At 71.6% G+C, this 56,767-nt stretch carries 52 protein-coding genes (1 of these 52 cut by a window edge); 15 read left to right on the plus strand and 37 right to left on the minus strand.

The annotated features are described in order from the left end of the window. The 4 genes from ACX6XY_RS17915 to qcrB all read right to left on the minus strand — a co-directional run. Positions 1-1,550: DEAD/DEAH box helicase (locus tag ACX6XY_RS17915; RefSeq protein ID WP_460331674.1), on the minus strand; the 1,550-nt coding region annotated here is incomplete at its 3' end. A gap of 202 nt (positions 1,551-1,752) precedes the next feature. Beyond that, positions 1,753-1,956, minus strand: coding sequence for a cold-shock protein (locus tag ACX6XY_RS17920; RefSeq protein ID WP_282516245.1), 204 nt, complete (start codon positions 1,954-1,956; stop codon positions 1,753-1,755). A gap of 218 nt (positions 1,957-2,174) precedes the next feature. Further along, on the minus strand, positions 2,175-2,753 hold the full coding sequence (locus ACX6XY_RS17925) for a TetR/AcrR family transcriptional regulator (RefSeq protein WP_460331800.1): 579 nt from the start codon (positions 2,751-2,753) through the stop codon (positions 2,175-2,177). A gap of 125 nt (positions 2,754-2,878) precedes the next feature. Next, positions 2,879-4,537: a cytochrome bc1 complex cytochrome b subunit gene (gene qcrB / locus ACX6XY_RS17930; protein ID WP_460331677.1), complete on the minus strand. Its 1,659-nt coding sequence runs from the start codon at positions 4,535-4,537 to the stop codon at positions 2,879-2,881. A gap of 182 nt (positions 4,538-4,719) precedes the next feature. On the opposite strand from qcrB, the gene ACX6XY_RS17935 reads away from it, so the two are divergent. After that, on the plus strand, positions 4,720-5,628 hold the full coding sequence (locus tag ACX6XY_RS17935; RefSeq protein WP_460331679.1) for a chitosanase: 909 nt from the start codon (positions 4,720-4,722) through the stop codon (positions 5,626-5,628). Between the two features lie 37 nt (positions 5,629-5,665). Here the strand turns inward: ACX6XY_RS17935 and ACX6XY_RS17940 are convergent, their stop codons facing one another. The 17 genes from ACX6XY_RS17940 to hisI all read right to left on the minus strand — a co-directional run bounded on the left by ACX6XY_RS17940 (position 5,666) and on the right by hisI (position 25,349). Continuing rightward, positions 5,666-6,493, minus strand: coding sequence for a carbohydrate ABC transporter permease (locus ACX6XY_RS17940; protein WP_460331681.1), 828 nt, complete (start codon positions 6,491-6,493; stop codon positions 5,666-5,668). After that, on the minus strand, positions 6,490-7,485 hold the full coding sequence (locus tag ACX6XY_RS17945; protein ID WP_460331683.1) for a carbohydrate ABC transporter permease: 996 nt from the start codon (positions 7,483-7,485) through the stop codon (positions 6,490-6,492). The genes ACX6XY_RS17940 and ACX6XY_RS17945 overlap by 4 nt, the downstream gene beginning before the upstream one ends. A 13-nt stretch (positions 7,486-7,498) precedes the next feature. After that, positions 7,499-8,788, minus strand: a complete 1,290-nt coding sequence (locus ACX6XY_RS17950) for a sugar ABC transporter substrate-binding protein (RefSeq protein ID WP_460331685.1) — start codon at positions 8,786-8,788, stop codon at positions 7,499-7,501. Between the two features lie 283 nt (positions 8,789-9,071). Then, on the minus strand, positions 9,072-10,532 hold the full coding sequence (locus tag ACX6XY_RS17955) for a glutamate synthase subunit beta (protein ID WP_460331687.1): 1,461 nt from the start codon (positions 10,530-10,532) through the stop codon (positions 9,072-9,074). Next, positions 10,525-15,102 carry a glutamate synthase large subunit gene (gene gltB / locus ACX6XY_RS17960; protein WP_460331689.1) on the minus strand — a complete coding sequence of 1,526 codons (4,578 nt, stop codon included), beginning with the start codon at positions 15,100-15,102 and terminating at the stop codon, positions 10,525-10,527. Before gltB ends, ACX6XY_RS17955 begins: the two co-directional genes overlap by 8 nt. Positions 15,103-15,423: 321 nt before the next feature. Further along, positions 15,424-16,155, minus strand: coding sequence for a VIT1/CCC1 transporter family protein (locus ACX6XY_RS17965; RefSeq protein ID WP_460331691.1), 732 nt, complete (start codon positions 16,153-16,155; stop codon positions 15,424-15,426). 146 nt (positions 16,156-16,301) lie between these two features. Then, positions 16,302-17,438: a prolipoprotein diacylglyceryl transferase gene (gene lgt, locus ACX6XY_RS17970; protein WP_460331693.1), complete on the minus strand. Its 1,137-nt coding sequence runs from the start codon at positions 17,436-17,438 to the stop codon at positions 16,302-16,304. A 96-nt stretch (positions 17,439-17,534) separates the two neighbouring features. After that, complete coding sequence (locus ACX6XY_RS17975) at positions 17,535-18,305, minus strand: DsbA family protein (protein WP_460331695.1); 771 nt, start codon at positions 18,303-18,305, stop codon at positions 17,535-17,537. Between the two features lie 63 nt (positions 18,306-18,368). Further along, a complete protein-coding gene (trpA, locus tag ACX6XY_RS17980) occupies positions 18,369-19,196 on the minus strand; it encodes a tryptophan synthase subunit alpha (protein WP_460331697.1) in 828 nt (275 codons plus the stop codon). Further along, complete coding sequence (gene trpB, locus ACX6XY_RS17985) at positions 19,193-20,434, minus strand: tryptophan synthase subunit beta (protein WP_460331699.1); 1,242 nt, start codon at positions 20,432-20,434, stop codon at positions 19,193-19,195. The genes trpA and trpB overlap by 4 nt, the downstream gene beginning before the upstream one ends. Before the next feature lie 63 nt (positions 20,435-20,497). Further along, positions 20,498-20,629: a tryptophan biosynthesis modulator TrpM gene (gene trpM, locus ACX6XY_RS17990; protein ID WP_460331701.1), complete on the minus strand. Its 132-nt coding sequence runs from the start codon at positions 20,627-20,629 to the stop codon at positions 20,498-20,500. Positions 20,630-20,636: 7 nt separating this feature from the next. Then, positions 20,637-21,446: an indole-3-glycerol phosphate synthase TrpC gene (gene trpC / locus ACX6XY_RS17995; RefSeq protein ID WP_460331703.1), complete on the minus strand. Its 810-nt coding sequence runs from the start codon at positions 21,444-21,446 to the stop codon at positions 20,637-20,639. 180 nt (positions 21,447-21,626) lie between these two features. Continuing rightward, a complete protein-coding gene (locus ACX6XY_RS18000; RefSeq protein ID WP_460331705.1) occupies positions 21,627-22,154 on the minus strand; it encodes a DUF2752 domain-containing protein in 528 nt (175 codons plus the stop codon). A 132-nt stretch (positions 22,155-22,286) separates the two neighbouring features. Then, the gene (locus ACX6XY_RS18005; protein ID WP_460331707.1) at positions 22,287-22,514 is read right to left on the minus strand and encodes an HGxxPAAW family protein; all 228 of its coding nucleotides are present in this window, start codon (positions 22,512-22,514) and stop codon (positions 22,287-22,289) included. A 172-nt stretch (positions 22,515-22,686) separates the two neighbouring features. Beyond that, on the minus strand, positions 22,687-23,358 hold the full coding sequence (locus ACX6XY_RS18010) for a TIGR02234 family membrane protein (protein ID WP_460331709.1): 672 nt from the start codon (positions 23,356-23,358) through the stop codon (positions 22,687-22,689). A 108-nt stretch (positions 23,359-23,466) separates the two neighbouring features. Further along, positions 23,467-24,966: an anthranilate synthase component I gene (locus tag ACX6XY_RS18015; RefSeq protein ID WP_460331710.1), complete on the minus strand. Its 1,500-nt coding sequence runs from the start codon at positions 24,964-24,966 to the stop codon at positions 23,467-23,469. An 11-nt stretch (positions 24,967-24,977) separates the two neighbouring features. Further along, a complete protein-coding gene (gene hisI, locus ACX6XY_RS18020; protein WP_460331712.1) occupies positions 24,978-25,349 on the minus strand; it encodes a phosphoribosyl-AMP cyclohydrolase in 372 nt (123 codons plus the stop codon). Positions 25,350-25,495: 146 nt separating this feature from the next. Between hisI and ACX6XY_RS18025 the strand changes: the two genes are divergently transcribed. Continuing rightward, on the plus strand, positions 25,496-26,128 hold the full coding sequence (locus ACX6XY_RS18025; protein ID WP_460331714.1) for a TIGR03085 family metal-binding protein: 633 nt from the start codon (positions 25,496-25,498) through the stop codon (positions 26,126-26,128). A 55-nt stretch (positions 26,129-26,183) separates the two neighbouring features. Here ACX6XY_RS18025 and ACX6XY_RS18030 read toward each other — a convergent pair whose 3' ends face one another. Continuing rightward, positions 26,184-27,425: an MFS transporter gene (locus ACX6XY_RS18030; RefSeq protein ID WP_460331715.1), complete on the minus strand. Its 1,242-nt coding sequence runs from the start codon at positions 27,423-27,425 to the stop codon at positions 26,184-26,186. 13 nt (positions 27,426-27,438) lie between these two features. Further along, the gene (locus ACX6XY_RS18035; RefSeq protein WP_460331716.1) at positions 27,439-28,026 is read right to left on the minus strand and encodes an ArsR/SmtB family transcription factor; all 588 of its coding nucleotides are present in this window, start codon (positions 28,024-28,026) and stop codon (positions 27,439-27,441) included. A gap of 118 nt (positions 28,027-28,144) precedes the next feature. Between ACX6XY_RS18035 and ACX6XY_RS18040 the strand changes: the two genes are divergently transcribed. After that, the gene (locus tag ACX6XY_RS18040) at positions 28,145-29,053 is read left to right on the plus strand and encodes a ketopantoate reductase family protein (RefSeq protein WP_460331718.1); all 909 of its coding nucleotides are present in this window, start codon (positions 28,145-28,147) and stop codon (positions 29,051-29,053) included. Positions 29,054-29,189: 136 nt separating this feature from the next. Here ACX6XY_RS18040 and hisF read toward each other — a convergent pair whose 3' ends face one another. The 8 genes from hisF to hisD are packed head-to-tail and all read right to left on the minus strand — an operon-like array spanning position 29,190 to position 35,010. Further along, complete coding sequence (hisF, locus tag ACX6XY_RS18045; RefSeq protein ID WP_460331720.1) at positions 29,190-29,945, minus strand: imidazole glycerol phosphate synthase subunit HisF; 756 nt, start codon at positions 29,943-29,945, stop codon at positions 29,190-29,192. Then, positions 29,942-30,346 (minus strand): RidA family protein, encoded by a 405-nt coding sequence (locus tag ACX6XY_RS18050; RefSeq protein ID WP_460331722.1) that lies wholly within the window; start codon positions 30,344-30,346, stop codon positions 29,942-29,944. The genes hisF and ACX6XY_RS18050 overlap by 4 nt, the downstream gene beginning before the upstream one ends. Next, entirely contained in the window at positions 30,343-31,077 is a 735-nt protein-coding gene (gene priA, locus ACX6XY_RS18055) for a bifunctional 1-(5-phosphoribosyl)-5-((5-phosphoribosylamino)methylideneamino)imidazole-4-carboxamide isomerase/phosphoribosylanthranilate isomerase PriA (RefSeq protein WP_460331724.1), read from the minus strand. The genes ACX6XY_RS18050 and priA overlap by 4 nt, the downstream gene beginning before the upstream one ends. Next, complete coding sequence (gene hisH / locus ACX6XY_RS18060) at positions 31,077-31,733, minus strand: imidazole glycerol phosphate synthase subunit HisH (protein ID WP_460331726.1); 657 nt, start codon at positions 31,731-31,733, stop codon at positions 31,077-31,079. The genes priA and hisH overlap by 1 nt, the downstream gene beginning before the upstream one ends. After that, the gene (locus ACX6XY_RS18065; RefSeq protein ID WP_460331728.1) at positions 31,730-31,894 is read right to left on the minus strand and encodes a hypothetical protein; all 165 of its coding nucleotides are present in this window, start codon (positions 31,892-31,894) and stop codon (positions 31,730-31,732) included. Before ACX6XY_RS18065 ends, hisH begins: the two co-directional genes overlap by 4 nt. Before the next feature lie 4 nt (positions 31,895-31,898). Further along, positions 31,899-32,492: an imidazoleglycerol-phosphate dehydratase HisB gene (hisB, locus tag ACX6XY_RS18070; RefSeq protein WP_460331730.1), complete on the minus strand. Its 594-nt coding sequence runs from the start codon at positions 32,490-32,492 to the stop codon at positions 31,899-31,901. Next, the gene (locus ACX6XY_RS18075; RefSeq protein ID WP_460331732.1) at positions 32,489-33,673 is read right to left on the minus strand and encodes a histidinol-phosphate transaminase; all 1,185 of its coding nucleotides are present in this window, start codon (positions 33,671-33,673) and stop codon (positions 32,489-32,491) included. The genes hisB and ACX6XY_RS18075 overlap by 4 nt, the downstream gene beginning before the upstream one ends. Next, positions 33,670-35,010, minus strand: a complete 1,341-nt coding sequence (gene hisD / locus ACX6XY_RS18080) for a histidinol dehydrogenase (protein WP_460331734.1) — start codon at positions 35,008-35,010, stop codon at positions 33,670-33,672. The genes ACX6XY_RS18075 and hisD overlap by 4 nt, the downstream gene beginning before the upstream one ends. Positions 35,011-35,420: 410 nt before the next feature. Between hisD and ACX6XY_RS18085 the strand changes: the two genes are divergently transcribed. From ACX6XY_RS18085 to ybaK, 4 genes are all read left to right on the plus strand, one after another. Then, positions 35,421-36,998, plus strand: a complete 1,578-nt coding sequence (locus ACX6XY_RS18085; protein WP_460331736.1) for an oxidoreductase — start codon at positions 35,421-35,423, stop codon at positions 36,996-36,998. A gap of 236 nt (positions 36,999-37,234) precedes the next feature. Further along, positions 37,235-38,251, plus strand: a complete 1,017-nt coding sequence (locus ACX6XY_RS18090; RefSeq protein WP_460331738.1) for a hypothetical protein — start codon at positions 37,235-37,237, stop codon at positions 38,249-38,251. Between the two features lie 22 nt (positions 38,252-38,273). Continuing rightward, a complete protein-coding gene (locus ACX6XY_RS18095; protein ID WP_460331740.1) occupies positions 38,274-39,023 on the plus strand; it encodes an LON peptidase substrate-binding domain-containing protein in 750 nt (249 codons plus the stop codon). Positions 39,024-39,040: 17 nt separating this feature from the next. Beyond that, positions 39,041-39,553 (plus strand): Cys-tRNA(Pro) deacylase, encoded by a 513-nt coding sequence (gene ybaK, locus ACX6XY_RS18100; RefSeq protein WP_460331741.1) that lies wholly within the window; start codon positions 39,041-39,043, stop codon positions 39,551-39,553. A gap of 242 nt (positions 39,554-39,795) precedes the next feature. Here the strand turns inward: ybaK and ACX6XY_RS18105 are convergent, their stop codons facing one another. The 4 genes from ACX6XY_RS18105 to ACX6XY_RS18120 all read right to left on the minus strand — a co-directional run bounded on the left by ACX6XY_RS18105 (position 39,796) and on the right by ACX6XY_RS18120 (position 43,747). Beyond that, positions 39,796-40,473, minus strand: coding sequence for a hypothetical protein (locus tag ACX6XY_RS18105; protein ID WP_460331742.1), 678 nt, complete (start codon positions 40,471-40,473; stop codon positions 39,796-39,798). A gap of 51 nt (positions 40,474-40,524) precedes the next feature. Further along, on the minus strand, positions 40,525-41,253 hold the full coding sequence (locus ACX6XY_RS18110; RefSeq protein WP_460331802.1) for an ABC transporter permease: 729 nt from the start codon (positions 41,251-41,253) through the stop codon (positions 40,525-40,527). Positions 41,254-41,403: 150 nt separating this feature from the next. Then, on the minus strand, positions 41,404-42,369 hold the full coding sequence (locus tag ACX6XY_RS18115) for an ABC transporter ATP-binding protein (RefSeq protein WP_460331804.1): 966 nt from the start codon (positions 42,367-42,369) through the stop codon (positions 41,404-41,406). Between the two features lie 148 nt (positions 42,370-42,517). Then, entirely contained in the window at positions 42,518-43,747 is a 1,230-nt protein-coding gene (locus ACX6XY_RS18120) for an NYN domain-containing protein (RefSeq protein WP_460331744.1), read from the minus strand. A gap of 251 nt (positions 43,748-43,998) precedes the next feature. Here ACX6XY_RS18120 and ACX6XY_RS18125 point away from each other — a divergent pair, with 251 nt between their 5' ends. Beyond that, the gene (locus ACX6XY_RS18125) at positions 43,999-44,199 is read left to right on the plus strand and encodes a hypothetical protein (protein ID WP_460331746.1); all 201 of its coding nucleotides are present in this window, start codon (positions 43,999-44,001) and stop codon (positions 44,197-44,199) included. Between the two features lie 35 nt (positions 44,200-44,234). Here the strand turns inward: ACX6XY_RS18125 and dnaE are convergent, their stop codons facing one another. Further along, entirely contained in the window at positions 44,235-47,777 is a 3,543-nt protein-coding gene (dnaE, locus tag ACX6XY_RS18130; RefSeq protein ID WP_460331748.1) for a DNA polymerase III subunit alpha, read from the minus strand. Positions 47,778-47,968: 191 nt separating this feature from the next. Between dnaE and ACX6XY_RS18135 the strand changes: the two genes are divergently transcribed. The 6 genes from ACX6XY_RS18135 to ACX6XY_RS18160 all read left to right on the plus strand — a co-directional run bounded on the left by ACX6XY_RS18135 (position 47,969) and on the right by ACX6XY_RS18160 (position 55,895). Then, positions 47,969-49,297, plus strand: a complete 1,329-nt coding sequence (locus ACX6XY_RS18135; protein ID WP_460331750.1) for a DUF2252 family protein — start codon at positions 47,969-47,971, stop codon at positions 49,295-49,297. Between the two features lie 37 nt (positions 49,298-49,334). Continuing rightward, positions 49,335-50,042, plus strand: a complete 708-nt coding sequence (locus tag ACX6XY_RS18140; protein WP_460331752.1) for a hypothetical protein — start codon at positions 49,335-49,337, stop codon at positions 50,040-50,042. Positions 50,043-50,106: 64 nt separating this feature from the next. Further along, positions 50,107-50,901, plus strand: coding sequence for a DsbA family protein (locus ACX6XY_RS18145; RefSeq protein WP_460331754.1), 795 nt, complete (start codon positions 50,107-50,109; stop codon positions 50,899-50,901). A 125-nt stretch (positions 50,902-51,026) separates the two neighbouring features. Beyond that, positions 51,027-52,673 carry an alkaline phosphatase D family protein gene (locus tag ACX6XY_RS18150; protein WP_460331756.1) on the plus strand — a complete coding sequence of 549 codons (1,647 nt, stop codon included), beginning with the start codon at positions 51,027-51,029 and terminating at the stop codon, positions 52,671-52,673. Positions 52,674-53,070: 397 nt separating this feature from the next. Next, positions 53,071-54,093 (plus strand): zinc metalloprotease, encoded by a 1,023-nt coding sequence (locus ACX6XY_RS18155; protein WP_460331758.1) that lies wholly within the window; start codon positions 53,071-53,073, stop codon positions 54,091-54,093. Positions 54,094-54,176: 83 nt separating this feature from the next. Continuing rightward, positions 54,177-55,895, plus strand: coding sequence for a serine/threonine-protein kinase (locus ACX6XY_RS18160; RefSeq protein WP_460331760.1), 1,719 nt, complete (start codon positions 54,177-54,179; stop codon positions 55,893-55,895). Positions 55,896-55,923: 28 nt separating this feature from the next. On the opposite strand, the gene ACX6XY_RS18165 is transcribed toward ACX6XY_RS18160, so the two are convergent. Further along, positions 55,924-56,496, minus strand: a complete 573-nt coding sequence (locus tag ACX6XY_RS18165; protein WP_460331762.1) for a dienelactone hydrolase family protein — start codon at positions 56,494-56,496, stop codon at positions 55,924-55,926. A gap of 31 nt (positions 56,497-56,527) precedes the next feature. Here ACX6XY_RS18165 and ACX6XY_RS18170 point away from each other — a divergent pair, with 31 nt between their 5' ends. After that, positions 56,528-56,767, plus strand: partial view of a mechanosensitive ion channel family protein gene (locus ACX6XY_RS18170; protein ID WP_460331764.1) — the start only. Its footprint extends 858 nt past the window's final position; 240 of the gene's 1,098 nt are visible here — the first part of the coding sequence; its start codon is at positions 56,528-56,530; its stop codon lies beyond the right edge, outside the window.

A 56,767-nucleotide genomic window follows, 5' to 3' on the forward strand; every position in this document is an offset into this window, starting at 1 on the left:
GCCCGGCTCTGGCCGCCGGCCCGGCCGCCGCCCTGCCCGGCGCGCCCGGAACCCTGCGCCCTGCTCTGGCCGCCCTGCTCCGCGCCGGAGCCCTGGCCGCGCTGTCCGCCGCCGCGTCGCCCGCGCGACCGCCGCGACGGCGACGAAGCGGACTTCGTCCGCTGTTGCGGCGCGGGCTGCTGCGGGACCTCGATCGTGACCGGGACGCCGGACGGCTCACGCGCCCCGGTGATCCGGCTGAGCTCCTCGTCGTTGGACTTGACCCGCGCCGTGTGCGGCGTGATGCCCGCGTGCGACATCAGCCGGGTCATCTCCCGCTTCTCCTCGGGCAGGACGAGGGTGACGACACTGCCCGACTCCCCCGCCCGCGCGGTCCGCCCGCCGCGGTGCAGATAGTCCTTGTGGTCCATCGGCGGATCGACGTTCACCACCAGGTCCAGGTCGTCGACATGGATGCCGCGCGCCGCGACGTTCGTCGCGACCAGCGCGGTGACCTGGCCGTTCTTGAACTGGTCCAAGGTCCGGTTGCGCTGCGGCTGGGACCGCCCGCCGTGCAGCGCGGCGGCCCGTACCCCGCTGGCGAGCAGCCGCTTGGCGAACCGGTCGGCCGCCCGCTTGGTGTCCACGAACATGATCACCCGGCCGTCGCGGGCCGCGATCCGGGTGGCGACGGCCTTCTTGTCGGTCTCGTCGGCGACATGCAGGACGTGGTGGTCCATGGTGACGACCGCGCCCGCGGACGGGTCGACGGAGTGCACGACCGGGTCGTCGAGGAACATCCGCACCAGCCGGTCGATGTTCTTGTCCAGGGTGGCCGAGAACAGCATCCGCTGGCCGCCCCCCTGAACCTGCTTGAGCAGCGCCGTGACCTGCGGCAGAAAGCCCATGTCGGCCATCTGGTCGGCCTCGTCCAGGACCGTGATCGCGACCTGGTCGAGTCGGCAGTCGCCGCGGTCGATGAGGTCCTTGAGCCGCCCCGGAGTCGCCACCAGGACCTCCGCGCCGCGGCGCAGCGCCCCGGCCTGCCGGTTGATGGACATGCCGCCGACGACCGTGGCCAGCCGCAGCCGCACCGCCGCGGCGTACGGCGTGAGCGCGTCGGTGACCTGCTGCGCGAGTTCGCGGGTCGGTACGAGGACGAGGGCGAGCGGCGCCGTGGGTTCGGCGCGGCGTCCCGCGGTGCGGGCCAGCAGGGCGAGGCCGAAGGCGAGGGTCTTGCCGGAGCCGGTACGGCCGCGGCCGAGTATGTCGCGGCCCGCGAGCGAGTTGGGCAGCGTCGCGCCCTGGATCGGGAAGGGCGCGGTGACGCCCTCCGCGGCGAGGGTTTCGAGCAGCGCGGCGGGCAGGTCGAGCGCGTCGAAGGTCTCGACGGCGGGCAGCGCGGGAACGACGGTCTCCGGCATGGCGAAGTCGCTCTGCGGGGCTGCCGGACGCCGGGCGGTCTTGCCGCGGCCGCCCTGGGCCCGGCCGCCTTGTCCCCGGCCTCCCGGCGCCGGTCGGCCGGAGTTCCGGGTGCGGGCGGGGCGTGCGGGGCGTGCGGGGCTGCTCATGCGGTGTTGCCTTCCGTCGGGGGGTACTGGAGGTCTGCGTACGGCCGGGAATGAATGACGGCCAGCGCGGCAGATGTGCCGGGCGCCGCGAGCCCGGTCAAAGCCTCAGCACCCTCCTGAGCCTTTGGACAGCAGAAACCGGGGCCCGCACCGCGAAGGTGCGAGCCCCGGCTGCGAACTACGCGCCCTGACGGGCAGCGAGTCAGGCGGGGAGGATGTTCTCCGCCTGCGGGCCCTTCTGGCCCTGCGTGACGTCGAAGGTCACCTTCTGGCCCTCGTGCAGCTCACGGAAGCCCTGGGTGGCGATGTTCGAGTAGTGGGCGAAGACGTCGGCGCCGCCGCCGTCCTGCTCGATGAAGCCGAAGCCCTTTTCCGAGTTGAACCACTTCACGGTTCCAGTAGCCATGTCAATTCTCCTAAACATATGGGGCAGATCCGGAATCTCGCACCTCGCGAGTTCCTCGTCGCCGCGTTGAGCCCCATCAATGCCGGAGAAGCCGGAAAACAATAATGCGCCTGAGGAACATTCCCGTCAGGCGCACATAAAGTTCATGGGTACCAAAACTGCAACACGGAAACCATAGCACGTCCTCCCGGACACGCCACGGCGGTGTGGCCTACGGCTCACGCGTCCCGGTGCACGCCCGCGCCCGGTACGGCGATCCCGTCCAGGACCATCGAGAGGTACTGGCGGGCGATCTCCTCGGGGCTGTGCTGGCCGCCGGGCCGGTACCAGGAGGCGGCGACCCACACCGTGTCGCGTACGAAGCGGTAGGTGAGCCGGACGTCCAGGTCGGCGCGGAAGGCGCCGGTGGCGACGCCGCGCTCCAGGGTGCCGAGCCAGGCCTTCTCGAACTTCTGCTGGGACTCCACGAGATAGCGGAAACGCGGCTGTTCGGCGAGGTGGTGGGACTCCTTCTGGTAGATGGCGACCGCGGGGCGGTGCCGGTCGATCTCCCGGAAGGACTCGGTGACCAGGGCCCTGAGGGTCTCGCGGGGGCCGAGGTCGGCGGCGAGCACCGCGTCATAGCCCTCCCAGAGCTCGGTGAGGAAGCTGGCGAGGATCTCGTCGAGGATCGCCTCCTTGGAGTCGAAGTGGTAGTAGAGGCTGCCCGCGAGCATCCCCGCCTCGTCGGCGATCTTCCGCACGGTGGTGGCGTTGTAGCCCTGGGCGGCGAACACCTCGGCCGCGGTCGCGAGCAGCTCACGGCGGCGCGCGGGCGCCTGCCTGGCCGGATGACTCGTCTTGTTACTCGTCTTGCTGTTCGGTTCGCTGCTGTTCGGTTCGCTGCTGTTCGGCACGGGCCCATTGTCCGCCTCGGGCGCGCTCAGTGGCGCCGCTCGCTCTCGGCGATCTCCCGGTACTCCTCGGGGGTGGCCTTGGGCAGCTGCGCGCCGGGCCCGTACATGGCGTGCGAGAGCCGTACCCGCAGCCGCTCGGCGGGCCTGACGCGGCGCTTGACGCCGTTCGCGTCGACCAGCGGGCCGAGGTCGTGGGGCGTGGGCTGCTCGTGCGCGGTGAGGGTGTACCGCCGGTCCTGGGGCAAGGGCTGGTGGACTTCGATGAACTCGCCGTGCGGCAGGCGCTTGATGACGCCGCTCTCGGTGCCGTGCAGGACCTTGTCGCGGTCGCGCTGCTGGAGCGCCAGGCAGATCCGTTTGGTGATCATGAAGGCGAGTGCCGGGCCGACGAAGACGGCGACCCGCACGAACCAGGTGATGTCGGTGATCGACAGGTGGAAGCGGGTGGCCCACAGGTCATTGCCGCCGCCGATCAGCAGGACCGCGTACAGCGTGAGCCAGGCGACGCCGAACCCGGTGCGGGCGGGGGCGTTGCGGGGGCGGTCGATGATGTGGTGCTCGCGCTTGTCGCCGGTGACCCAGGCCTCGAAGAACGGATAGACGGCGATCGCCAGCATGATCAGCGGGAAGAGCGAGAAGGGGATGAGGACGCCCAGTTGCAGGGTGTGGCCCCAGGCGTTGATCTCCCAGGCGGGCATCACCCGGATCAGCCCCTCGGAGAAGCCCAGGTACCAGTCGGGCTGGGCGTTGGTGGAGACCATGTCGGGGCGGTAGGGGCCGAGGTTCCACACCGGGTTGACGGAGGCGACCGCGGCGAGGATCGCCAGGACCCCGAAGACCAGGAAGAAGAAGCCGCCCGCCTTGGCGACGTAGACGGGCATGAAGGGCGCGCCGATGACGCGCTTCTCGGAGCGTCCGGGGCCCGCGAACTGGGTGTGCTTGTGGTAGAAGACCAGGATCAGGTGGAGGACGACCAGGCCGAGCATGATCCCTGGCAGCAGCAGGATGTGGAACATGTAGAACCGCGGGATCATGTCGGCGCCGGGGAACTCTCCGCCGAACAGGAAGAAGGAGAGGTACGTCCCCACCACCGGGATCGACAGCAGCGCGCCCTGCGCGAAGCGCACGCCGGTGCCGGACAGCAGGTCGTCGGGGAGCGAGTAGCCGGTGAGGCCGGTGAGCAGGGCGAGCATCAGGATCGTCCAGCCGAAGAGCCAGTTCAGCTCGCGCGGCTTGCGGAAGGCGCCGGTGAAGAACACCCGCATCATGTGCACCAGCAGCCCGGCGACGAAGACCAGGGCGGCCCAGTGGTGGATCTGCCGGATGAGCAGCCCGCCGCGCACTTCCATGCTGATGTCGATGGTGGACTCGTACGCCCGGCTCATCTGGACGCCGTTCAGTGGCGTGTACACGCCGTCGTAGACGACCTCGGCGCTGCTCGGCTCGAAGAACAGGGTGAGGTAGACGCCGGTGAGGATGAGGATGAGGAAGGTGTAGAGGCAGATCTCGCCCAGCATGAACGACCAGTGGTCCGGGAAGACCTTGCGCATCTGCGCCTTGGCGGCCCCGTAGACGCCGAGACGGCCGTCGGCCCAGTCGGCGACCCGCTCGCCCTTGGGCGGCCGGGCGGTCTGTCGGGTGGTCCGTCGGCCGCTTTCCGGGATGCGCTCGGTGTGTCCACTCATGCGGGCCCCTTCCAGGCCCGTCCAGGGTAAGCACGGCGGTCACGGCTGCCAACAGACCGTAGCCCGAAAGGGTTTCGCCCCCGCGTCGGCCCGCCCCAGGAGCTCGCGCGGGCCCGCCCCCGAGAGTCTCACCCCTGGTCCCACGCACCACGATCGTTAACCTGAGCCTTACGCTGTGCGGCATGAAGCGTGCCAGTTGCCTCTTTTTCGCGATCGCTCCGCTAGCGACCCTTGCGTTCTTCCTGTTCGGGCCGAGCTCGGGGTCGGACGACTTCCGGGCCAAGGACAAGCAAGAGCAGGACGGCCTTGAGGACTGGGAGCGCGACAAGAAGGCCGCCGAGAGCGACGCGCTGGACGAGCGGATCGCCAAGCTGCCGCCGGGCCTCGCCGCCCCGGAGAAGCGGAAGCTCGCCCTGCAACTGGTGTCGACGGCACACGGCTCCACGCTCGACTGGCGGCTGATGTACGCGTCCATCAGCGACGGCGGCGAGGGCGCGGGCTACTGCGCGGGCATCGCCGGGTTCTGCTCGGGCACCAACGACATGCTGTCCTTCGTCGAGCAGTACACCAAGGAGCACCCCGACAACGGCCTCGCCGCCTATCTGCCCGCGCTGCGCGAGGTGAACGGCTCGGGCTCGCACGAGGGCCTGGACCCGGACTACCCCGAGGCCTGGGCGGCGGAGTCCGCGAAGCCCGCGATGCGCGAGGCGCAGGACGAGGCCCTGGACCGGTTCTACTTCAACCCCGCCGTGAGGATGGCGAAGATCGACGGCCTGGGCACGCTCGGCCAGTTCATCTACTTCGACGCGATGCTCCAGCACGGCCCCAGCGCCGACGAGTGGGGCTTCTACAGCATCCGCAAGGCCGCGATGGAGAAGGCCGACACCAAGGCCGAGGGCGGCGACGAGAAGGCGTACCTGGAGACCTTCCTGGACGTACGGCGGGGCATCATGAAGCAGGCCGAGCGCAAGTCGCAGCGCGAGACCAGCCGGATCGACACCGCGCAGCGGGTGTTCCTGCGCGCGGGCAACCTGGATCTGAAGACGCCGCTCGAGTGGCGGATGTACGGCGAGACCTTCCGCGTCCCGTAGTCCCGTAGTCCCGTAGTCCCGTAGTCCCGTAGCGGCGTCACCCCTTGACGGCCCCCGCCGCGAGCCCGGAGCCGAGCCTGCGGTGCACGATGATGAAGAAGATCATCACCGGCGCGGTGACCAGCGTGGAGCTGGCCATCACCGGGCCCCAGGCCGTGGAGTTCTCCCCGAAGAACTGGAAGATCCCCACCGCCGCCGTGTAGTTCTCGCTGCTCTTCATGAAGGTGTACGCGAACACGAACTCGTTCCACGCGGTGATGAAGGCGAAGATCGACGTCGCCACCAGCCCCGGCGCCACCAGCGGCAGCAGCACCGACCGGAACATCCGGAACCACGAGGCGCCGTCGAGGTACGCGGCCTCCTCGACCTCCTTGGGCACGGTCGCCACGAAGCCGCGCAGGGTCCAGATCGCGAACGGCAGCGACAGCGCGATATAGACGATGCTCAGCCCCAGCAGGCTCTCCAGCAGGTCGTAGTCGCGCATCTGGATGAACAGCGGGATGACCAGCGCCTCCAACGGCACCATCTGCACGATCAGGATCATCAGCAGCACGGACGTACGGAAGCGGAACCTGAAGCGGGCCACCGCGACGGCCGCGAAAAGCGACAGCAGCGCGGCCCCCAGGATGGTGCCGAAGCCGACGACCGCCGAGTTCAGCAGATACGTACCGAAGTCGCCCTTCTCGAAGGCGAACGCGAAGTGCTCGAAGCTCACTCCGCTGGGCAGCGGGTCCGCACCGCGGGTGAGCGCCTTCGGGTCCAGGGCGGTGGACACCATCCAGTAGACCGGGAACAGCGCGAACACCAGCAGCGCGACGACCGCGGCCGCGAGTCCGCAGCGCGCGGCCGGTGAAGTGCGGGTCACAGGTCCTCCTCCCCCTGTCTGAACAGCGTGCGGATGTACACGATCGTGATCGCCAGGAGCAGCAGGGTGAGCAGCACGGCCGCGGCCGCGCCCGTTCCGTAGTCGTTCTCGGCGAAGGCCTCGATGTACGAGTAGACGCCGAGGTTGTAGACGTCGGGGTTGGAGCCGTCGCCGCCCGGCATCAGGAAGATCTGGGTGAAGACCTTGAAGTCCCAGATCGTGGAGAGGATCGTCACCACCAGGAAGACCGGCTTGATGGTCGGCACGGTGATCCGCCAGAACCGCTGCCAGGCGCTCGCGCCGTCGATCAGGCCCGCCTCGTACAGCTCCCTGGGGATGGTCAGCAGTCCGGCGAGTACGGTGATGGCGACGAACGGGAAACCGTGGTGGACGACGTTGAGCGTGGCGATCGCGTAGAACGGCACGCGTTCGGTGAACCAGTTGGTGGTCTCCGGGTCGATCAGGCCCAGGCCCGCGGCCAGGTGGCTGAACAGGCCGTCCGCGGGCTGGAAGAGCCAGATCCACACATAGGTGCCGGTGACGGCGGGCATCGCCCAGGCAGCCATGATCGCCAATGAGCAGATCAGCCGCCAGACCGGGCCGAGCCGGTTCAGCAGCAGCGCCACCAGGGTGCCGACCGCGACCGTGAGGCCGACGCAGGCGAACGCGAAGAACGCGGTGTTGGGCAGGACCGTCTTCCACAGCAGTGAACTGGTGACCAGCTCCCGGTAGTTGTCGAAGCCGGTGTAGGCGCCGGCCCCGCCGCCGAACCTGACCTGGTACTCCTGTAGCGAGAGCTTGCCGACCTGGATCATCGGCCAGAGCAGCAGCCCGGCGAGTACGACCAGGGCGGGGGCCAGCAGCAGCCAGGGCCGGGTGAGGGTGATCAGCCGTTTGCGGCGGCGGGCGGCGGTGTCGGGGGCGGGGGGTTCGGGTTGCCGGGGGCGGCGGACGCGGGTGTCCGGCGCGCCGCGGGTGAGTGTGGTCTTCACCGGTGTGCCGCTCTTACTTGTCGTCCTTGGCGAAGATGTCGTCCATTTCCCTGGCCGCCTGGTCCGCGGCCTCCTGGACGCTGGCCTTGCCGTTCAGGATGGACTGGACCATGCGCGGGATGACCTTCGAGGCCTGGATCTCGCCGTACGCCTTGGTCTTGGGGACGGTCGCGCCCGCCTCCATCATCTGCTTCGCGAACGGCTCGACCAGCGGATCCTTCTGGGCGGCGACCTTCTGCAGCTCGGAGTTCTGACCAGGGAAGTAGTTGGTCTGCGCGGCCCACTTGGCGGCGAACTCGCCGGTGGTGAGCATCTTCACGAACTCCCAGGCCAGATCCTGCTGGTCGGTCCGGAAGGCGGAGAGGTAGGACCCGCCGAGGAAGGACTTGCTCATGCCGCCGTCCTGGCCGGGGATCGGCACGGCGGCCAGCTTGCCCTTGAGGCCGGGGTTGCCCTCCACGATCGCCTTGGGCGTCCAGTTGCCGCCGACGGCCATCGCGATCTGTCCCTTGTTCCAGGCGTCGCCGACCTCCTTCTCGGTCCAGGTGTTGACCTTGGCCGGGGAGACCTTGTCCTGGGTGGCGAGGCCGGTGTAGTACGCCAGGCCCTCGACGGCCTTGGGGGAGTTGACGGCGGACTTCCAGCCGTCGCCCTCCGGTACGGCCAGCTCGCCGCCCGCGCCCCAGACGAAGGGGGCGGCGAACATCTCCGCGCCGCCCGCGACGGGGAAGGCGACCATGTCCGGTTCCTTCTCCCTGAGCGTCTTGGCGGCGGCCCGGAGCTCCTGCCAGTCGGTCGGGGCCTTGAGGCCGTGCTCGGCGAAGACGTCCTTGCGGTACACGATGCTGCGGACGCCCGCGTACCAGGGCATGCCGTACTGCTTGCCGTCCAGGGTGCCCGCGTCCCGCAGGCCCTCGACCAGATCGTCGCTCAGCCCGGACGCCTCGACCTTGTCGGTGACGTCGACGAGCGCGCCGGTCTCGGCGAACTGCGGGATCCAGGTGGTGCCGACCTCGGCGACGTCCGGGACCTGGTCCTTGCCGCCTTCGATGGCGGTGGTGAACTTCTTCTGCGCCGAGGCCCACTGCTGGTACTCGACCTTGACGCTGGCGCCGGTCCGCTTCTTGAAGGCGGCGGCGGCCTCCTTGAAGAAGGGCTCGGGGTCGGGGTTGGTCCCCTCCATGATCCAGACGGTGAGGGTCTTGCCCCCGGCCTCGTCGCCCGAGTCATCGCCGCCGCAGGCGGTCGCGATCAGTCCGAGCGTCATGGCGATTCCCGCTGCCGCGATGACACGTCGCCTCATGCCTGGCCCCCTCTTCCGTGGGAAGTCCTTGCTGGAGTGATTGTGGTCACACCTTCCAAGGCCGGTCTATACCCGTTGAGGCGGCGCGCCGACCGGCACCCGCCTGGACGGCCACAACCACCAGGACGACCACGGTTCGTCCGGGTCCGCTGGAAGCGGGAAACGCCGCGGCGCCCACCCAGTCCGGTCGGGGACGGGGGCGGGCGCCGCGTCAGGTCCGCACTTCGTTGTACGGAACGTCAGGGGGCGGTACTGCGTCGAGTACCGGGTACCGCGTGCCGGGTCAGACCGTCAGGGAACGGTCCGTCGGGCGGATCGGGGCCGGGAGGTCGCTGGCCCCGGTGAGGAAGCGGTCCGCGCCGCGTGCGGCGGAGCGGCCCTCGGCGATCGCCCAGACGATCAGCGACTGGCCTCGGCCCGCGTCACCGGCAACGTACACGCCGGGGACGTTTGTCTGGAAATCGGCGTCACGGGCGATATTACCGCGTGCGTCGAGCTCCAGGCCGAACTGCTGGACCAGGCCGTTCTCGGTGTCGGTGCCGGTGAAGCCCATGGCGAGGGTGACCAGCTGGGCCGGGATGACCCGCTCGGTGCCGGGCTTCTGCTCCAGCTTGCCGTCCTTGAACTCCACCTCGATGAGGTGCAGGGCCTTGACGTTGCCGTCCTCGTCGCCCTCGAAGTGGGTCGTCGAGACGGAGTAGACCCGCTCGCCGCCCTCCTCGTGCGCGGAGGTGACCTTGTAGAGCATGGGGAAGGTCGGCCAGGGCTGGTGCGGCGCGCGGTCCTCGCCGGGCTTCGGCATGATCTCCAGCTGGGTGACCGACGCGGCGCCCTGGCGGTGAGCGGTGCCCACGCAGTCGGCGCCGGTGTCGCCGCCGCCGATGACGACGACGTGCTTGCCCTCGGCGGTGATGGGGGGCGCCACGTAGTCGCCCTCCTGCACCTTGTTGGCGAGCGGCAGGTACTCCATCGCCTGGTGGATGCCGCCCAGCTCGCGGCCCGGTACGGGCAGGTCGCGGGCCGTGGTGGCGCCCGCGGCGATGACCACGGCGTCGTAGCGCTTGCGCAGGTCGGTCGCGGTCACGTCGCGGCCGATCTCGATGCCGGTGCGGAACTTGGTGCCCTCCGTGCGCATCTGCTCGATGCGCCGGTTGATGTGCCGCTTCTCCATCTTGAACTCGGGGATGCCGTAGCGCAGCAGGCCGCCGATGCGGTCGGCGCGCTCGTACACGGCGACGGTGTGACCGGCGCGGGTCAGCTGCTGGGCGGCGGCGAGACCGGCGGGGCCCGAGCCGATGACGGCGACGGTCTTGCCGGACAGGCGCTCGGGGATCTGCGGCGCGACGTCGCCGTTGTCCCACGCCTGGTCGATGATCGAGACCTCGACGTTCTTGATGGTGACGGCGGGCTGGTTGATGCCGAGCACGCACGCCGACTCACACGGGGCCGGGCACAGGCGGCCGGTGAACTCCGGGAAGTTGTTGGTGGCGTGCAGCCGCTCGGACGCCGCCTCCCAGTCCTCGCGGTAGGCGTAGTCGTTCCACTCGGGGATCAGGTTCCCGAGCGGGCAGCCGTTGTGGCAGAACGGGATGCCGCAGTCCATGCAGCGGCTGGCCTGCTGGGAGATGATCGGCAGCAGCGAGCCGGGGACGTAGACCTCGTTCCAGTCCTTGAGCCGCTCAGGGACGGGGCGGGTCCGGGCGACCTCGCGGCCGTGGTTCAGAAAGCCCTTCGGGTCAGCCATGGGTCGCCGCCTCCATCATCTTCTCGGTGATCTCGGACTCGGGGAGTCCGGCTCGCTCGGCGGCGTCCTTGGCGGCGAGCACTGCCTTGTAGGTGCTGGGGATGATCTTGCTGAAGCGGGCCTGGGCCGTGTCCCACTCGGCGAGCAGCTTCTCGGCGACGGTGGAGCCGGTCTCCTCCTGGTGGCGGCGCACCACGTCGTGCAGCCACTGCTTGTCGGTGTCGTCGAGGCTCTCGACGGCCCCGGCGTTACCGGAGTTGACCTGGTCCAGGTCGAGGTCGATCACATACGCGACGCCGCCGGACATACCGGCCGCGAAGTTGCGTCCGGTCTCGCCCAGGACGACCGCGTGGCCGCCGGTCATGTACTCGCAGCCGTGGTCGCCCACGCCCTCCGAGACGACCGTGGCGCCGGAGTTGCGGACGCAGAACCGCTCGCCGACCCGGCCGCGCAGGAAGATCTCGCCGCCGGTCGCGCCGTACGCGATGGTGTTGCCCGCGATGGTCGAGTACTCGGCGAGGTGGTCGGCGCCGCGGTCCGGGCGGACCGCCAGGCGGCCGCCGGAGAGGCCCTTGCCGACGTAGTCGTTGGCGTCGCCCTCCAGGCGCAGGGTCACCCCGCGCGGGACGAAGGCGCCGAAGGACTGTCCGGCGGAGCCGGTGAAGGTGACGTCGATGGTGTTGTCGGGCAGGCCCGCGCCGCCGAACTTCCGGGTGACCTCGTGGCCGAGCATGGTGCCGACGGTCCGGTTGATGTTCCGGATCGCGACCTGGGCGCGTACCGGCTGGGCGTCCTCGACGGAGTTCGCGGCCAGCGCGTCGGCGGCGAGCTTGATCAGCTCGTTGTCGAGCGCCTTCTCCAGGCCGTGGTCCTGCTCGATCAGCTGGTGGCGTACGGCGCCGTCCGGGAGGTCCGGGACGTGGAACAGCGGCTCCAGGTCCAGGCCCTGGGTCTTCCAGTGGCTGACGGCCCGGTCGGTGTCGAGGAGCTCGGCGTGGCCGACGGCCTCCTCGATGGAGCGGAAGCCCAGCTCGGCGAGGATCTCGCGGACCTCTTCGGCGATGAACTCGAAGAAGTTGACGACGTACTCGGCCTTGCCGGAGTAGCGGTCGCGCAGCTCCGGGTTCTGGGTGGCGATGCCGACCGGGCAGGTGTCCAGGTGGCAGACGCGCATCATGATGCAGCCGGAGACCACCAGGGGCGCGGAGGCGAAGCCGAACTCCTCGGCGCCGAGCAGCGCGGCGATGACCACGTCACGGCCGGTCTTCAGCTGGCCGTCGGTCTGCACGACGATACGGTCGCGCAGGCCGTTGAGCAGCAGCGTCTGCTGGGTCTCGGCGAGGCCCAGCTCCCAGGGGCCGCCCGCGTGCTTCAGCGAGGTGAGCGGCGAGGCGCCCGTACCGCCGTCGTGTCCGGAGATCAGGACCACGTCCGCGTGCGCCTTGGAGACACCGGCGGCGACGGTGCCGACGCCGACCTCGGAGACCAGCTTGACGTGGATCCGCGCGGCCGGGTTGGCGTTCTTGAGGTCGTGGATCAGCTGAGCCAGGTCCTCGATGGAGTAGATGTCGTGGTGCGGCGGCGGCGAGATCAGGCCGACGCCCGGCGTGGAGTGCCGGGTCTTGGCGACCCACGGGTAGACCTTGTGTCCGGGCAGCTGGCCGCCCTCGCCGGGCTTGGCGCCCTGCGCCATCTTGATCTGAATGTCGTCCGCGTTGACCAGGTACTCGCTGGTGACGCCGAAGCGGCCGGAGGCGACCTGCTTGATGGACGAGCGGCGCGCCGGGTCGTACAGGCGCTCCGGGTCCTCGCCGCCCTCACCGGTGTTGGACTTGCCGCCCAGCTGGTTCATGGCGATGGCGAGGGTCTCGTGCGCCTCCTTGGAGATGGAGCCGTACGACATGGCACCGGTGGAGAAGCGCTTGACGATCTCCGACACGGGCTCGACCTCGTCGATGGAGATCGGCTGGCGGCCGCTCTCCCCAGCCTTGAAGCCGAACAGGCCGCGCAGCGTCATCAGCCGCTCGGACTGCTGGTTCACGCGGTCCGTGTACTGCTTGAAGATGTCGTAACGGCGGTTGCGGGACGCGTGCTGGAGCCGGAAGACCGTCTCGGGGTCGAACAGGTGCGGCTCGCCCTCGCGACGCCACTGGTACTCGCCGCCGATCTCCAGGGCGCGGTGCGCGGAGGGGACGCCGGAGGCCGGGTAGGCCTTGGCGTGCCGGGCGGCGACCTCGTCGGCGATGATGTCGATGCCGACGCCGCCGAGCTTCGACGTGGTGCCGTGGAAGTACTTCTCGACGAAGGCCTCGTCCAGGCCGACGGCCTCGAAGACCTGCGCGCCGCGGTAGGAGGCGACGGTCGAGATGCCCATCTTGGACATGACCTTGAGCACGCCCTTGCCGAGGGCGTGGATCAGGTTCCGGATGGCCTGCTCGGGCCCGCCGTCGGTGGCGTGCAGGAACGTACCGGCGCGGACCAGGTCCTCGACGGACTCCATCGCCAGGTACGGGTTGACGGCGGCGGCGCCGTAGCCGATGAGCAGCGCGATGTGGTGGACCTCGCGGACGTCACCGGCCTCGACCAGCAGACCGACCTGGGTGCGCTGCTTGGTGCGGATCAGGTGGTGGTGCACGGCCGCGGTGAGCAGCAGCGACGGGATCGGAGCGTGCTCGGCGTCGGAGTGCCGGTCGGAGAGCACGATCAGCCGGGCGCCGCCCTCGATGGCGGCGTCGGCCTCGGCGCAGATCTCCTCGATCCGCGCGGCGAGGGCGTCGCCGCCGCCGGAGACGCGGTAGAGACCGGAGAGCGTGGCGGCCTTCATGCCGGGCATGTCGCCGTCGGCGTTGATGTGGATGAGCTTGGCCAGCTCGTCGTTGTCGATCACCGGGAAGGGCAGCGTGACGCTGCGGCAGGACGCGGCGGTCGGCTCCAGCAGGTTGCCCTGCGGGCCGAGCGAGGAGTGCAGCGAGGTGACGAGCTCCTCGCGGATGGCGTCCAGCGGCGGGTTGGTGACCTGCGCGAACAGCTGGGTGAAGTAGTCGAAGATCAGCCGGGGGCGCTCGGACAGGGCCGCGATCGGAGTGTCCGTGCCCATCGAGCCGAGCGGCTCGCCGCCGGTCTTGGCCATCGGAGTGAGCAGGACGCGCAGCTCTTCCTCGGTGTAGCCGAAGGTCTGCTGGCGGCGGGTGACCGAGGCGTGGGTGTGCACGATGTGCTCGCGCTCGGGCAGGTCGCCGAGCTGGATCTCCCCGGCCTCCAGCCACTCCTGGTACGGCTCGGCGGCGGCGAGCGCGGCCTTGATCTCGTCGTCTTCGACGATGCGGTGCTCGGCGGTGTCGACGAGGAACATCTTGCCGGGCTGGAGACGGCCCTTGCGGACCACCTTGGCCGGGTCGATGTCGAGCACGCCGACCTCGGAGCCGAGGACGACCAGGCCGTCGTCGGTGACCCAGTAGCGGCCGGGGCGCAGGCCGTTGCGGTCCAGGACCGCGCCGACCTGGGCGCCGTCGGTGAAGGTGACGCAGGCGGGGCCGTCCCAGGGCTCCATCATCGTGGAGTGGTACTGGTAGAAGGCGCGGCGCGCCGGGTCCATGGAGGCGTGGTTCTCCCAGGCCTCGGGGATCATCATCAGCACGCTGTGCGGCAGCGAACGGCCGCCGAGGTGCAGCAGTTCGAGCACCTCGTCGAAGGAGGCCGAGTCGGAGGCGTCCGGGGTGCAGACCGGGAAGATCCGCTCGATGTCGCGCTCGGTGCCGAACAGGTCGGACACCAGCTGGGACTCGCGGGCGCGCATCCAGTTGCGGTTGCCCTTGACCGTGTTGATCTCGCCGTTGTGCGCGACGAAGCGGTACGGGTGGGCGAGCGGCCAGCTCGGGAAGGTGTTCGTCGAGAACCGCGAGTGGACCAGCGAGATCGCGGACGCGAAGCGGCGGTCCGAGAGGTCGGGGAAGAAGGGCTCCAGCTGGCCGGTGGTCAGCATGCCCTTGTAGACGATCGTGCGCGCGGACAGCGAGGGGAAGTACGTGGCGGCCTCACGCTCGGCGCGCTTGCGCAGGACGAACGCCTTGCGGTCGAGCGCGATGCCGGTGCTGGCGCCGTCGGCGACGAACAGCTGCCGGAACTCCGGCATCGTGGAGCGGGCGGAGGCGCCGAGCAGCTCGGGCGCGACCGGCACCTCGCGCCAGCCGAGGACGTTGAGGCCCTCTTCGGCGGCGATGGCCTCGATCCGGGCGACCGCGTCGGCGGCGGTGTCCTGCGGCAGGAAGGCGATGCCGACGGCGTACGCGCCGGCCTCGGGCAGCGGGAAGTCGGTGACCTCGGCGAGGAAGGCGTGCGGGACCTGGAGCAGGATGCCCGCGCCGTCGCCGGAGTCGGGCTCGGAGCCGGTGGCGCCGCGGTGCTCAAGATTGCGCAGTACGGTCAGCGCCTGCTCCACCAGCTCGTGGCTGGCAACACCGGTCAGGGTGGCCACGAACCCGACACCGCAGGCGTCGTGTTCGTTACGGGGGTCGTACATCCCCTGCTGGGCGGGGCGACCGTCCATGGGCGACCAGGCGTCGGAACGCATCGGCTCTCCCGTCGTCGTCGTGGCAGATGTGCGGTGCCGAGGGACGACGTTGGCCCTCAGGGTGGTGAAATTTCGTGCAGGTTACATGATGGAGTGATTCTCGGAAACCGGATACTTCATTCCACCATGTGGACACCGCTGGGTGGCGGTGAGTGAGGGCCGCGGGGCCCGTGGACTCGTGCGGACGGGTCGATGACCGTCGGCGCGTGGCGCGCGAGCTTCATTGCCCGCGGCGCTTACGGCTCATGCCCGGCGGCCACGGAATCGAAACCGCCGGGTAACAACTACTTATGCGAAGACCTGTATAGGCCAAAATCCCGCTCATCCTAGGGCCGCGCCGAACGCCGTGCCCAGGACGTACGTCACACCCGCCGCCGCGCCGCCCAGGGCGAGCTGCCGCAGCCCGCTGTACCACCAGGTACGCGCGGTCACCCGCGCCACCACCGCGCCGCACACGAACAGCCCGGCCAGCGCGAGCAGCACGGCGGGCCACAGCGCGCTCGCGCCCAGCAGATACGGCAGCACAGGCAGGATCGCGCCCAGCGCGAAGGCCCCGAACGACGACACAGCGGCCACCAGGGGCGAGGGCAGGTCGCCCGGATCGATGCCCAGCTCCTCGCGCGCGTGGATCTCCAGCGCCTGGTCCGGGTCCTGGGACAGCTGGTGGGCCACCTCGTGGGCCAGTGCCGGCTCGACGCCGCGCGACACGTACAGCGCGGCGAGCTCCTTCATCTCGTCCTTGGGGTGCTTGCGCAGCTCGCGGCGCTCGACGTCCAGCTCGGCCTCGACCAGCTCCCGCTGCGAGGCGACCGAGGTGTACTCCCCCGCGGCCATCGAGAAGGCGCCGGCGGCGAGCCCGGCGAGTCCGGTCAGCACGATGGTCTGCTGGGAGACCTGGCCGCCCGCGACGCCGGTCATCAGCGCGAGGTTGGAGACCAGGCCGTCCATCGCGCCGAACACGGCGGGGCGCAGCCAGCCGCCGTTCACATCGCGGTGCGTGTGGTTGTCCCGGTGCGCTGCGTGCAGCGCCGCCTCGTTCTCGATGATCGCCATTCCGGCCCCCTCCTCGCGTGCTTTCGTGATCGAAAGTACGCGCGAAAAATGGCTCCCGCCAGCAAGGAAGGCCGTACTTACCCATGCGAAGGGCCCCCTCGGACGGGTAGTCCGAAGGGGCCCTTCGCGCTCGCTGGGGTCCGGCGTCAGCCCTGGTGGGCCGACTTGGCTTCGCCGTCCGCGGCCTGCGCCTTCGGGGCGTCGGCGCCCGCGTCGGCGTCGGCTTCGGGCTGGTCGTCGGGCTTGGCGTCCGGGCCGGGCTTGGCGTCGGCCTTGGCCTTGGCCTCGGTGTTCGGGCCGGGCTTGGCGTCGATGTCGACGGCGGGCTTGGCACCGGCCGAGGCCTTGAGCTCGGCGGCGTCGCCGGACGCGTCCAAGCTCGCGTCGCCGGACGCGTCCAAGCTCGCGTCGCCGGACGCGTCCAAGCTCGCGTCGCCGGACGCCTTCGCGTCCTGGTCCGCGCCCGGTTCCACGACCTCCTCGCGGCCCGGCCGCAGGCGCGCCGAGACCACCATGTACGCGACGGCGAGGAGGAAGACGACCATCGACGTCCAGACGTTGAAGCGCAGGCCGAAGACATCGTTCAGCTGGACGTTGTCCACTCGCATGTACTCGATCCAGCCGCGCCCCGCGCAGTACGCCGCGACATAGAGAGCGAACGCCCGCCCGTGGCCGAGCTTGAAGCGGCGGTCGGCCCAGATCACCAGCAGGGCGACGCCGATGCACCACAGCGACTCGTACAGGAAGGTCGGGTGATAGGTGCCGGGGACCCGGCCGCCGTCCGAGCGGGTGATCTCCAGCGCCCAGGGCAGGTCCGTGGCGCGGCCGTACAGCTCCTGGTTGAACCAGTTGCCCCAGCGGCCCAGGGCCTGGGCGATGGCGATGCCGGGCGCGATCGCGTCGGCGTACGCGGGCAGTGGGATGCCACGGCGGCGGCAGCCGATCCAGGCGCCGAGCGCGCCGAGCGCGATGGCGCCCCAGATGCCGAGGCCGCCCTCCCAGATCTTGAAGGCGTCCACCCAGTTACGGCCCTCGCTGAAGTACAGCTCGTAGTCCGTGATGACGTGGTAGAGCCGTCCGCCGACCAGGCCGAAGGGCACCGCCCAGACGGCGATGTCGGCGACGGTGCCGACCCGGCCGCCGCGGGCGACCCACCGGCGCCCGCCGAGCCAGACCGCGGCGAAGACGCCGAGGATGATGCAGAACGCGTAACCGCGCAGGGGCACGCCGAAGGGGTCGATCTCACCCTTGGCCGGGCTGGGGATGAAGGCAAGGATTTCCATGGCGCTCTCGACGCTACCGTGCCGGACGCGCTGCACGGCAACCAGCCCGCCTTACGGCTCCGTAACAGGCTCGGCAATCGACCCTCTGGGGTTCGGCTAGCCCGCGGCCTCCTCGACCATCTTCTTCAGCTTGTCGGGGGTGAGCGGATTCTGCTGGTCGGAGAAGATGTCCTCGCCGTCGAGCAGCACGGTCGGGGTGCCCCGGAAGCCGCCCTCGCGGAAGGCCTCGTTGGACTTGGTGACCCAGCTGTCGTGCGTGCCGTCCTCGACGCACCGCTTGAACGCCGCGGTGTCCAGTCCGTCCACCTCGCCCGCGAGCTCGATCAGCCTGTCGTTCTCCGCGAAGGCGTCGTCCGATTCCTCGGGCTGGTTGGCGAAGAGGACGTCGTGGTACGGCTTGAACTTCCCGGCGTCCTGGGCGCAGGCCGCGGCGTTGCCCGCGCGCAGCGAGCCCCGGCCGCCGAAGTTCCCGTCGATGATCGTGGCGAGGTGGTACTCGACCTTGAGCTGCCCCTTCTCGGTGAGCTCGTCGATCGTGGGGTTGTACGCCTGCTCGAAGCTGGCGCAGGCCGGGCAGCGGAAGTCCTCCCAGATGGTGAGCGTCGACGAGGCGCCGTCCTCGCCCACCGGGATCATCAGGCTGTCGTCGCCGCTCGCGCCCGACGGGGCGACCACCGGGCCCGACGCGGCCTTGTCACCGCCGGTGTTCGCGGCGATCACCCCGATCACGGCGGCCAGGCCGAGTACGCCCACCACGGCCGCGGCCACGATCAGCGTGCGGCGCCGCCGCTCCTGCGCCTTCTGCTTCTCGCGCTCCCTCGCCAGCCGCTCGCGGGCGGTGCGCTTTGACTCATGGTTCTCGCTCACACCCCGCAAACGAACCGGGGAGGCACCAGCGTGCCTCCCCGGTCCCAGGTCCACTCGTACGGGTTACCTGTCGCGGCGTACGCCTTCGGCGAGCTCGGCCGCGAGCGCGCGGACCGCCGCCAGACCCGCGGCCTCGTCCGGGGCGTCCAGCAGCCGCTGGACGAACGCGGAGCCGACGATCACGCCGTCGGCGAAGCCCGCGACCTCCGCGGCCTGCCGGGCGTTCGAGACGCCGAGCCCGACGCAGACCGGCAGGTCGGTGGTCGCCCTGGTGCGGCGCACCAGATCGGCGGCCTGGGCGCCGACGGACTCGCGGGTGCCGGTGACGCCCATCAGCGAGGCGGCGTACACGAACCCGGAGCCCGCGGCGGTGATCTCCGCGAGGCGGGCGTCCTTGCTGCTGGGCGCGACCACGAAGACCGTGGCCAGGCCGTGCTTCTCGGCGTGCGCGCGCCACTGCGCGGACTCCTGGACCGGCAGGTCGGGCAGGATGCAGCCCGCGCCGCCCGCCGCGGCCAGCTCCGCGGTGAACCGCTCGACGCCGTAGCGGTCGACGGGGTTCCAGTACGTCATGACGAGGACCGGCTTGCCCGTCGCGGTGTGCGCCTCGCGGACCGTGCGCAGCACGTCGGCGATCTTCAGGCCGCCGCGCAGCGCGATGTCGTCGGCGGTCTGGATGACCGGGCCGTCGAGCACCGGGTCGCTGTGCGGCAGGCCGACCTCGACGACGTCGGCGCCGGATTCGAGTACGGCCTTGACCGCCTCGATGCCGCCGTCGACGGACGGGAAGCCCGCCGGGAGGTAGGCGATCAGGGCGGACCGGTTCTCGGCCCTGGCCTGGGCGAGGGTGTCGCTCAGCAGCTGGATGTTGCCGTTCGTCGCGTTGCTCACTTGGCGTCGCCCTCCCCGTCGTACAGCCCGAAGTAGCGGGCGGCCGTGTCCATGTCCTTGTCGCCGCGCCCGGACAGGTTGACGACGAGCAGTCCGTCCTCGCCCAGCTCCCCGCCGACCTCCAGAGCCCCGGCCAGCGCGTGGGCGCTCTCGATGGCCGGGATGATGCCCTCGGTCCGCGACAGCAGGCGCAGCGCCCGCATGGCCGCGTCGTCGGTGACGGCGCGGTACTCGCCGCGGCCGCTGTCCTTGAGGTAGGCGTGCTCGGGGCCGATGCCGGGGTAGTCGAGTCCGGCCGAGATCGAGTACGGCTCGGTGATCTGGCCTTCCTCGTCCTGGAGTACGTACGACCGCGAGCCGTGCAGGATGCCGGGCTCGCCCGCGGTCAGGGTCGCCGCGTGCTCGCCGGTCGGCACGCCGTGTCCGGCGGGCTCGCAGCCGATCAGGCGTACGCCGGCGTCGGGGATGAAGGCGTGGAACAGGCCGATGGCGTTGGAGCCGCCGCCGACGCAGGCGACGGCCGCGTCCGGGAGGCGTCCGGCCCGCTCAAGGATCTGCCGCCTGGCCTCGACGCCGATCACGCGGTGGAAGTCGCGGACCATGGCCGGGAAGGGGTGCGGTCCGGCGACGGTGCCGAACAGGTAGTGGGTGCGGTCCACATTGGCGACCCAGTCGCGGAAGGCCTCGTTGATGGCGTCCTTGAGGGTCCGCGAGCCGGATGTCACGGCGATCACCTCGGCGCCGAGCATCCGCATCCGGGCGACGTTCAGCGCCTGGCGCTGGGTGTCGATCTCGCCCATGTAGATGGTGCAGTCGAGGCCGAACAGCGCGCAGGCGGTGGCGGTCGCCACGCCGTGCTGGCCCGCGCCGGTCTCGGCGATCACTCGGGTCTTGCCCATGCGCTTGGTGAGCAGGGCCTGCCCGAGCACGTTGTTGATCTTGTGTGAGCCGGTGTGGTTGAGGTCCTCGCGCTTGAGGAAGACACGGGCGCCGCCCGCGTGTTCGGCGAACCGGGGGACCTCGGTGAGCGCGCTGGGGCGGCCGGTGTAATGGACGAGCAGGTCGTCGAGTTCGGCCGCGAACGCGGGGTCCGCCTTGGCCTTCTCGTACTCGGCGGCGACCTCGTCCACGGCGGCGACCAGGGCCTCCGGGATGAACTTGCCGCCGAAGTCGCCGAAGTAGCCCTCGGCGGTGGGGGTGCGACCCTCCGGGTCGGGGATGAAGAATTCGCTGGGCATGGGTGCGATGCTCCTACGTGGGGATGCGTCGTGGTCACGGTTGCGTGGTGGCGCGCCCCCGCGTCATCGCATCCCGTTGACCTGGCCCGGCTCGGAGCCGATCACATACCGCACCCGGCGGCCGTGCACACGCCGCGCCGGGGCCCGGCAGCCGCGAGGTCGGCAGCCGGGTCCGAGACGGGCGGCGATGGGCATCGGCGGGTCAGTCCCTTCCGTGCCGCAGCGCCGGGTGCGCGCCCGCCGCGACCAGGTCGACCACCGCGGCCTTCGGGTCGCGCCCGGTGACCAGGGACTCGCCGACCAGGACCGCGTCCGCGCCGTCGTGGGCGTACGCGATCAGGTCGTGCGGCCCGCGCACGCCGGACTCGGCGACCCGGATGACGCCCGCCGGGATCTCGGGGGCGACCCGCGAGAAGGTCGAGCGGTCGACCTTCAGCGTCTTCAGGTCGCGGGAGTTGACGCCGATCACCTTCGCCCCGGCCGCGACCGCCCGCTCGACCTCCTCCTCGTCGTGCACCTCGACGAGCGGCGTGAGTCCGATGGACTCCGCGCGCTCCACGAGCGAGACGAGGGCGGGCTGGTCGAGTGCCGACACGATCAGCAGGGCGAGGTCGGCGCCGTACGCCCTGGCCTCCCAGAGCTGGTACGAGGTGACGATGAAGTCCTTGCGCAGCACCGGGATGTCGACGCGGGCGCGCACCGCCTCCAGGTCGGCCAGCGAGCCGCCGAAGCGGCGCTGCTCGGTGAGGACGGAGATGATCGCCGCGCCGCCCGCCTCGTAGTCGGCGGCGAGCCCGGCCGGGTCCGCGATCGCGGCCAGCGCGCCCTTGGACGGGCTGGAGCGCTTGACCTCGCAGATGACCTTGACGCCGTCGCCGCGCAGGGCGGCGAGCGCGTCCTTGGCCTGGGGGGCCTTCGCCGCACGCTCCTTGAGCTCGTCGAGGCTGACGCGCGCCTGCCGTTCGGCGAGGTCCTCGCGGACGCCTTCGATGATCTCGTCGAGCACACTCACGCGAGCGGCCCCCTTCCCTGACAGCGGTCTGAACTTCAGTGGTCTGAACCTCAGCGGACTGAAACTGATCGGATGGGACCCGCCTGAGCGGGTGACCCGATCACCACTGCGATGTTATCCGCAGGAGAGCGAAGGCTCCGCATCCGGTTGACGCCGGTCCCAATAGCTGGACGTCCGCCGTTACGGCGCCAGCCAGGCCCCGAAGGGCAGATTCCGTACGACGCTGAACACCAGGAGTACCGCGCCGATGCTCCACTGGTGGGCGTTGCGCAACGCGATCCGCGTCGGGAGACCGCGCGTGGCGCGGGTGATCCACAGCACCCAGAACGCGGCGAAGGCCACGAAGCCCGCCACGGCGAACGCGTTGGCGCCGAGCGCGGTGGCGAAGTCGCCGTTCGCGAAGGCGTGGGCGCTGCGCAGGCCGCCGCAGCCCGGACAGAGCAGGCCGGTGAGTGCGAGGAGCGGGCAACCGGGGTAGTGGCCGGGCTCGTTCGGGTCGACCGCGCCGACGTAGGCGAAGGCGCCGACGACCGCGCCGAGCGTCCCGACCGGGGCCAGCAGCCGCCGGGTCACCGCGAGCGGGCCGCGCGGCGGGTCCGGCACGCGCGCGGCAGGCGGGACGTGCGCGGTGTGCGGGACGTGCGCGGTGTGCGGCGGGTCCGGCGCGTACGCGGTGTCCGGCTGGCTCACTGCGTGGTCTGCGTTCACCCGTGCATTGTGCCCCGGCCCGCTGTCCGGGCGCGCGGCGTGCCCCCTGGGGCTGGTCCGAGTGGTCCGCGAACGCGCGAGGGGCGGAACCGGTGCTCCCGGTTCCGCCCTTTCCGCGGTGTGTCGCGGCGGTCAGCTCTCCTGCGGTACGCCCTGCTGACGGACGGCCTTCGCCTGGCCGAGACCGGCGGCCCGCATGATCATCCCGACCACGCCGCCGAGGACGACCACGACCAGGCCCGCCCAGAACCCCATCGGGTTGGCCATGACCATGAAGGCCCCGGCCACGCAGAAACCGATGAAGGCGATGATGACACCGGTCCAGGCGGCCGGGGTGTGTCCGTGGCTGCTGCCCGCCATGACGTGCTCCTCGTGGTAAAAGTCGAACGCTCCCCGGCCATTGTCGCGCACCGCGCGGAGTGTCCGACGCCGGGGGCGTGTCATCCGCGTCACTCCCCCGGCCGCCGGGCCTGTTCCGCCCTGCTCCGGGGCCTGGCCCCTGCTACTGGCCCGCTACCGGCGTGGGGCCTCGCTACTGGCCTGTGGGGTCCTCGCCCCGGTCGAGGGCCTTCCAGAGGTCCTCGGGGCGGTCCGGGTCCGGCGCCTTGGCGCGCTTCGCGCCGCCCGGCGCGCCGGTGCGCTCGTAGCGGCCGGACATGGCGGGCCAGCGCGTCCCGAACCACAGCGCGAGCAGGCCCGCGCACAGGATCAGCAGGCCGCCGCCCGCGGTGACATACGGCCACGCGGTGTGGGTGACGTCCACGGCGGCGGCCGCGGCGTCGCCCGTGCTGGTGGCGGCCCGCTCGTCGAGCGCCGCGCTGTCGCCCGCGCCGCCCAGCGACGCGGCCACGATGCCCGCGCCGCTCAGCGCGAGCAGCCCGGACACCACGTACCGGCCGGTCCTGCGCACCGCGAAGACGGCGACCAGCGCGGCGAGTCCGACGATGGCCAGGGCCGCCGGGACGCCGGTGACGTCGCTGCCCTTGGCGATCTGGTGCAGCGCGCCCCCGGCCGTGACGGCATCGCCCTCGGCCCAGGTCTGCCGGGTGGCGAGCAGCACCACGGTGGCGCCGAGCGCGCCCAGCAGCAGCGCGGCGGCGAGGCTGCGCCGCCCGCCGCGCTCGCGGGTGCGCTGCCGCGCGGTCGCTCCGGGCTGGGGTACGGCTGGCTGCGGTACGGCTGAAGTCACCCCTCCACTATCCATCACCCAATCGGGGAACCCACCGCCTGGGGTGGCAGACCGGGAGGGAACGGGCGGTCAGGCCTCGTACGGCGGTCAGGCCTCGTACGGCGACCAGGCCTCGTACGGCGGTCAGGCCTCGTGCAGACGCCCGGCCGTGTGGACCGCGCGCAATACCGCCGCCGCCTTGTTGCGGCACTCGGTGTCCTCGGCGACCGGGTCGGAGTCGGCGACGACGCCCGCCCCGGCCTGGACGTACGCCGTGCCGTCGCGGAGCAGGGCGGTGCGGATGGCGATGGCGGTGTCGGAGTCGCCCGCGAAGTCCAGGTAGCCGACGCAGCCGCCGTACAGGCCGCGCCGCGAGGGCTCCAGCTCGTCGATGATCTGCATGGCGCGCGGCTTGGGGGCGCCGGACAGAGTGCCCGCCGGGAAACAGGCGGTCAGCACGTCGAAGGCCGTGCGGTCCGCGGCGACCTTGCCGGTGACCGTGGAGACGATGTGCATCACATGCGAGTACCGCTCGATGGACATGAAGTCGACCACTTCGACGGAGCCGGGCTCGCAGACCCGCCCGAGGTCGTTGCGCCCCAGGTCGACGAGCATCAGGTGCTCGGCGCGCTCCTTGGGGTCGGCCAGCAGCTCGTCGGCCAGCTCGGTGTCCTCGCGCGGTGTGGCGCCGCGCGGGCGGGTCCCGGCGATGGGGTGGACCATCGCCCGCCCGTCCTCGACCTTGACCAGCGCCTCCGGACTCGATCCGACGACGTCGAAGCCGTCGAACCGGAAGAGGTACATGTACGGCGAGGGGTTGGTGGCCCGCAGCACGCGGTAGACGTCCAGGGCGCTGGCACGGCAGGGCGCCTCGAACCGCTGCGAGGGCACCACCTGGAAGGCCTCGCCCGCGCGGATGCGCTCCTTGATGTCCTCGACGGCCGCCTGGTAGTCGGCGCCGCCCCACAGGGCGGAGAACTCCGGCAGTTCGGACGGCGGGAGCGCCGCCGGGTGCTGCGGCACCGGGCGCGCCAGGTCGGCCTGCATGGCGTCGAGCCGGGCGACCGCGTCGGCGTAGGCCTCGTCGACGCCGGTCTCCAGGTCGTTGTGGTTGATCGCGTTGGCGATCAGCAGCACCGAGCCGCTGAAGTGGTCCAGTACGGCGAGGTCGCTGGTGAGCAGCATGGTCAGCTCGGGAAGCCGCAGGTCGTCCCGCTCGCCGGGGCCGATCTTCTCCAGGCGGCGCACGATGTCGTACCCGAGGTAGCCGACCATACCGCCGGTGAACGGCGGCAGCCCGTCCTGGTCGGCGCCGACCAGGTCACGCGGGGTGTGCAGGGCCTCGACGGTGGCGCGCAGCGCGGTGAGCGGGTCCCCGTCGACGGGGACGCCGACGGGCGGGGCGCCCTGCCAGTGGACCCGGCCGTCCCGCTCGGTCAGGGTGGCGGCGCTGCGGACGCCGATGAAGGAGTAGCGCGACCAGGAGCGGCCGTTCTCCGCTGACTCCAGCAGGAAGGTGCCGGGACGCTCGGCGGCGAGCTTGCGGTAGAGCCCGACCGGGGTGTCGCCGTCGGCGAGCAGCCGACGGCTGACGGGGATGACGCGGCGGTCGGCGGCGAGTTTGCGGAACGTCTCGAGGTCCATGTCGGCCGACCCTACTGACCGAGCGGCAGCACGTCGGCGTCGAAGCAGGTGCGGTCGCCGGTGTGGCAGGCGGCGCCGACCTGGTCGACCTTGACGAGCACGGTGTCCGCGTCGCAGTCCAGGGCGACCGACTTGACGTGCTGCACGTGTCCTGAGGTGTCGCCCTTGACCCAGTACTCGCCGCGGCTGCGTGACCAGTAGGTGCAGCGCCCGGTGGTGAGGGTGCGATGCAGCGCCTCGTCGTCCATCCAGCCCAGCATCAGCACCTCGCCCGTGTCGTACTGCTGGGCGATGGCGGGGACGAGCCCGTCGGCGCCGCGCTTGAGGCGCGCGGCGATCTCGGGGGCGAGGCGGGTCGGCTGCTGGGGGGGCGTGCTGGTCATGCGCTCCATTGTGCGTGATGGGTCGGACACCTCGGGGCGCCGTCCGGTCACCAAGACGGCCTCGCGCCGCCTGCGTGTCGCATCCGTCCGGCGTTCGGGGCGTGGCAGCGTGGCAGACCGTACGGTACGGCCGTAGGCTTGCCGTCATGTCGACCCATGCCAAGCGTGAACGACTCCTCCTCGCCGATCTGTTGGAGGCCGCGGGCCCTGACGTCCCGACGCTGTGCGAGGGCTGGAACACCCGTGACCTGGCCGCGCACGTGGTGGTGCGCGAGCGACGCGCGGACGCGGCGGGCATCCTCATCAAGCCGCTCGCCGAACGACTCCAGCGGGTGCAGGCCGAGTTCGCCGACAAGCCGTACGAGGAGCTGATCCAGCTGATCCGTACGGGACCGCCGAGGTTCTCGCCGTTCAGCCTGAAGCAGGCGGACGAGGCGGCGAACACGGTCGAGTTCTACGTACACGGCGAGGACGTGCGCCGCGCCCAGAAGGACTGGACGCCGCGCGAGCTCGACCCGGTCTTCGCCGACGCCCTGTGGTCCCGGCTGGAGAAGGCGGCCCGTGTACTCGGCCGCAAGGCCCCGGTGGGTCTGGTGCTGCGCCGCCCGGACGGCCAGACGGCGGTCGCCCACAAGGGCACGCCGGTGGTGACGGTGACCGGCGAGCCGGGTGAGCTGACGATGTTCGCCTTCGGGCGGCAGGACGCGGCCGACGTACAGCGGGAAGGCGACGAGGACGCCATCGAGAAGCTACGCGGAGCGAAGCAACTCGGCCTCTGAGTCCGGGCGGCTCGGCCCCTGGCAACCGGTCCGGCGCTCTGCCGGGCGGCGGCCGTCAGCCGGGCAGCTCGGCGCGGCGCAGCGGCCGGGCCAGCAGGCCGATCACCCCGCCCAGGGCGCAGAGGACGCCCCCGGCCACGAACACCGGCCGGGTCCCCCAGGCGCCGATCGCGGCGCCGACGACGGGGTAGCACAGCGGGGGCAGCCCCAGCTGGAGGAGCACGGACACCGAGGTGGCCCGGCCCAGGTAGGCGGGGTCGCAGGCGGTCTGGAGCAGCGCCCCGGCCAGGGCTCCGCTCAGCCCGATCACCACCCCGATCGCCGCCGCGGCGGCCACGGCGAACGCCACGGATCCCGCGAAGGCGACGGCTGGGAGAGCCAGCGCTCCGGCGGTCAGCGCCCACGCCTGGACGCTTCCGGCGCGCGGTATCCGGCCCCGCAGGGTGAGCAGCAGCGAGGCCGCCCCGGCGCCCGCGCCGAATCCGGCGATGAGCCAGCCCAGGCCGGACGCGCCCCAGCCGCGCTCGTCGACGAGCAGCACCAGGCCGATGTTGGCGGGACCGGAGAAGCCCAGTTCGGCTACCGCGGTCGCGGCAACGAGCGGGGCCAGCACCCGGTGGCGGCGGATGTAGCGCAGCCCGTCGGCCAGTTGACGCCAGGCCGTGCCGTCGGCGGCGGCCGCTCCCCCGGTCCGGTCCCGGTCGGGCAGCGGGCCGATCCGTACGGCGAACAGCAGCGCCAGGGACAGGGCGAAGAGCCCACCGGCCGCGGCGAACGCCGCGGGGGTGCCGCCGAGCGCCACCGCGAGCCCGCCCAGCGGCGGTCCGGTGATCAGCGCGATCCGGGCCGCGATGCCGCGCATGCCCTGGACTCGGGCGAGTTGGCCGGGTCCGGTCAGGCGCGGCGGCAGCGCGCCGACGGCGGGCAGGAACAGCGCGTCGACCACGCCGAAGACCAGCGCGAGCACGACGAGTGACCACACGCCTGGTGTGGCGGCCAGCAGCAGCGCGGCGGCCGCGAGCACGACCAGGCAGCGCACGGCGTCGCTGCCGATGACCACCCGGCGCGGCCCGAACCGGTCGGCGATCACGCCGCCGCCGAGCATCAGCAGGGCGCGCGGGACCGCGCCGGCGGCGAGCACGAGACCGGCCCCTGCCGCGCTGCCGCTCTGGACCGCCGCCCAGGACAGGGCGACGAAGTAGAGGGCGTCACCGGCCGTCGAGGTGGCGTACGCGCCGAGCCAGCGCAGGACGTTGGCGTCGCGGTGCGCGGGCCGTTCGGCGGTGAGCGTGGTCACCGTGCGCCCCCCTTCAGGCCCGGAACGGGAAGCCGTACAGGTGCAGTGCGACGTTCTCGCGCCCCGCCGTGTCCCCGGCCGCTTCGGCGGCCCGCCCCCGGTCCCTGTATTTCTTGACCAGGGCGTCCAACTCGCCGGAGAACTCGGCTAGTTCGGTGGCGGTGAACCGGGGCAGATACTCGGAGTCGACGACGGCGCTGCGCCAGTCGGCGCTCCAGGACTCCACCTCGCCGAGGTGACGCCGGAAGAGGTCCGCGCGCTGCTCGAAGTAGAGATGCCGGAGCGCGGCCTGCGCGGCGAGCTTCTCCGGGGCGTCGCGGACGTCCTCGTGGCGGATGGTGACGCTCTCTTGCGCGGGCCGCCACCAGCGCTCGCGCCCGTCGGCCCGCTGCGGCTCGGCCTGCTCGATCAGTCCGTGCTCGGCGAGCTTGCGCAGGTGATAACTGACGAGCGAGACGGCCTCGCCGACCTGTTCCGCGAGCTGGGAGGCGGTGGCGGTGCGGGCCGTGTACAGCGCGCGGTAGAGCTGGATGCGCAACGGGTGCCCCAGGGCCTTGAGCGTGCCCAGATCGCTGATCCTGCGGGTCTCACGGTCGGCCATGCCACGACCCTAGATACGCAAGGAATATTGCGCAATAAAAACTGTGCAATTTGTATTGCGCGTCTCACATTTCGGATTCATGATCCACATAGTGGGAATGGTGTGGCAGCCTGCTGGCATGACCAGGACTTCAACGAACTCCGCGCCGTGGACCGTTGCCGTGCTCGGGCCCGGTGGGATCGGCGGGCTCGTCGGGGCGCTGCTGGCGCGTGCGGGGCACCGGGTGATCTGTCTGGCGCGCGAGGAGACCGCCGCCGCCGTCGCCGAGCAGGGGCTGACCCTGCGCAGCGGGGCGTTCGGCGACTTCACCATACGCGTGGAGACGGACACCCAGCTGCGCGAACCCGTGGACGCGGTGATCGTCGCGCCCAAGGAGACCGCGCTCCGGGCCGCGCTCGACCGCGTACCGCCGAAGGCGCTGGGCGACGCGCTGGTGGTGCCGCTGCTGAACGGCGTCGAGCACGCCGCCGTGCTGCGCGAGCGCTACCCGGCCGGGCAGGTCGTGCCCGGCACGATCCGGGCCGAGTCGACCCGCGTCGCACCAGCCGTCATCGAGCACGGCACACCGTTCGCGCGGATCGAGGTGGCGAGCGCTACGGCGGACCACGCGCGCGTGGCGGCGCTCGCGGCGGTGCTGCGCGGGGCCGGTTTCGACACGACTGTGCCCGAGGACGAGACCACGATGCTCTGGGGCAAGCTGTCGATGCTGCTGCCGCTGGCGCTGCTCACCACGCGGTACGCGGTCCCGATCGGCGGGGTACGGGGTGAGCACCGGGCGGAACTCCGCTCCGTGCTGGAAGAGTTCGAGCACGTCGCGCGGGGCGTGGGGGCCGAGGTCGACACCGGGGCGGTGCTGGCCTTCCTCGACGCCGCGCCGGAGGGCATGCGGTCCTCGATGCAGCGGGACGCCGAAGCCGGGCGGGCCCTGGAGATCGACGCGATCGGCGGTGCGCTGCTGCGGGCAGCCGCGCGGCAGGGGGTGGAGGTGCCGGTGACGGCGAGGTTGGTCGCGGCGCTGAGTGGTTGAGACCAGGGCTTGATCTTCCCCGGTCCCGCTCCTTCTTGTGACTGGGGCTCCGCCCCAGACCCCGCTTGTCCTCAAGTCCTCAAACGCCGGACGGGCTGAGATCTCAGCCCGTCCGGCGTTTGACGCGCGGGGGAAGTCACCGCACCGGGTGGCCCGCCTCCCGCAGGGTCTGCTTGACCTGGCCGATCCGCAGGTCGCCGAAGTGGAAGACCGACGCGGCCAGCACCGCGTCCGCGCCCGCCGCGATCGCGGGCGGGAAGTCGGCGAGCCGCCCCGCTCCCCCGGACGCGATCACCGGGACGCTGACGTGCTTCCGGACCGCCGTGATCATCTCGATGTCGTAGCCGTCCTTGGTGCCGTCCGCGTCCATCGAGTTGAGCAGGATCTCGCCCGCGCCCAGCTCAGCGGCCTGGTGGGCCCACTCGACGGCGTCGATCCCGGCGGACCGGCGGCCGCCGTGGGTCGTCACCTCGAAGGACCCGCCCTCGGTGCGGCGCGCGTCGACCGACAGCACCAGGACCTGCCGTCCGAAGCGCTCCGCGATCTCCCGGATCAGCTCGGGGCGGGCGATCGCGGCGGTGTTCACGCCGACCTTGTCGGCGCCCGCGCGCAGCAGCTTGTCGACGTCGTCGGCGCTGCGCACGCCGCCGCCCACGGTCAGCGGGATGAAGACCTGCTCGGCGGTGCGCCGCACCACGTCGTAGGTCGTCTCGCGGTCGCCGGACGACGCGGTGATGTCCAGGAAGGTCAGCTCGTCGGCGCCCTCGGCGTCGTACACCTTGGCCATCTCGACGGGGTCGCCCGCGTCCCGCAGGTTCTGGAAGTTGACGCCCTTGACGACCCGGCCGTCGTCCACGTCCAGGCAGGGGATGACTCGTACTGCCAGGGTCATGGCTGCTGCGCTCCTCGGAAGGCTTCCAGTTCCACTTCGACCAGGATGCGCGGGTCGACGAAGCCGGACACGACGACCATGGTCGTCACGGGGCGTACGGAGTCGAAGAACTCCCGGTGCGCCCGTCCCGCCGCGTCGACGTCGCGCGCGTGGGTCAGGTAGATACGGGTGCGGATCACGGACTCGGCGCCGAGTCCGAACTCGGCCGTCGCCGCCAGGGCGTGCGCGATGGCCCGCCGGGTCTGCTCGTACGGGTCGCCCTCGCCGTGCAGCACGCTGCCCTCGAAGGCGGTCGTCCCGCCGACCACGACCCGGTCGCCCGCCGCGACGGCGCGGGCGAACCCGAAGGACTCCTCCCAGGGGCTGCCGCTCTGCACCCGCCGGATGGCGCTGGAGGTCATGACGACACGGCCTCCAGCGCCTCTTCCAGCGTGAACGCCTTCGCGTACAGCGCCTTGCCGACGATGGAGCCCTCGACGCCCCGCGGGACGAGCGCGGCGATGGCCCGCAGGTCGTCCAGCGAGGAGACGCCGCCGGAGGCGACGACGGGGCGGTCGGTGGCCGCACAGACGTTCTCCAGCAGCTCCAGGTTGGGGCCCTGGAGGGTGCCGTCCTTGGCGATGTCGGTGACGACATAGCGGGCGCAGCCCTCGGCGTTGAGGCGCTCCAGGGTCTCGTAGAGGTCGCCGCCGTCGCGGGTCCAGCCGCGGCCGCGCAGGGTCGTGCCGCGGACGTCGAGGCCGACGGCGATCTTGTCGCCGTGCTCGGCGATGACCTTGGCGACCCACTCGGGGGTCTCCAGGGCCGCGGTGCCCAGGTTGACGCGGGTGCAGCCGGTGGCGAGCGCGGCCGCGAGGGTGTCGTCGTCGCGGATGCCGCCGGACAGTTCGACCTTGATGTCCATGGCCCCGGCGACCTCGGCGATCAGGGCGCGGTTGTCGCCGGTGCCGAACGCGGCGTCCAGGTCCACCAGGTGCAGCCACTCGGCCCCGGAGCGCTGCCAGGCCAGGGCGGCCTCCAGCGGGGAGCCGTAGGAGGTCTCCGTGCCGGACTCGCCGTGCACCAGGCGGACGGCCTGGCCGTCGCGGACGTCGACGGCGGGGAGCAGTTCGAGCTTGGAGGGGTTGGACATCAGAGCGTTCCGATCCAGTTGGTCAGCAGCTGGGCTCCGGCGTCGCCGGACTTCTCGGGGTGGAACTGGGTGGCCCACAGCGCGCCGTTCTCGACGGCGGCGACGAAGGGCTCGCCGTGCGTGGTCCAGCTGACGCTGGGGGCGCGCATCGCGGGGTTGGCGATCTCCAGCGACCAGTCGTGGACCGCGTAGGAGTGCACGAAGTAGTAGCGGGCGTCGGCGTCCAGGCCCGCGAACAGCCGGGAGTCGGCGGGGGCGTCGACGGTGTTCCAGCCCATGTGCGGGACGACCGGCGCCTTGAGCGGGCCGACCGTGCCGGGCCACTCGTCCAGGCCTTCGGCCTCGACGCCGTGCTCGATGCCGCGCGAGAACAGGATCTGCATGCCGACGCAGATGCCCATCACCGGGCGGCCGCCGGACAGCCGGCGCCCCACGATCCAGTCGCCGCGCGCCCGCCGCAGCCCGTCCATGCAGGCCGAGAAGGCGCCGACGCCGGGGACCAGCAGCCCGTCGGCGTTCATGGCCTTGTCGTAGTCGCGGGTGATCTCGACGTCGGCCCCGGCACGGGCCAGGGCGCGCTCGGCGGACCGTACGTTTCCGAAGCCGTAGTCGAAGACGACGACGCGCTTGGCGGCGGAGGCGCTCGGGGAACTCACTGGAAGGCCTCCAACCGGAGGATGCCCGCGCCGAGACACATCGCGGCGCCGATCGACAGCAGGACGACCAGGCTGGTGGACTGCTTCTGCTTCACGAAGGAGATCACTCCGCCGAGGAAGAAGAGCCCCACGAAGATGAGTGCGGTGGATACGCCGTTCATGGCTCTACAGCGCGCCCTTCGTGGAGGGGATCATTCCGGCGGCCCGCGGGTCGGGCTCGCACGCGTAGCGCAGGGCGCGGGCCAGGGCCTTGAACTGGCACTCCACGATGTGGTGCGCGTTGCGCCCGTACGGAACGTGGACGTGCAGGGCGATCTGCGCCTGCGCCACGAAGGACTCCAGGATGTGCCGGGTCATGGTGGTGTCGTACGCGCCGATCATCGGCGCCATGTTCTCCGGCTCGGTGTGCACCAGGTAGGGGCGCCCGGACAGGTCCACGGTCACCTGGGCCAGCGACTCGTCCAGCGGGACGGTGCAGTTGCCGAAGCGGTAGATCCCGGCCTTGTCGCCGAGTGCCTGCTTGAAGGCGGCCCCGAGCGCGAGCGCGGTGTCCTCGATGGTGTGGTGCGAGTCGATGTGCAGATCGCCGTCGGTCTTGACGGTCAGGTCGAACAGACCGTGCCGCCCGAGCTGGTCGAGCATGTGGTCGTAGAAGCCGACCCCGGTCGACACATCGATCTTCCCGGTGCCGTCGAGGTTGACCTCGACGAGGACGGAGGTCTCCTTGGTGGTGCGCTCAACACGGCCGATGCGGCTCATGCGCTCTGCTCCCTCTTGCTGCGGTTCTCGCCGCGTTCCGTCATCAGTGCGCGTACCGCTTCGAGGAACGCGTCGTTCTCGGCCGGGGTGCCCGCGGTGACCCGCAGCCAGCCCGGTACGCCGTTGTCCCGGACCAGGACGCCCTGGTCGAGGATCCGCCGCCAGGCGGTGTGACTGTCGTCGAACCGTCCGAACTGCACGAAGTTAGCGTCGGACTCGGTCACCTCGCAGCCCATCGCGCGCAGCTCGCTGACCAGCCGGTCCCGCTCCTTCTTGAGCTGGTCGACGTACCCGAGCAGCGTATCGGTGTGCTCCAGGGCGGCCAGCGCGGTGGCCTGCGTGACGGCTGACAGGTGGTACGGCAGGCGCACCAGCTGTACGGCGTCGACCACGGCGGGGTCGGCGGCCAGATAGCCCAGGCGCAGCCCGGCGGCGCCGAAGGCCTTGGACATGGTGCGCGAGACGACCAGGTTCGGGCGGCCTTCGAGCAGCGGCAGCAGCGAGGGCCGGTGGCTGAACTCGACGTACGCCTCGTCCACCACGACCAGCGAAGCCAAACCTTGATCAGCACGCGCGGCCTGGGCGGCCTCGTACAGCGCGCGGACCGTGTCGGCCTCGACGGCGGTGCCGGTGGGGTTGTTGGGCGAGGTGATGAAGACGACGTCTGGGCGGTGCTCGGCGATGGCCCGCTCGGCGGCCGCGACGTCGACGGTGAAGTCGTCGCGGCGCGGCCCGGAGATCCAGCCGGTGCCGGTGCCGCGCGAGATCAGCGCGTGCATCGAGTACGAGGGCTCGAAGCCGATCGCGCTGCGGCCTGGCCCGCCGAAGGTCTGCAGCAGCTGCTGGAGCACTTCGTTGGAGCCGTTGGCCGCCCAGACGTTCGCCGGGGTCAGCGGGTGGCCGCCGGTGCGGGTGAGGTAGCGGGCCAGCTCGGTGCGCAGCTCGACCGCGTCCCGGTCGGGGTAGCGGTTGAGGCCGCGGGCGGCCTCGCGTACCCGCTCGGCGATGCGCTCGACGAGCGGTTCGGGCAGCGGGTACGGGTTCTCGTTGGTGTTCAGCTGGACGGGGACGTCGAGCTGCGGCGCGCCGTACGGGGACTTGCCGCGCAGCTCGTCCCGGATCGGCAGGTCGTCGATGCGTACGGGGGAACCCTCTTGCCGGGGATCTCGCCGGGGATTCACTGGCCTGGCACCTTCCACCCGAACCTCGCCTTGATCGCGGCGCCGTGCGCGGGCAGATCCTCCGCGTCGGCGAGCGTGACGACGTGATGGGCGACGTCGGCGAGCGCGTCGCGCGTGTAGTCGACGATGTGGATGCCGCGCAGGAAGGACTGCACGGACAGACCCGAGGAGTGGCAGGCGCAGCCGCCGGTGGGCAGCACGTGGTTGGAGCCCGCGCAGTAGTCGCCCAGCGACACGGGGGCGTACGGGCCGACGAAGATCGCGCCCGCGTTGCGGACCCGCTCGGCGAGGGCCGCCGCGTCGGCCGTCTGGATCTCCAGGTGCTCGGCGCCGTACGCGTCCACGACCCGCAGGCCCTCTTCGAGGCCGTCGACCAGGACGGTGGCGGACTGCTTGCCCTGGAGCGCCGGGACGATGCGGTCGTCGATGTGCTTGGTCGCGGCGACCTGGGTGTCGAGCTCCTTGTCCACCGCGTCGGCGAGCTCGGCCGAGTCGGTGACCAGCACGGCCGCGGCCATCGGGTCGTGCTCGGCCTGGCTGATCAGATCGGCGGCGACATGGGCCGGGTCTGCGGTCGAGTCAGCGAGGACCGCGATCTCGGTCGGGCCCGCCTCGGCGTCGATGCCGATCCGGCCGGTGAAGTAGCGCTTGGCCGCGGCGACCCAGATGTTGCCGGGGCCGGTGACCATGGTGGCCGGTGCGCAGCCGTCGGGGTCGCCGGGCCGCTCGGTGCCGTACGCGAACATGGCGACGGCCTGGGCGCCGCCCGCCGCGTACACCTCGTCGATGCCGAGGAGCGCGCAGGCGGCCAGGATCGTCGGGTGCGGCAGCCCGTCGAACTCCTTCTGCGGCGGGGACGCGAGCGCCATGGACGGCACACCGGCCTCCTGCGCCGGAACCGCGTTCATGATCACGGAGGACGGGTACACCGACCGCCCGCCGGGCGCGTACAGACCGACCCGGTCGACCGGAACCCACTTCTCGGTCACCGTGCCGCCGGGCGCGACCTGGGTGGTGTGCGGGGCGCGGCGCTGCGCGCGGTGCACCAGCCTGGCGCGGCGGATGGACTCCTCCAGGGCGGCCCGCACCGTCGGGTCGAGGCGCTCCAGCGCGTCGGCCAGCGCGGCGGCGGGCACCCGTACCCGCTCCAGGCGGACGCCGTCGTACTCCTCCGCGTACTCGATCAGTGCCGCGGTGCCCCGATGATGCACGTCCTCGCAGATGGGCCGCACCTTCTCCAGGGCGGCCGCCACGTCGAACTCGGCACGGGGCAGCAGGTCGCGCAGGGCGCCGCCCTCGGGGAGGGCTTCGCCGCGCAGATCGATTCGAGAGATCACAGCCCTAATTCTCGCAGACTGCTCACCGGCACTGGTCGCCCGTATCACTGGCTGATACACGCACCGCGGGACCTCCCGCACCACTAGGGCGTGTTTCGGAAGTCCCTTCGTCGCCCGAAGGGCGGCCGCGCGGCGTCCGGTGCGTGCTCTCGGCGTGCCGGGTGCAGGCCCTCGTACTGGACGTACTTGGGTCTGCGTCCGGTGCGGCGAGAGTGCGTGCCGGGCGTCGCGCGGCAGAAGGGACTTCCGAAACACGCCCTAGCGTTCGCCTGGTCACTCAGTGGGCATCAACCGGGTGACGGCAGGGACCCACGGGACAGGGACCCACACAGGACGGGACCACAGGGCAGGACCGCAGAGCAGGACCGCAGAGCAGGGAACTGCGGGGAAACGGGGAGGGAAGAACGGCCGTGGTCGACAGGCGCACCGACGATCCGCCGGAAGGCCTCGGGCTGACAGCCGCCGAGGTGCTGATGTGGCAGGCGTTCCAGAACGGCAGCCGCTACGACCTGACCGTGGGCGACCGCGACGGGGACGATCCGCACGGCGGCCGCCGCTGGGGGCCCGAGCGCAGTGTGCGGGCCCGGATCCTCGCGCTGCTGCTGCTCGACGGGCCGCCCGCGCTGCCCGGCCGGGTGTCGTCGGTGAAGCTCAGGGGCGTGCAGATCACCGGCACGCTGGACGTGGCGGGCGGCGCGGTCACCCCGTACGTGGAACTGACCGGCTGCCGGTTCGAGAACGAGGTGCTGTTACCGGAGAGCCGTTTCACCACGCTGCGCCTGGTGAACTGCTCGATCCCGCGTCTGGAGGCGGCCCGGCTGCGCACCGAGGGCGACCTGCATCTGCCGCGCTGCCGGGTGCACCGGGGCATCCGGCTGACCGACGCCCAGATCGGCACCGACCTGCTGCTCAGCCAGGCCGTGCTGCACTGCGATCAGAGTCATCACGCGCTCCTGGGCGACGGCGTCACCGTGAGCCAGGACCTGCACGCCGAGCTGCTCAGGGCGGACGGCGAGATCAGTCTGCGCGGGGCGCAGGTGGGCGGCTCGTTCAGCCTGCGCGGCAGTCAGCTCGTACATCCGTACGGCGACCGGGCGCTCAACGCCCCGCAGCTCACGGTCGAGCACACCCTCTATCTGACGCCCGCCGCGGTCAGCAACCCCACGGTGACCGGCGGCTCGACCCCGGCGCGCGGCGTACGCGTACAGCGCTTCGAGTGCCACGGCGGCGTCCGCCTCGACGACGGCCGGATCGGTGAGGCGCTCGACCTCACCCAGGCCAGCTTCACGCTGGAGCGCGAGCAGGAAGTGTCGCTGCGCCGCATCCAGACGCCGGAGCTGCGCTTCCTCGGGGAGCGCCCGCAGCGCGGCACGGTGGTGCTCAACGGCGCCAAGGTGACCAACCTCATCGACAGCGCGGCCAGCTGGCCGGGTCCCGGCGGTCTGCGGATGGCCGGGTTCAGCTACGAGATCCTCATCCCGACCGGCAGCTTCCCGCTGAACCGGCGGCTGGCCTGGGTGGAGGCCGCCACGCCCGAGTACAGCCCGGAGCCGTACGAGAAGCTGGCCGCCGTGCTGCGCGGGAGCGGCGAGGACGCGGACGCCCGCGAGGTGCTGCTCGCCAAGCAGCGCCGCCGCCGCGAGACGCTGCCGCTGGCGGGCAAGGCCTGGGGGTACCTCCAGGACTGGACCGTGGCGTACGGGTACCGGCCGGGCCGGGCCGCGGTGTGGATGGCCCTGCTGTGGGCGGCGAGCGCGGTCGCCTTCTCGCGGCACGAGCCGCGGGAGCGCAAGCCGGGCGAGGGTCCGGCCTGGAACGCGTCGCTGTACGCCCTGGACGTGCTGGTGCCGGTGATCAACCTGGGGCAGCAGGGCGAGTGGCGGATGACGGGGTACTGGCAGTGGGCGACGGCGGTGCTGGTACTGCTGGGGTGGGTGCTGGCCACGACGGTGGCAGCGGGGGCCACCCGGTTGCTCCGGCGCGGCTGAGGCCGGGCTGACCGGGCGGGCGGGTGAGACGGGCTGACCGGCGTGGGCGCGACGGGCGGGGCTGACTTGGCTGAGGCTGACTTGGCCGGGGCTGACTTGGCTGGGGCGTGTCGCGTACGCACCGGTGCGCGGAATCGTTACGCCGAGCCGTACAACCCTCCCCCACCCCACCGTGTCTTGCTAGCGCAACCGTCAAGGAGCGTCCTGACCAGACGCAACGGAAGGGGCCCCCGGCCATGGTCCTGCTGCACGCGCTCGCTCGTACGGCCCGGATGATCAAGCACGCTCCGCAGCTCGCCGACGAGCTGCCCGCCGACGGTGAGGTGCTGCTCGACGCGCCGGACGTCCGCCTCGGCCCGGCACTCGCCGCCGCGAGCCAGGGCGACCACGGCCCGGCCGCCGAGCTGCTCGCCGCGAGCCGCGAAGCCGCCGAGTGGGAGAACCGCGACCGCTATCTCCTGCGCCTGGCCACGTTCGCCCGCGGCCGCCCCGAGTGGTTCGCGCGCTGGCGGGCCGCGGCCCCTCGGGACCCGGACGTCGCCCTGCTCAGGGCGGAGCTCGCGCTGCGTCACAGCTGGGAGTCCCCGGCCCGCGCCACGCGCCTGCGCGAGGTCGCCCCGCTGATCGCCGTGGCCGCCGAGGCCGTGCCGGGCGACCCGGTGCCCTGGCGCATCGCCCTGGACCACGCGCGGGGCGTGGGCGCCGCGCACTCCGCGTTCGACGAGCTGTGGTCCGAGGCGGTCCGGCGCTCCCCGCACCACTACGGCTGCCACACGGCGGCCCTGCAGTACCTCTCCGCCACCTGGTACGGCTCGCACCGCACCTGCTTCGACTTCGCCGAACAGGCCGCCGCCGACACGCTGCCCGGCTCCCTGGTGCGGGCGCTCCCGGTGCGCGCCGCCTTCGCCTGCCTGCAGCACCCCGGCCGTGGCGGGAGCGCCGTACCGGTCGAGCGTCTGGACGCGGCCGCGGACCGCGCGATCGCCCTCTCGGGCGCGTACGAGCGGGCCGACCCGTACCCCGCCGAGGTGCGCAACCTGCTGGCGTACGTCCTGGTGCGCCTGGGCCGCGCGGCCGACGCGCTGGAGCAGCTGCGGCTGATCGGCCCCTACGCGACATCCTTCCCCTGGGACCGGATCTCCGGCGACCCGCTCGGCGAGTTCCTCGAACTGCGCGACGGCGTACGCCTGCAGGTGGCCGCCATGACCCCGCTGCGTCCCCGGATCGGGCACCACCGCCCCGGTCCACCCTGAGCGGCCATTAGGCTTCGGGATCGTGACCACCGTCCGACTCCCGCTCTTCCCGCTGAACACCGTGCTGTTCCCCGGCCTCGTGCTGCCGCTGAACGTCTTCGAGGAGCGTTATCGCGCCATGATGCGCGACCTCGTGAAGGCGGTGCCCGACGACTCCGACGAACCGCGCCGCTTCGCCGTCGTCGCGATCCGCGACGGCCTGGAGGTCGCGCACGTGGCGCCCGGCATGCCGGACCCGACGGCGACCGTCGAGCGCGGGCCCGCCGTCGGGTTCGGCGACGACCCGATCAAGGCCTTCCACCAGGTGGGCTGTATCGCGGACGCGGCGACCGTACGAGAGCGCTCGAACGGCGGCTTCGAGGTGCTCGCCACCGGCACCACCCGTGTCCGGCTGCTCTCCGTCGACGCTTCCGGCCCGTATCTGACGGCCGAGCTGGAGGAGCTGGAGGAGGAGCCGGGCGACGACGCGGGCGCGCTCGCCGACGGGGTGCTGCGTGCCTTCCGGACGTACCAGAAGCGGCTGGCCGGGGCGCGGGAGCGGTCGCTGTCGACGGGCTCGGAGCTGCCGGACGAGCCGTCCGTGGTGTCGTATCTGGTCGCCGCGGCCGCGGTGCTCGACACGCCGACCCGGCAGCGGCTGCTCCAGGCGCCCGACACCGCGTCCCGGCTGCGGGACGAGCTGAAACTCCTTCGCGCGGAGACCGCGGTGATCCGTAACCTGCCGTCGTTGCCCGCGGTCGAGCTGACGCGGGGCCCGACCAGCCTCAACTGACGGAAGGCTCGCTCGAGGTGGCGAAGAAGCAGAAGAAGCAGCCCAAGGGGGCGCAGTCCGGCGGCACCCCCGCCACGGTCGCGCTCAGCGCCGCGGGCACCCCGCACACGCTGCACCAGTACGCGCACGACCCGGCGCACGCCTCCTACGGCGAGGAGGCGGCCGAGGCGATGGGCGTGCCGCCCGAACGGGTGTTCAAGACGCTGCTGGCCGAGGTGGACGGGGCGCTGACGGTGGCCGTGGTGCCGGTCGCGGGTTCGCTCGACCTCAAGGCGCTGGCCGCGGCGGTCGGCGGCAAGCGCGCGGTGATGGCTGACCCGGCCGCGGCGGAGCGCAGCACGGGGTATGTGCGCGGCGGGATCTCCCCGCTCGGCCAGCGCAGGAAGCTGCGCACGGTGCTGGACGCGTCGGCCGCCGCGCACGCCACGATCTGCGTCTCGGCGGGCCGCCGCGGCCTGGAGGCCGAGCTGGCGCCGGGGGACCTGGCCGAGCTGACGGACGCGGTACTGGCCCCGATCGGGCGTGTTTGACACCTCGACGAAGCTCCCCGGCGCGACTAAGTACATGAGCATGTCGAAGAAGACGCGCAAGCGGAAGTGGCGGATCAGAAAAGGCCGGGCCAACCACGGCCGCCGCCCGGCTTAGAGCCCGCCTGGCGGATCAGGCCGGCCTCGCCACGCGGTGCCCTCTCACCACGCCTCAGGCATGGCCCGGCCCGCGACTTCCGGACGGGCCCTGGGGCCGCCTTTCGCGGCCGCTAGGGCGGCAGGGCCTAGGGCGTCGGTGGCGACGGCTGCTGTTCGGGGGGATGGGGCGGCGGGGGTGCGGGGGCCGCGTGCGGCTCCGGGGCGCGGGGGGCGAAGAGCGCCGTGAGGGCCAGCAGGACGGCCATGGACACGATCGGCCAGGTCAGCAGCGTGCCCTTGGCGGCCAGCTTCAGCGGCGCGTCGAACGGCTCACCCGCGCCCGCCGCCTTGGCGCGCGCCACCACGTCCCCGCCAGGCCCGAGCCAGATGCCGAACCGCCAGGCCAGCACCGAGCCGAGCAGCCCGCCCACGGTCAGGCCGATCACCAGCGGAATCCCGCCGCGCTTGCGCAGCAGGAAGACCGCCACCGCGCTGACGAGACCGAAGGCGAGCGCCAGCAGCAGAAACGTCCCGTCGGCTCCGATCGCCTGCTCGCCCTCGTTCTCCCGCAGGAAGACGGCCTCGCCGTTCGAGATCAGCGGGACCCGAGGCGCGAGCCACGCCCACAGCAGCCCGAGCAGCAGCCCGCCCGCGACGGCCACCGCGACCGCGATCAGCACGGCCTCGCGCAGTTCGGCCTTCAGTCCGGGCCCCGCGTCCTCGTACGTCGAAGACGGCGGGGCCTCGCCGGGCGGCGGGGGCCCCCAGGGGTCCTGCTGCTGATCCGGGGACGGCTGGTGGGGCGGCGTCAGAGGTGCGGTCACCCTGCCATCGTGCCAGGCCCCGGCCCGCGCCCCGAGGCCAGGGCGCGCGGGTCAGCGTACGGCCGCGCGCCGGTACGCCCAGGTGGCCGCCGCGAGCGAGGCGACGCCGACTGCCGCGCAGACCGTGAGGTCGAGCGCGACGGCCGCCCAGTCGGGGTGCGCGTCGAACGTGCGGGCGAAGGCCTCGACGCCGTAGGTGGAGGGCAGCAGGTCGCGCGCGTACTGCACGACCAGCGGCAGCCGGTCCGCGGGCAGCACCCCGAGCAGCAGCGCGGCCGACATGCCCAGCTGGCCGAGCAGCGTCGCCAGCTCCTGCCGCGGCGCGAGCAGCCCGAGCGCCGCGCCGAGCCCGGCGAGCGCGGCCCCGGACAGCGGGATCACCGCGACCAGCACCCACAGGTGGGTGAGGGGCAGCCCGAACAGCGCGCTGCCGACGACCGCCGTCACGGCGGTGCCGGGCACGGTGAAGGAGGCGTACGCGGCGGCCGTGCCGAGCACCACCGACGCGGGCGGCACCGGCAGCGTCGCGTAGTGATCGAGACCGCCGCCCGCGCGCAGCTGGCCGAAGTACTGGGCTAGCAGGTTGAGCGCCACGAACGCCACGACGAGGACCGACGACCCGGCGACGACGGCCCGCGCCTCGGCCCCGCCGTCCACGACGCCCCGCATCAGGACCATGATCCCGACGGACTGGAAGGTCGCGACGAACAGCAGCGGGATCCGGGCCACGCGGGCCCGCGAGAGCTGCGCCCGGTAGACGGCCGCGAGCGCGGGCAGCAGGCGCGCACGCGGCGCGAGCGGGGCCGCGGCACCGGCCTCGGGCGCCCGGTCGCGGGACGCCCGCCCGGTGTCGGCAGCGGGTTGCTGACGTACGAGACTCACCTCACGCTGCTCCTGTCCGCTCGGGACCTGCTCCGCGCACGCCGCTGGTCACGCCTTCACCAGGCCCTTCGTACGGCCGCCGAGTGCGAGGTAGACGTCCTCCAGGCTCGGCGTGGCCAGCGTGAAGTCGTCCAGCGCCGCGAAGGCCTCGCCGCCGGTGACGGCGGCCACCGCGGCGCGGGCCTCGTCCGGGGCCAGGCGCAGGGCCCAGTGCCGTCCGGTCTCTTCGGCGAAGGCGCGCAGCGCGGCGACCTCGGGGACGTCCAGGGGGGCGCGCTCCCGCCAGACGAGTTCGAGCCGCACCTCACCGGCGACCTCGTTCTTGAGGCCGGTGGGGGTGTCGCAGGCGATGACCTTGCCCCGCTCCAGTACGGCGACGCGGTCGAGCACCGTCTCGGCCTCGATGACGTTGTGGGTGACCAGCAGCACGGTCGTGCCGTGCTGGGCGCGGCGCCGGTCCACGGCGGCCCACACGGCGCGCCGTGCGACGGGGTCCATGCCGGTGGTCGGCTCGTCGAGTACCAGCAGGGGCCGCTCCCCCACCAGCGCGGCGGCGAAGCAGGCGAGCCGCCGCTGGCCGCCGGACAGCTTCTTCAGGGGGCGTCCGGCGAGGTCGTCGAGTCCCAGTTCGGCCAGCACCTCGTCCCGCTCGGTCCTGGCCCGCCGCGCGTCGAGGCCGCGCAGCCGTCCGGTGGTCTCCGCGGCGAGCGCCACGGTGAGTTCGTCGAGCGCGGTGGACTCCTGGCCGAGGTAGGCGAGGATGCGGGCGGCGCGCTCGGGGTGGCGCACGAGGTCGTGTCCGAGGATCTCGACCCGTCCCGCGTCCGGGCGCATCAGGCCGGTCAGCTGGCGTACCAGGGTGGACTTTCCCGCGCCGTTGGGTCCGAGCAGGCCGAAGATCTCCCCGCGCCGTACGTCGATGCTCACCCCGTCGGTGGCCCGCACCTCGGGTGTCGCGGGCGCCCCGCGCCTGCCCCGCGTCGAGGGGTAGGTCTTGACCAGGTCACGCACCACGCACACGGCGTCGTCACCGTGTGCCGGGGGTTCCGTGCGCGTATCCACGAGGGACGAGCCTACGGGGTTCCAGAGGGTGAAAGTTCTTCGGGGGTGCCGCAATGAGCGCCGCGATGGGCGAGGCGTCGTGCCAGGGCCCGTACCCGGCTCACTCGCTGGCCGGCGCGGGCTCCGCCGCCGTGCGCACATCGATCTCCCGCCAGAACCCGGCCCGGATCGCGTACCGGTCGTGCTCGTCGATCTGGTCGTCCTTGTGGGCGAGCAGACCGAAGCGCGCGGCGTACCGGAGCAGCTCGCCGTCGACGCGGTGCGGGATGCGCGGATACATCGTGGACAGCTTCTGCAGCCCGGCCGGGTCGGGCAGCCGGGCCGTCCAGCGGCGGGCGAAGACCTGCCCGACCTCGTACGGGTCGCCGCCGACGGTGGTGATGTCCTCCTCGCGGTCGGCCCAGCGCTGCTCGGCCGTGGTCAGCTGGGCCAGGGTGGGCAGCGCGGCGACGTCGGCCGGGTCCGGTGCGGGGGCCGGGCGTTCCACCCAGCCCTTCTCGGACGACCAGCGCAGGGTGGCGCTGGCGGGGTGCGGCGGGGCGGGCTGCGAGGCGGGGGCGCGCAGCGCGGCGAGGTCCTTGGGGGTGGGCACGCCCTTGGCGGCGGGGCGGTCCGCGCCGTCGTGCCCGGTGCGGGCGGGCGCGGCGCCGTTCGACGCGGCGGCGGGCTGGTCGGCCGGGTGCTCGGCGGGGGCGGACGCGACGGCGGACTCGGGCAGCGGCGCGGAGAGGATCGCGGCGATCTCCGGGCGCGCGGGCTGTGGCGCGCAGACCCCGGTGAGCTCCTTGGCCCGTACCGCGCGGGTGATCCAGGCCCGGTCCAGGACCCGGCGCTCGTCGGCCTCGGCGACCAGGTCCTCGGACTGGTTGTAGTCGCCGTCGGCGGCCTGGACGGCCCACAGGTGGACGGCGACGCCGTGTTCCTTGGCGGACATCAGGCCGGGCAGCAGGTCGCCGTCGCCGGTCACCAGGACCACGTCGGAGCAGGCGCGGTTGCGGGCCAGTTCGGTGAGCTCGGCGTGCATGGCGGCGTCCACGCCCTTCTGCGCCCAGCGTCCGTCGCTGCGGGTGAGCGCGCCGAGCCGTACGGTGACCCGCGGCATCACGCGCAGGCGGCGGTGCTCGGGCTGGGGGACCCGGTCCGGGGCGCCGTCGAACCAGTAGATCCGCAGCAGGGGCTGCGCGGTGTCGGATTCGGCGCGCTCTCGCAGCCCCTGGATGAGCGCCGCGTGGTCGACGGTGATCCGTGACCGTGAGGGTTCTCCGGCGAGGAGACTCGCGGCGGCGCCCAGCAGATAGCCGGCGTCCACCAGGACGACGCAGCGGTCCATGCGTTCCACCCTCTTTCGCTTGGGCTCCGCGGATTCACGCGTCGGGAGCGGGTCTGCTTCGGGTTTACCTTCGAGTCTGCCCGAAGCCGCGAGGGTTAACGGCCGGAACTGGATCTTCGGCGTGGCGTATCGGGGAATTGCTCTCCGCCAAGTCTTATGACGCACGGTAATTCCCTGAAATGCGCGCTTTGTCAACCTGTGTGAGTCTGATGCAGGTCTGGCCCCAGTTCCCCCCGCAGGAGGCAGTCACCATGGCCAAGCACAAGCATCGCAAGCAGGGTGGCGATCAGCATCGCGGCGCCGAGCGGGCCGAGCGCGCCGCTCAGCAGAACCAGCGCGAGGCCGAGCAGGCGGTCAAGTCCGCCGCGCCCGAGGCGCCGTCCTCGGATCGGTCCCGCTCCGGTGACTTCGGAGAGCACAGCAAGAAGACGAAGAAGTTCGGCCACAACTGAGGCACGCACCCACGTCGAGGGGCCTCCGCTCCGGGTCAGCCCGCCAGGCAGGACGGCCCGAGCAGCACCTTGAGGTCGCCGAAGAGCGCCGGGTCCGGCTGCACCCGGTGCCGGTCGAGCCGCAGCACCGTGGTCTTGCGGGCGCCCTGGAGCTTGATCCGCACCTCGGAGTTGCCCTTGTGGTGGCCGAGGATCTCGCCGAGGCGGCCGACCATCGGCGGGGTGACCTTCACCGTCGGGATGGTGATGATCACCGGGGCGTTGGCGCCCGCGTTCGACAGGTCGGGTACCTGGAGTTCCATGGCGACCAGGCGGGGGACGTCCTCACGCTTGTCGAGGCGGCCCTTGACGAAGACGACGGCGTCCTCGACGAGCTGGGTCGACACCAGCTGGTAGGTGGCCGGGAAGAACATGCACTCGATCGAGCCCGCCAGGTCCTCGACCGTGGCGATGGCCCAGGCGTTGCCCTGCTTGGTCATCTTGCGCTGGAGTCCGGAGATGATGCCGCCGATGGTGACCACCGAGCCGTCGGCGTAGTCGCCGCCGGTGAGCTGCCCGATCCCGGCGTCGGCCTTGTCGGACAGCACGTGCTCCAGGCCGAACAGCGGGTGGTCGGAGACGTACAGGCCGAGCATCTCGCGCTCCTGGGCGAGCAGATAGCCCTTCTCCCACTCGTCGTCGGAGAACTGCACGTCGAGCCCGAAGCCGGGCTCGTCGGCGCCGCCCTCGTCGCCCATGCCGCCGAAGAGGTCGAACTGCCCCTCGGCCTCCTTGCGCTTGACCTGCACCACGTTGTCGATCATGGGCTCGTACTGGGCGGTGAGGCCCTTGCGGGTGTGGCCCATGGTGTCGAAGGCGCCCGCCTTGATCAGCGACTCGGTGGTGCGCTTGTTGCAGGCGGTGGCCTCGACCTTGTCGAGATAGTCGGGGAAGGAGGCGTACTTCCCCTTGGCCTTGCGGCTGCGGATGATCGATTCGACGACGTTGGTGCCGACGTTACGGACCGCGGAGAGACCGAAGAGAATCACATCGTCGCCCTGTGCGGCGAAATTCTGTTCGGATTCATTGACATTGGGCGGAAGTACCTTGATGCCCATACGGCGGCATTCGTTCAGGTAGACCGCCGACTTGTCCTTGTCGTCCTTGACCGAGGTGAGCAGCGCGGCCATGTACTCGGCCGGGTAGTTCGCCTTCAGATAGGCGGTCCAGTAGGTGACCAGTCCGTACGCGGAGGAGTGCGCCTTGTTGAAGGCGTATCCGGCGAACGGCACCAGAACGTCCCACAGGGCCTGGATCGCCTCGTCCGAGAAGCCCTTCTTCCGGGCGCCCGCCTGGAAGATGCCGAAGTTCTTCGCCAGCTCCTCGGGCTTCTTCTTGCCCATCACCCGGCGCAGCACGTCGGCCTCGCCGAGCGAGTAGCCCGCGACGATCTGGGCGGCCTTCTGCACCTGCTCCTGGTAGACGATCAGGCCGTAGGTGAGGCCGAGCACCTCCTTGAGGGGCTCCTCCAGCTCCTTGTGGATCGGGGTGATCTCCTGCGCGCCGTTCTTGCGCAGCGCGTAGTTGGTGTGCGAGTCCATGCCCATCGGGCCGGGGCGGTAGAGGGCCGAGACGGCGGAGATGTCCTCGAAGTTGTCGGGCTTCATCAGGCGCAGCAGCGAGCGCATCGGACCGCCGTCGAACTGGAAGACGCCGAGCGTGTCACCGCGGCAGAGCATCTCGTAGGTCTTGGGGTCGTCGAGCGGGATGGAGAGCATCTCCAACTCGACGCCCTTGTTGGCCTTCACCATCTTGACGGCGTCGTCCATGATCGTGAGGTTGCGCAGGCCCAGGAAGTCCATCTTCAGCAGGCCGAGCGACTCGCACTGCGGGTAGTCCCACTGGGTGATGGTGACGCCGTCGGTGTGCCGCACCCACACCGGGGCGTGGTCGGTGATGGTCTCGCTGGACATGATCACGCCCGCCGCGTGCACGCCCATCTGCCGGACCAGGCCCTCGACGCCCTTGGCGGTGTCGATGACCTTCTTCACGTCCGGTTCGTTCTCGTACATCCCCCGGATCTCGCCCGCCTCGCTGTAGCGGGGGTGCTCGGGGTTGGTGATGCCGTCGAGGTCGATGCCCTTGCCGAGGACGTCGGCGGGCATCGCCTTGGTGAGCCGGTCGCCCATCGCGTACGGGTAGCCGAGCACGCGCGCGGAGTCCTTGATCGCGTTCTTGGCCTTGATCTTGCCGTAGGTGCCGATCATGGCGACCTTGTCGGCGCCGTACTTCTCGGTCACATACCGGATCACCTCGACGCGCCTGCGCTCGTCGAAGTCGATGTCGACGTCGGGCATCGAGACGCGCTCGGGGTTGAGGAACCGCTCGAAGATCAGGCCGTGCTCGATCGGGTCCAGGTCGGTGATGCCCATCGCGTACGCCACGATCGAACCGGCCGCCGAGCCGCGGCCGGGGCCCACCGCGATGCCGTTGCGCTTCGCCCACATGATGAAGTCGGCGACCACCAGGAAGTATCCGGGGAAGCCCATCTGGATGATGACGTCCATCTCGTACTCCGCCTGCTTCTGGCGGTCTTCGGGGACGCCGCCCGGAAACCGGCGGTTCATGCCGGTCCGGACCTCCTCCTGGAACCAGGTGACCTCGGTGTAGCCCTCGGGGATCTCGAACTTCGGCATCAGGTCGCGCTTCTCGAACATCCCGGAGGTGTCGATCTGCTCGGCGACCAGCAGGGTGTTGCGGCAGCCCTCCTGCCAGGCGTCCGACGAGTCGATGGCGTACATCTCGTCCGTCGACTTCAGGTAGTACCCGGTGCCGTCGAAGCGGAAGCGGTCCGGGTCGGAGAGGTTCTTGCCGGTCTGGATGCACAGCAGCGCGTCATGGGCGGTGGACTCGTGCGCGTAGGTGTAGTGCGAGTCGTTGGTGACCAGCGGCGGGATGCCCAGCTCCTTGCCGATCTTCAGCAGGTCCTCGCGGACCCGCCGCTCGATCTCGATGCCGTGGTCCATCAGCTCCAGGAAGTACTTGTCCTTGCCGAAGATGTCCTGGTACTCGCCCGCGGCCTTGCGCGCCTCCTCGTACTGGCCGAGGCGCAGCCGGGTCTGCAGCTCGCCCGAGGGGCAGCCGGTGGACGCGATCAGGCCCTCGGACCACTGGGAGATGGACTCCTTGTCCATCCGCGGCCACTTCTGCAGCCAGCCTTCGGCGTACGCGTCCGACGAGAGCCGGAAGAGGTTGTGCAGGCCGGTCTTGTTGTGCGCCCAGATCGTCTTGTGCGTGTAACCGCCCGAACCCGAGACGTCGTCCCGCTTCTGGTGCGGCTGGCCCCACTGGATCTTGCGCTTGGTGCGCCGCGACTCCGGGGCCACATACGCCTCGATGCCGATGATCGGCGTGACGCCCGCGTCCTGCGCCGAGTGGAAGAAGTCGTACGCCCCGTGCAGGTTGCCGTGGTCGGACATGGCGATATGCGTCATGCCCATCTCATTGCAGGCCTTGAACATGTCCTTGAGCCGCGCGGCACCGTCCAGCAGCGAGTACTGGGTGTGGACGTGCAGGTGCGTGAAGGGCGGCTTGGTCACGGCTCAGGACCTCCGGGGAAGCGTGGCGGCAGGGCGGCGCGGGCGAACGGGTGGGGCACGGCGGACGGGTGGGGTCAGCTACGAAGTCTACGGGCGCGCACTGACACTCCGCGGGCACTCGGCACGCGTCCCATCCGTTGGTACGGGCGGAACACCTGTCCGTGACGTACCGCACCAGGAGGCGCCCAGCGATGCCGGTCCCGCAGCCCACCGCCGAGCAGCGCGGTGAGCAGATCCTCGCCGTGTGCTCCGCCGCCTTCGGCGACCTCCTGACGGCCGACCCGGAAGCGGCCCTGGCCAGGTTCCGGAAGGCCGCGGCCTCCCCCTTCGCGTTCTACCGCGCCGCCGCCTGCCTGTTCTACGACGACCTGGCGCGCGAGCGGCCGGACGGCCCCTATCTGGACGACCGCACGGCGCGCGTGTGGATCCACGGCGACCTGCACGCGGCGAGCTTCGGCAGCCATCTGGACGACCAGGGGCGACTGGTCTTCCACGCCCGCGGTTTCGACGAGGCCTTCGTGGGCCCGTTCACCTGGGACCTGCGGCGCCTCGCGGCCTCGGTGGCGCTCATCGGATATGAGAAGGCCCTCGGCGACGAGCGGATCACCGGGCTGATACGCGGCTTCGCCACCGCCTACCGCGAGCGTGTGCACGCCCTGGCCACCGGCGCCAAGACCGACGAGGCGCCGCCGTTCTCGCTGGACACCGCCGAAGGGCCGGTGCTCGACGTGCTGCGGGCGGCGCGCACCCGCAGCCGGGTCGCCCTGCTCGACTCGATGACCGGGATACGGGAGCACGAGCGCCGCTTCGCGCCCCGTGCGGACGCCGTCGAGCTGGACGCCGCGACGCGGTACAAGGTGCTGGCCGCGTTCGACGGCTATCTGGAGACGCTCCCCGACTCCAGTCTGACCCGCCCGGACTCGTACCGCGTCAAGGACGTGGTGGGGCGGCGCGGCAGCGGCGGCTCCGCCGGCCGGGTCGCGTACGACATCCTGTTGGAGGGGCACAGCGACGCCTTCGAGAACGACGTGGTGATCCGGCTGCGCCAGGCCGCGGCCCCGGCCGTCGCGCGGCACCTCACGGACCGGACGGCGATCGGCGCGCACTTCCAGCACGAGGGCCACCGCACGGTGGCGGCGCGGCGCGCCCTGCAGGCGCACGCCGACCCGTGGCTCGGCTGGACCGAGCTGGACGGCGCGGGCCAGGTGGTGTCCGAGCTCTCCCCCTACGCGGTGGGCCTGGACTGGTCGGCCGTCGACGACGTCGAGCGGATCGAGGCGCTGGTCGGCGACCTCGGCCGGGCCGCCGCAGCCCTGCACGCGGTCGCGGACGACGAGCGGGCGCACGCGGAGCCGGTGCCGTTCAGCACGGAGCGGGCGATCGACGCGGCGATCGCGGCCGACGAGGAGTCCTTCGCCCCGCTCCTGGTGGACTTCGCGCACGACTACGCCGAGCGGACCCGCCAGGACCACCGGATCTTCGTGAACCTGCTCCGTAACGGTCGGATTGCGGCTCCGTAGCGCACAGCGAACCTTGAGGCGGGCTTTAGCTCGGGACATGGCACACTCTGCGGCGATGGACGACATCTCCGGAACGCAGCTGCGCGCGCTGCGGGCGGCGCTCTTCACGGCACTGGTCGTGACGCTGTCCGCCGCCGCGCATGTGCTGCTGTCCGAGGCGCCGCTGCCGCTGGCTACCGTCGCCGCCGTGAGCGCTGCGGTCTTTCTGGTGGCGTTTCTGCTGGCCGGGCGGGAGCGCGGCTTCTGGCGGATCGCCGCGCTGCTGATCCCGCTGGAGCTGGCCGCCGACACGGTCTTCACCACCGGGCAGGACGTCTGCTACGGCGAGGCGGGCGGCCCGGTCGCGGGCCCGCTGCGCGCGCTCGGCTTCGATGTGCTGTGCGGCGGCGGCGATGTGGGCGGCTCGCTGGCCCAGGTGACTGGCGGGCACCGCCCCACCGCCGAGCTGCTGGCCGGCGCCGAACCGTCCACGGCGTGGCTGCTGCTCGGCGCGCATCTGGGCATCGGGCTGTGCGCCGCGGGCTGGCTGCGGCGCGGCGAGAGCGCGCTCGCCCAACTGCTGCGCGCGGCCCTGGGCTTCGCCTTCCGCCCCCTGCTGATCGCGGTCGCGGTCGTCCTGGCGCCCCGTGCGGGCCTGCCCGGCACCCCGCGTCAGGCCCGCCGGACCCCGGCCCCGCGCCTGCGCCTGCGTCTGCTGACCCACTCCGTCGGACGGCGTGGACCCCCGTACTCCGCCCTCGCCTGAGCGAAGCGAGCCGAGTACGGCGATCCCCCCATCCACGTCACGACTGACCACGGAGAACCCCATCATGAGCAAGCGCAACAGCCAGGAAGCGAAGAGGGCGGCACGCGAGCGGCTGCGGATCGAGCGCGAGCGGCAGGCCAAGAAGGACAAGGCGCGCCGCCAGCTGACCGTCGCGGCCGTCGTCGTCGGCGTACTCGCGGCCGCCGGAGGCGTCGGCTACGCGGTCGTGCAGAGCATGCAGCCCGACTACTGGGACAAGGCCAAGGACAAGAAGCTGGTGAAGCCCGCGGGCGCCACGGGCGAGGACGGCACCACCGTCGTCATCGGCGACAAGGACGCGAAGAAGACTCTGGAGCTGTACGAGGACGCGCGCTGCCCGGCCTGCGCCGCCTTCGAGCAGGCCGCGGGCGAGCAGCTGCACAAGGACGTCAAGGACGGGAAGTACAAGGTCCAGTTCATCGGCGCCACCTTCATCGACAACGCCGCCCCAGGCGAGGGCTCCAGGAACGCGCTCAGCGCGCTGGGCGCGGCCCTGAACGTGAGCCCGGACGCGTTCCTCGATTACAAGACCGCGCTGTACTCCGAGAAGAACCACCCCTCGGAGAGCGACGACAAGTTCAAGGACGACGCGTATCTGATCAAGGTCGCGAACGAGGTGCCCGACCTCAAGGACAACGACGCCTTCCAGAAGGACGTCAAGGACGGCACCTTCGACAAGTGGGCGCTGAACATGTCGGACAAGTTCAGCAAGAGCGGCGTCCAGGGCACGCCGACCCTCAAGATGGACGGCGAGAAGCTGGAGACCCCGCAGAGCCTGGACGAGTTCAAGACCACGCTCGACGCGGCCCTGAAGAAGTAGAAGAAGTAACAGCGGGCAGCACCAGGCGAAGGGCGGGCGAACTCTCAGTGGTCGCCCGCCCTTCGCCTGTTCCGGCCCCTTCCGGCCTGTTCCGATTTCCGTACCGATCAGTAATATGATCGGTTGTGACCAGTAGACTCCACACAACTCCCCGCCGCCGTACGGTAGTCAAGGCCGCGGCGGCCACTGCCGCCGTCGCCTCGCTCGTGGCGGCCCCCCTCGCCCATGCCGCCGAGGCCGAAGACGGCCCGGCCTTCCTGCACGGCACCGCGTCCGGCGATCCGCTCCCGGACGGCGTTCTGCTGTGGACCCGGATCACCCCGACCGCCGACGCGGTGCCCGGCTCCGGCAAGGGCCCGGACCTCCAGGTGGACTGGGAGATCGCCGAGGACAAGGCGTTCGGCAGGGTCGTGGCCCGCGGCTCGACCACCGCGACGGCCGCGTCCGACCACACCGTCAAGGCCGATGTACGGGGGCTGAACCCGGCGACCGACTACTACTTCCGCTTCCTGGCCGGCGGCGTCAGCTCGCCGGTCGGCCGCACCCGGACCGCGCCCGCGCACGACGCCGCCGCCGACAGCGTCCGCTTCGGCGTGGTCTCCTGCTCCAACTGGGAGGCCGGTTACTTCTCCGCGTACCGGCATCTGGCGGCCCGCGCCGACCTGGACGCGATCCTGCACCTGGGCGACTATCTGTACGAGTACGAGACCGGCGGCTACCCGGAGCCGGACAAGGTCGTACGGAAGCACGAGCCGCGGCACGAGATCGTCACGCTCGCCGACTACCGCGCCCGGCACGGCCAGTACAAGACCGACCCCGACCTCCAGGCGCTGCACGCCCGGCACCCGGTGATCGCGATCTGGGACGACCACGAGCTCGCCAACGACGCCTGGTCCGGCGGGGCCGAGAACCACACCCCCGACGCCGAGGGCACGTGGGCCGGGCGGTCGGCCGCCGCCAAGCGGGCGTACTTCGAGTGGATGCCGGTGCGCACCGCGACCGAGGGCACCGTCTTCCGCCGTATCCGCTACGGCAGGCTGGCCGATCTGCATCTGCTCGACCTGCGCTCGTTCCGCTCCGAGCAGGCGTCGGTCGGCAGCGGCGACGTGGACTCCCCCGAGCGCACCATGACGGGCCGCGCCCAACTCGACTGGCTGAAGCAGGGCCTGACCAGGTCCGACGCGCAGTGGAAGCTGGTCGGCACCTCGGTGATGATCTCGCCGCTGGCCTTCGGCTCGCTGCCCGCGTATCTGCTCAGGCCGCTGGCCGAGCTGCTCGGCCTGCCCACCGGGGGCCTGGCCGTGAACACCGACCAGTGGGACGGGTACACGGCCGACCGCAAGGAACTGCTGCGCCACCTCCAGGACAACGCGGTGCGGGACACGGTCTTCCTCAGCGGCGACATCCACATGGCGTGGGCCAACGACCTGCCGGTGCGGGCCGCGACGTATCCGCTGTCGCCGTCCGCCGCCACGGAGTTCGTCGTCACCTCGGTGACGTCGGACAACCTGGACGAGATACTCGGCGTCGCCCCGCACACGGTCTCGCTGGCCGCCGCAGCGGCCGTCAAGGCGGCCAACCGCCATGTGAAGTGGCTGGACATGGACTCGCACGGCTACGGCGTCCTCGATGTGACGCCGGACCGCGCGCAGATGGACTACTTCACACTGTCCGACCGGACCGACCCCGGCGCGACCTCCGCGTGGGCGCGCTCGTACCGCACGCGTACGGGGACCCAGCGCGTGGAGCGCGTGTACCACCCCGTCCGCTGACCACTCCCGCCCGTTAGCCACCCCGCACCCTGACCGGCCAGCCCTCGGGCTGGCCGGTCAGTCGGTTTTGCGCCCCCGCTCGGCGCGCCCCTCGGTCAACTCTCCACACCCACCGATCAATTTCAGCCATGATCGAGCCCGTTACGCGCAGATCACGCCACCGGAGCGGAGGGTGTCACTCCGCGACACCAATCCGGACACACCGACCGCCCTGGCGACCCCAGATGTTTCAGTCATCTTTCAAACACTGATTTACGCCTCAAATTTTCTCCCCGTTAGCCCGATTCACCTGACGTTTGATTGGGCCTGATCGCCGCTCCCCACACCTGACATGGGCACGTAATCTCCCCGCGGCGGTGAGGAAATCCCTCCCCGCCCGCTTCCGCGAGGAGTCACCATGCGCCACCTTGCCCGTATATCCCCACGTCTGGGCAGACGCGCCATCGGCACGGCAATCATGGCCGGAACCCTGGCACTTGCCGCCCCGCTCTCCGCCCCCACCGGAAACGCCAGCGCGGCCCCCGCCGCCGCGCACGCCGCCGAGGAGTGCGAGGACGAGGGCGTCTCCTCCGCCCGTAAGGCCAAACCCGGTCACGACGACCACGGCGGCCACGCGAAGGAGCCGAACGCCGTCACCGCGGCCGACGCCGAGGCGATGAACGCCGACCTCAAGAAGCAGCTCAAGTCGAAGCTCGACACAGCGCGTTCCAGCGGCCAGGGGTTCGACGCCTACGCCACCGGCGTCACGGTCCCGGTCTACTTCCATGTGATCCACGACGGCGCCACGGGCAAGCTCAGCTCCACCGACGTCGACAAGCAGATGGCGGTCCTGAACGCGGGCTTCGGCGGCCAGGGCGACGGCAACGCCGACTCCGGCTTCCAGTTCACGCTGGCGGCCACCACGTACACGGACAACGCCGACTGGTACCACGGCCTCTCGCATGGCTCCACCGAAGAGAAGGAGATGAAGTCCACTCTCCGCCAGGGCGGCCCGGACGCGCTGAACTTCTACACCGCCGACCTCGGCGACGGCCTGCTCGGCTGGGCCACCTTCCCCAGCTCGTACAAGCGCAGCCCGGAGATGGACGGCGTCGTCGTCCTGGACGCCTCGCTGCCCGGCGGCACCGCGGGCAACTACAACGAGGGCGACACCGGCACCCACGAGGTGGGCCACTGGATGGGCCTGTACCACACCTTCCAGGGCGGCTGTAACGGCAAGGGCGACTACGTCGCCGACACCGCCCCCGAGAAGAGCCCCGCGTACGAGTGCCCCGAGGGCCGGGACAGCTGCAAGCGCAAGGCGGGTGTGGACCCGATCCACAACTTCATGGACTACACCTACGACGCCTGCATGTACCAGTTCACCGAGGGCCAGGCCCAGCGGATGCAGGACAGCTGGACGGCCTACCGCGCCGGCTGACGTACCCGCGCTCCCCGAAGCCGTCTACCCTGCCTGGAAGTACCAGGCAGGGCAGACGTGCGAGAAAGCGGGGGAACGGGTCAGTGAGCGCACCCGGCGAGATCGTCGACGGGCGGTTCGAGCTGCTGCGGCAGCTCGGCAGCGGCGGCATGGGCACGGTGTGGCGGGCCCGCGACACCGTGCTGCACCGCGAGGTGGCCCTGAAGGAGGTCCGGCCTCCCGACCCGCAACTGGACGCCGACGCGCGGGCGCAGCTCGACGAACGCGTACTGCGGGAGGCCAGGGCGCTGGCCCGGCTCAGCCATCCGCATGTGGTGACGATCCATCACATCGTAGCGGCGGGCGAGCGGCACGCGTACCCGTGGCTGGTCATGGAGCTGCTGCCGGGGCACAACCTCCAGGACCGCATCGGCCAGGGCCCCCTGCCGCCGACGGACGCGGCCAGGATCGGCCGCCAGGTGCTGTCCGCGCTGCGCGCCGCGCACGCGGCGGGCATCCACCACCGGGACGTCAAGCCCGCCAACGTCATGCTCCGCGAAGACGGTTCGGCGGTCCTCACCGACTTCGGCATCGCCGCGTTGCAGGGCGCCAGTTCGCTCACCGCGACCGGCGACCTGATCGGCTCCCCCGAGTACATCGCGCCGGAGCGGGTGCGCGGCGTCGACACCGACCCGGCGTCCGACCTGTGGTCGCTCGGCCTGACGCTGTATGTGGCGCTGGAAGGCGTCAGCCCGCTGCGCCGCGCCACCACGCTGGCCACCCTCGCGGCCGTACTGGACGACCCGGTGCCGCCGCCGGTGCGCTCCGGGCCGCTCGCCCCGGTGCTGTCCGCCCTGCTGGTACGGGACCCGGCGGCGCGCCCCGACCCCGCGCGGCTGGACGCGATGCTGGCGCAGGTCGAGTCGGGCGCGCGGCCCGACTGGGCGCAGCCGACCCAGACCTCCCACGCTCCCCCGCTGCCGCCGCCCCCGACGCAGATCGACAGCCCGCGCCCGGCCGCGCCCGGCGCGCCAGGCGCACCCGGCGCCCCTGCCAGCGTCCCCGCCGGCGCCCCGCTGGACACCTCGTCCGGCGCCCCGCCCGAGCGGCCGACGGCGCCCCGTCCGTACCCCGGACCCCGCAGCCGTACGCCCGTGATCGTCGCGGCGGTCGCGGTGGCCGTCGCCGTGGTGGCCGCCACCGCGCTCGTGTTCGCACTGCGCGACGGCGCCGAGAACGAGATCAGCGGAGACAAGGGCAGCGACCGCACCAACTCACCGGCGGCGCCGACCGGCTCACCCGCCGAGCCCACGCCCGAGCCCTCGACGCAAAAACCCACCCGGACGCCGACCGACACCCCGACCCGCACCACGGAGCCGACGACGAAGACGACGAAACCGACGACGGAACCAACCTCGGAGCCAACCTCGGAACCGACGACGGAACCGACCACCGAAGCCCCCACCACCGAAGCGCCCCCGCCCTCCGACGCGGTGGCCGACACCTGGGTCGCCCAGCTGGGCTCGATCGCCCGGAGCGAGGGCCCCGGCGAGCGCGACAAGGCCGTCGCGGCGCTGCGGGCGAAGGGCGTCGAGGGCGTGCGGTACCTCGACAGCGGCGACTACGCCTCACTGCGGGCGGGGTACTGGATGCTCTACCGGCCCGGATTCCAGGACGGGAACGCCGCGGTCGCCTGGTGCCGCGCCCAGGGCCTCGGCACCAACAACCAGTGCGTCGGGCGGTACGTCAGCCACCGGGAGGCCGACCGCCGGTACATCTGCGACCCGGCGAAACCCGTCGCCAGCGGCTGCTCCCGCCCCTAGAGGCGGGCTGCCCGCTCCTAGGGGCGCGCTACTCCAGCGAGTCGAGGAACCCGAGCGCGAGGCGCCAGGTCTCGTCCGCCGCCTCGGCGTCGTGGTCCGGCAGCTCCGGGTCGGTGTAGAGGTGCCCGGCGCCCCGGTAGCGGTAGACCTCGACATCGGCGCCGGCCCGGCGCATCCGCAGATACCAGGCGTTCAGCCAGTCGTCGGGCTCGAACGGGTCGGGGTCGGCGATATGCAGCTGCACCGGCAGCTCGTCGACGGCCGCGTCCTCGGCGATGTCCGATGTGCCGTGCAGGAGCAGCAGTCCGCGGGCCTTCTCGTCGCCGAGCGCGAGATTCTGCGCGAGCGAGCCGCCGAGCGAGAACCCGGCGTAGACCAGACCGGCGTCCGAGTGCGGCGCCGAGGCCAGCACGGCCCGCTTGAGCAGCTCGTCCGAGCCGATCTCGTCCTTGATCCTCATGCCCTCCTCGACGGTCTCGGCCGTGCGCCCGTCGTACAGGTCGGGAACGCGCACCTCGTGACCGGCCGCGCGCAGCCGCTCGGCCGCCGCGTGCACGCCGGGCCGCAGGCCGTAGGCGGAGTGGAAGAGCATGATGTTCATGCACCCCATGGTGCCAGTTACCGTCGACCCCATGGAAAACGTGTTGCGCCCGCTGATCGTCTTCGGTGGCTCGCTGGTCATCACCCTGGTTCTCGGCTGGCTGGTGGACCGGCTGCTCGTCCGGGCCGACGGTCGGCACCCGGAGACGCCGCTGTGGGGCCTGCTGCGCCGCTGCCGCCTTCCGCTCCAGGTGGTCGTGCTCACCGCGCTGCTGCGGGGGACGTACTGGCAGACCAAGTGGGAGCTGATCCAGGATCACAGGGTCGGCATC

The organism is Streptomyces sp. O3 (assembly GCF_054788135.1).

Excerpts from the sequence above, each read along its gene's own strand:
- lgt (WP_460331693.1), bottom strand. The coding sequence starts at position 17,438 with ATGGAAATCCTTGCCTTCATCCCCAGCCCGGCCAAGGGTGAGATCGAC.
- qcrB (WP_460331677.1), bottom strand. The coding sequence starts at position 4,537 with ATGAGTGGACACACCGAGCGCATCCCGGAAAGCGGCCGACGGACCACC.
- ACX6XY_RS18145 (WP_460331754.1), top strand. The coding sequence starts at position 50,107 with ATGAGCAAGCGCAACAGCCAGGAAGCGAAGAGGGCGGCACGCGAGCGG.
- ACX6XY_RS18120 (WP_460331744.1), bottom strand. The coding sequence starts at position 43,747 with ATGGACCGCTGCGTCGTCCTGGTGGACGCCGGCTATCTGCTGGGCGCC.
- ACX6XY_RS18040 (WP_460331718.1), top strand. The coding sequence starts at position 28,145 with ATGACCAGGACTTCAACGAACTCCGCGCCGTGGACCGTTGCCGTGCTC.
- trpB (WP_460331699.1), bottom strand. The coding sequence starts at position 20,434 with ATGCCCAGCGAATTCTTCATCCCCGACCCGGAGGGTCGCACCCCCACC.
- ACX6XY_RS18025 (WP_460331714.1), top strand. The coding sequence starts at position 25,496 with ATGTCGACCCATGCCAAGCGTGAACGACTCCTCCTCGCCGATCTGTTG.
- ACX6XY_RS18015 (WP_460331710.1), bottom strand. The coding sequence starts at position 24,966 with ATGGACCTCGAGACGTTCCGCAAACTCGCCGCCGACCGCCGCGTCATC.
- ACX6XY_RS18135 (WP_460331750.1), top strand. The coding sequence starts at position 47,969 with ATGCCGGTCCCGCAGCCCACCGCCGAGCAGCGCGGTGAGCAGATCCTC.
- ACX6XY_RS17920 (WP_282516245.1), bottom strand. The coding sequence starts at position 1,956 with ATGGCTACTGGAACCGTGAAGTGGTTCAACTCGGAAAAGGGCTTCGGC.
- hisF (WP_460331720.1), bottom strand. The coding sequence starts at position 29,945 with ATGACCCTGGCAGTACGAGTCATCCCCTGCCTGGACGTGGACGACGGC.
- ACX6XY_RS17935 (WP_460331679.1), top strand. The coding sequence starts at position 4,720 with ATGAAGCGTGCCAGTTGCCTCTTTTTCGCGATCGCTCCGCTAGCGACC.
- trpM (WP_460331701.1), bottom strand. The coding sequence starts at position 20,629 with ATGCCCATCGCCGCCCGTCTCGGACCCGGCTGCCGACCTCGCGGCTGC.
- ACX6XY_RS18005 (WP_460331707.1), bottom strand. The coding sequence starts at position 22,514 with ATGGCGGGCAGCAGCCACGGACACACCCCGGCCGCCTGGACCGGTGTC.
- ACX6XY_RS17955 (WP_460331687.1), bottom strand. The coding sequence starts at position 10,532 with ATGGCTGACCCGAAGGGCTTTCTGAACCACGGCCGCGAGGTCGCCCGG.
- hisI (WP_460331712.1), bottom strand. The coding sequence starts at position 25,349 with ATGACCAGCACGCCCCCCCAGCAGCCGACCCGCCTCGCCCCCGAGATC.
- ACX6XY_RS17965 (WP_460331691.1), bottom strand. The coding sequence starts at position 16,155 with ATGGCGATCATCGAGAACGAGGCGGCGCTGCACGCAGCGCACCGGGAC.
- ACX6XY_RS18065 (WP_460331728.1), bottom strand. The coding sequence starts at position 31,894 with ATGAACGGCGTATCCACCGCACTCATCTTCGTGGGGCTCTTCTTCCTC.
- hisB (WP_460331730.1), bottom strand. The coding sequence starts at position 32,492 with ATGAGCCGCATCGGCCGTGTTGAGCGCACCACCAAGGAGACCTCCGTC.
- ACX6XY_RS18125 (WP_460331746.1), top strand. The coding sequence starts at position 43,999 with ATGGCCAAGCACAAGCATCGCAAGCAGGGTGGCGATCAGCATCGCGGC.
- ACX6XY_RS18155 (WP_460331758.1), top strand. The coding sequence starts at position 53,071 with ATGCGCCACCTTGCCCGTATATCCCCACGTCTGGGCAGACGCGCCATC.
- ACX6XY_RS18050 (WP_460331722.1), bottom strand. The coding sequence starts at position 30,346 with ATGACCTCCAGCGCCATCCGGCGGGTGCAGAGCGGCAGCCCCTGGGAG.
- ACX6XY_RS18165 (WP_460331762.1), bottom strand. The coding sequence starts at position 56,496 with ATGAACATCATGCTCTTCCACTCCGCCTACGGCCTGCGGCCCGGCGTG.
- priA (WP_460331724.1), bottom strand. The coding sequence starts at position 31,077 with ATGTCCAACCCCTCCAAGCTCGAACTGCTCCCCGCCGTCGACGTCCGC.
- ACX6XY_RS17950 (WP_460331685.1), bottom strand. The coding sequence starts at position 8,788 with ATGAGGCGACGTGTCATCGCGGCAGCGGGAATCGCCATGACGCTCGGA.
- ACX6XY_RS18035 (WP_460331716.1), bottom strand. The coding sequence starts at position 28,026 with ATGGCCGACCGTGAGACCCGCAGGATCAGCGATCTGGGCACGCTCAAG.
- ACX6XY_RS18090 (WP_460331738.1), top strand. The coding sequence starts at position 37,235 with ATGGTCCTGCTGCACGCGCTCGCTCGTACGGCCCGGATGATCAAGCAC.
- ACX6XY_RS18010 (WP_460331709.1), bottom strand. The coding sequence starts at position 23,358 with ATGGATAGTGGAGGGGTGACTTCAGCCGTACCGCAGCCAGCCGTACCC.
- gltB (WP_460331689.1), bottom strand. The coding sequence starts at position 15,102 with ATGCGTTCCGACGCCTGGTCGCCCATGGACGGTCGCCCCGCCCAGCAG.
- ACX6XY_RS18140 (WP_460331752.1), top strand. The coding sequence starts at position 49,335 with ATGGCACACTCTGCGGCGATGGACGACATCTCCGGAACGCAGCTGCGC.